The sequence below is a fragment of the Paenibacillus sp. Marseille-Q4541 genome, assembly GCF_018310695.1.
Classification (GTDB): Bacteria; Bacillota; Bacilli; order Paenibacillales; family Paenibacillaceae; genus Paenibacillus.
In genome coordinates, this window is record NZ_JAGXCY010000028.1 from 1 (window position 1) to 57,671 (window position 57,671).

Annotated in this window: 55 protein-coding genes, 1 rRNA gene and 1 riboswitch (1 of these 57 running past the window's edge); of the genes, 2 read left to right on the forward strand and 54 right to left on the reverse strand. The window is 43.4% G+C overall.

The window, feature by feature from the left end; genetic code table 11:
* The 38 genes from KFT32_RS20910 to pth all read right to left on the reverse strand — a co-directional run.
* Positions 1-260, reverse strand: a 16S ribosomal RNA gene (locus KFT32_RS20910); the annotation flags it as partial.
* A 494-nt stretch (positions 261-754) separates the two neighbouring features.
* On the reverse strand, positions 755-2,092 hold the full coding sequence (locus KFT32_RS20915) for a TrkH family potassium uptake protein (protein WP_249436034.1): 1,338 nt from the start codon (positions 2,090-2,092) through the stop codon (positions 755-757).
* Positions 2,093-2,235: 143 nt separating this feature from the next.
* Complete coding sequence (gene lysS / locus KFT32_RS20920) at positions 2,236-3,747, reverse strand: lysine--tRNA ligase (protein ID WP_211749430.1); 1,512 nt, start codon at positions 3,745-3,747, stop codon at positions 2,236-2,238.
* A 187-nt stretch (positions 3,748-3,934) separates the two neighbouring features.
* The gene (greA, locus tag KFT32_RS20925) at positions 3,935-4,411 is read right to left on the reverse strand and encodes a transcription elongation factor GreA (RefSeq protein WP_211749431.1); all 477 of its coding nucleotides are present in this window, start codon (positions 4,409-4,411) and stop codon (positions 3,935-3,937) included.
* A 194-nt stretch (positions 4,412-4,605) separates the two neighbouring features.
* Entirely contained in the window at positions 4,606-5,649 is a 1,044-nt protein-coding gene (dusB, locus tag KFT32_RS20930) for a tRNA dihydrouridine synthase DusB (protein WP_211749432.1), read from the reverse strand.
* Between the two features lie 103 nt (positions 5,650-5,752).
* Positions 5,753-5,962: a helix-turn-helix domain-containing protein gene (locus KFT32_RS20935; RefSeq protein ID WP_211749433.1), complete on the reverse strand. Its 210-nt coding sequence runs from the start codon at positions 5,960-5,962 to the stop codon at positions 5,753-5,755.
* Positions 5,914-6,459, reverse strand: coding sequence for a 2-amino-4-hydroxy-6-hydroxymethyldihydropteridine diphosphokinase (folK, locus tag KFT32_RS20940; protein WP_211749434.1), 546 nt, complete (start codon positions 6,457-6,459; stop codon positions 5,914-5,916). The genes KFT32_RS20935 and folK overlap by 49 nt, the downstream gene beginning before the upstream one ends.
* 6 nt (positions 6,460-6,465) lie before the next feature.
* Positions 6,466-6,834, reverse strand: coding sequence for a dihydroneopterin aldolase (folB, locus tag KFT32_RS20945; protein ID WP_211749435.1), 369 nt, complete (start codon positions 6,832-6,834; stop codon positions 6,466-6,468).
* Positions 6,827-7,690 carry a dihydropteroate synthase gene (folP, locus tag KFT32_RS20950; protein ID WP_211749436.1) on the reverse strand — a complete coding sequence of 288 codons (864 nt, stop codon included), beginning with the start codon at positions 7,688-7,690 and terminating at the stop codon, positions 6,827-6,829. The genes folB and folP overlap by 8 nt, the downstream gene beginning before the upstream one ends.
* Entirely contained in the window at positions 7,677-8,576 is a 900-nt protein-coding gene (locus tag KFT32_RS20955) for an aminotransferase class IV (protein WP_211749437.1), read from the reverse strand. Before KFT32_RS20955 ends, folP begins: the two co-directional genes overlap by 14 nt.
* A 1-nt stretch (position 8,577) precedes the next feature.
* A complete protein-coding gene (pabA, locus tag KFT32_RS20960) occupies positions 8,578-9,153 on the reverse strand; it encodes an aminodeoxychorismate/anthranilate synthase component II (protein ID WP_211749438.1) in 576 nt (191 codons plus the stop codon).
* A 15-nt stretch (positions 9,154-9,168) separates the two neighbouring features.
* Entirely contained in the window at positions 9,169-10,767 is a 1,599-nt protein-coding gene (locus tag KFT32_RS20965) for an anthranilate synthase component I family protein (protein WP_283246457.1), read from the reverse strand.
* 227 nt (positions 10,768-10,994) lie between these two features.
* Positions 10,995-11,933 carry a cysteine synthase A gene (gene cysK, locus KFT32_RS20970; protein WP_211749439.1) on the reverse strand — a complete coding sequence of 313 codons (939 nt, stop codon included), beginning with the start codon at positions 11,931-11,933 and terminating at the stop codon, positions 10,995-10,997.
* Between the two features lie 278 nt (positions 11,934-12,211).
* Positions 12,212-13,156, reverse strand: a complete 945-nt coding sequence (locus KFT32_RS20975) for a peptidyl-prolyl cis-trans isomerase (RefSeq protein WP_211749440.1) — start codon at positions 13,154-13,156, stop codon at positions 12,212-12,214.
* Between the two features lie 26 nt (positions 13,157-13,182).
* Positions 13,183-14,067, reverse strand: coding sequence for an Hsp33 family molecular chaperone HslO (gene hslO, locus KFT32_RS20980; RefSeq protein WP_211749441.1), 885 nt, complete (start codon positions 14,065-14,067; stop codon positions 13,183-13,185).
* A 256-nt stretch (positions 14,068-14,323) separates the two neighbouring features.
* Positions 14,324-15,091 carry a type III pantothenate kinase gene (locus KFT32_RS20985; RefSeq protein ID WP_211749442.1) on the reverse strand — a complete coding sequence of 256 codons (768 nt, stop codon included), beginning with the start codon at positions 15,089-15,091 and terminating at the stop codon, positions 14,324-14,326.
* 6 nt (positions 15,092-15,097) lie between these two features.
* Positions 15,098-15,964 (reverse strand): carboxylating nicotinate-nucleotide diphosphorylase, encoded by an 867-nt coding sequence (gene nadC / locus KFT32_RS20990; protein ID WP_211749443.1) that lies wholly within the window; start codon positions 15,962-15,964, stop codon positions 15,098-15,100.
* Positions 15,954-17,570: an L-aspartate oxidase gene (nadB, locus tag KFT32_RS20995; protein WP_211749444.1), complete on the reverse strand. Its 1,617-nt coding sequence runs from the start codon at positions 17,568-17,570 to the stop codon at positions 15,954-15,956. Before nadB ends, nadC begins: the two co-directional genes overlap by 11 nt.
* Positions 17,571-17,666: 96 nt before the next feature.
* Positions 17,667-18,605 (reverse strand): quinolinate synthase NadA, encoded by a 939-nt coding sequence (nadA, locus tag KFT32_RS21000; RefSeq protein WP_211749445.1) that lies wholly within the window; start codon positions 18,603-18,605, stop codon positions 17,667-17,669.
* Positions 18,606-18,840: 235 nt separating this feature from the next.
* Positions 18,841-20,877, reverse strand: coding sequence for an ATP-dependent zinc metalloprotease FtsH (gene ftsH, locus KFT32_RS21005; protein ID WP_211749446.1), 2,037 nt, complete (start codon positions 20,875-20,877; stop codon positions 18,841-18,843).
* Positions 20,878-20,977: 100 nt separating this feature from the next.
* Positions 20,978-21,517, reverse strand: a complete 540-nt coding sequence (hpt, locus tag KFT32_RS21010; protein ID WP_211749447.1) for a hypoxanthine phosphoribosyltransferase — start codon at positions 21,515-21,517, stop codon at positions 20,978-20,980.
* A gap of 71 nt (positions 21,518-21,588) precedes the next feature.
* Positions 21,589-23,007, reverse strand: coding sequence for a tRNA lysidine(34) synthetase TilS (gene tilS / locus KFT32_RS21015; protein WP_211749448.1), 1,419 nt, complete (start codon positions 23,005-23,007; stop codon positions 21,589-21,591).
* Between the two features lie 48 nt (positions 23,008-23,055).
* Positions 23,056-23,997, reverse strand: coding sequence for a serine/threonine protein kinase (locus KFT32_RS21020; RefSeq protein WP_481856359.1), 942 nt, complete (start codon positions 23,995-23,997; stop codon positions 23,056-23,058).
* Complete coding sequence (locus KFT32_RS21025; RefSeq protein WP_211749449.1) at positions 23,975-24,727, reverse strand: vWA domain-containing protein; 753 nt, start codon at positions 24,725-24,727, stop codon at positions 23,975-23,977. Before KFT32_RS21025 ends, KFT32_RS21020 begins: the two co-directional genes overlap by 23 nt.
* Before the next feature lie 100 nt (positions 24,728-24,827).
* On the reverse strand, positions 24,828-27,332 hold the full coding sequence (gene spoIIE / locus KFT32_RS21030) for a stage II sporulation protein E (protein WP_211749450.1): 2,505 nt from the start codon (positions 27,330-27,332) through the stop codon (positions 24,828-24,830).
* Between the two features lie 364 nt (positions 27,333-27,696).
* Positions 27,697-28,236: a S1 domain-containing RNA-binding protein gene (locus tag KFT32_RS21035; protein ID WP_211749451.1), complete on the reverse strand. Its 540-nt coding sequence runs from the start codon at positions 28,234-28,236 to the stop codon at positions 27,697-27,699.
* A gap of 179 nt (positions 28,237-28,415) precedes the next feature.
* Positions 28,416-28,760, reverse strand: a complete 345-nt coding sequence (locus tag KFT32_RS21040) for an FtsB family cell division protein (protein WP_211749452.1) — start codon at positions 28,758-28,760, stop codon at positions 28,416-28,418.
* A gap of 61 nt (positions 28,761-28,821) precedes the next feature.
* Positions 28,822-29,391 carry a spore cortex biosynthesis protein YabQ gene (yabQ, locus tag KFT32_RS21045; RefSeq protein ID WP_211749453.1) on the reverse strand — a complete coding sequence of 190 codons (570 nt, stop codon included), beginning with the start codon at positions 29,389-29,391 and terminating at the stop codon, positions 28,822-28,824.
* Positions 29,388-29,672, reverse strand: coding sequence for a sporulation protein YabP (yabP, locus tag KFT32_RS21050; RefSeq protein ID WP_211749454.1), 285 nt, complete (start codon positions 29,670-29,672; stop codon positions 29,388-29,390). Before yabP ends, yabQ begins: the two co-directional genes overlap by 4 nt.
* A 135-nt stretch (positions 29,673-29,807) precedes the next feature.
* On the reverse strand, positions 29,808-30,092 hold the full coding sequence (locus KFT32_RS21055; protein ID WP_211749455.1) for an RNA-binding S4 domain-containing protein: 285 nt from the start codon (positions 30,090-30,092) through the stop codon (positions 29,808-29,810).
* The gene (locus tag KFT32_RS21060; RefSeq protein ID WP_211749456.1) at positions 30,092-30,364 is read right to left on the reverse strand and encodes an HU family DNA-binding protein; all 273 of its coding nucleotides are present in this window, start codon (positions 30,362-30,364) and stop codon (positions 30,092-30,094) included. Before KFT32_RS21060 ends, KFT32_RS21055 begins: the two co-directional genes overlap by 1 nt.
* 280 nt (positions 30,365-30,644) lie before the next feature.
* Complete coding sequence (yabN, locus tag KFT32_RS21065) at positions 30,645-32,144, reverse strand: bifunctional methyltransferase/pyrophosphohydrolase YabN (protein WP_211749457.1); 1,500 nt, start codon at positions 32,142-32,144, stop codon at positions 30,645-30,647.
* 115 nt (positions 32,145-32,259) lie between these two features.
* Entirely contained in the window at positions 32,260-33,906 is a 1,647-nt protein-coding gene (locus KFT32_RS21070) for a putative polysaccharide biosynthesis protein (RefSeq protein WP_211749458.1), read from the reverse strand.
* A 127-nt stretch (positions 33,907-34,033) separates the two neighbouring features.
* Positions 34,034-34,576 (reverse strand): stage V sporulation protein T, encoded by a 543-nt coding sequence (gene spoVT / locus KFT32_RS21075; protein ID WP_211749459.1) that lies wholly within the window; start codon positions 34,574-34,576, stop codon positions 34,034-34,036.
* Positions 34,577-34,853: 277 nt separating this feature from the next.
* Positions 34,854-35,987, reverse strand: a complete 1,134-nt coding sequence (locus tag KFT32_RS21080; RefSeq protein ID WP_211749460.1) for a peptidylprolyl isomerase — start codon at positions 35,985-35,987, stop codon at positions 34,854-34,856.
* Positions 35,974-39,498, reverse strand: coding sequence for a transcription-repair coupling factor (gene mfd / locus KFT32_RS21085; RefSeq protein WP_211749461.1), 3,525 nt, complete (start codon positions 39,496-39,498; stop codon positions 35,974-35,976). The genes KFT32_RS21080 and mfd overlap by 14 nt, the downstream gene beginning before the upstream one ends.
* A gap of 263 nt (positions 39,499-39,761) precedes the next feature.
* Positions 39,762-39,992 (reverse strand): anti-sigma-F factor Fin, encoded by a 231-nt coding sequence (locus KFT32_RS21090; RefSeq protein ID WP_211749462.1) that lies wholly within the window; start codon positions 39,990-39,992, stop codon positions 39,762-39,764.
* Positions 39,993-40,080: 88 nt separating this feature from the next.
* Positions 40,081-40,641 carry an aminoacyl-tRNA hydrolase gene (gene pth, locus KFT32_RS21095; RefSeq protein WP_211749463.1) on the reverse strand — a complete coding sequence of 187 codons (561 nt, stop codon included), beginning with the start codon at positions 40,639-40,641 and terminating at the stop codon, positions 40,081-40,083.
* Between the two features lie 172 nt (positions 40,642-40,813).
* Here pth and KFT32_RS21100 point away from each other — a divergent pair, with 172 nt between their 5' ends.
* Positions 40,814-41,014: a hypothetical protein gene (locus KFT32_RS21100; RefSeq protein ID WP_211749464.1), complete on the forward strand. Its 201-nt coding sequence runs from the start codon at positions 40,814-40,816 to the stop codon at positions 41,012-41,014.
* A gap of 79 nt (positions 41,015-41,093) precedes the next feature.
* Here the strand turns inward: KFT32_RS21100 and KFT32_RS21105 are convergent, their stop codons facing one another.
* The 14 genes from KFT32_RS21105 to KFT32_RS21170 all read right to left on the reverse strand — a co-directional run bounded on the left by KFT32_RS21105 (position 41,094) and on the right by KFT32_RS21170 (position 55,891).
* Positions 41,094-42,047 carry a ribose-phosphate diphosphokinase gene (locus tag KFT32_RS21105; protein ID WP_211749465.1) on the reverse strand — a complete coding sequence of 318 codons (954 nt, stop codon included), beginning with the start codon at positions 42,045-42,047 and terminating at the stop codon, positions 41,094-41,096.
* Positions 42,048-42,136: 89 nt separating this feature from the next.
* Positions 42,137-43,534: a bifunctional UDP-N-acetylglucosamine diphosphorylase/glucosamine-1-phosphate N-acetyltransferase GlmU gene (glmU, locus tag KFT32_RS21110; RefSeq protein ID WP_283246458.1), complete on the reverse strand. Its 1,398-nt coding sequence runs from the start codon at positions 43,532-43,534 to the stop codon at positions 42,137-42,139.
* Positions 43,535-43,766: 232 nt separating this feature from the next.
* Positions 43,767-44,051, reverse strand: a complete 285-nt coding sequence (gene spoVG, locus KFT32_RS21115; RefSeq protein WP_047914164.1) for a septation regulator SpoVG — start codon at positions 44,049-44,051, stop codon at positions 43,767-43,769.
* 169 nt (positions 44,052-44,220) lie between these two features.
* Positions 44,221-45,054 carry a pur operon repressor gene (purR, locus tag KFT32_RS21120; RefSeq protein ID WP_211749467.1) on the reverse strand — a complete coding sequence of 278 codons (834 nt, stop codon included), beginning with the start codon at positions 45,052-45,054 and terminating at the stop codon, positions 44,221-44,223.
* 117 nt (positions 45,055-45,171) lie between these two features.
* On the reverse strand, positions 45,172-46,026 hold the full coding sequence (gene ispE, locus KFT32_RS21125) for a 4-(cytidine 5'-diphospho)-2-C-methyl-D-erythritol kinase (protein WP_211749468.1): 855 nt from the start codon (positions 46,024-46,026) through the stop codon (positions 45,172-45,174).
* A gap of 161 nt (positions 46,027-46,187) precedes the next feature.
* Positions 46,188-46,364, reverse strand: a complete 177-nt coding sequence (locus KFT32_RS21130) for a small, acid-soluble spore protein, alpha/beta type (RefSeq protein ID WP_211749469.1) — start codon at positions 46,362-46,364, stop codon at positions 46,188-46,190.
* A gap of 80 nt (positions 46,365-46,444) precedes the next feature.
* Positions 46,445-48,628 (reverse strand): RNA polymerase sigma factor, encoded by a 2,184-nt coding sequence (locus KFT32_RS21135; RefSeq protein WP_211749470.1) that lies wholly within the window; start codon positions 48,626-48,628, stop codon positions 46,445-46,447.
* A gap of 135 nt (positions 48,629-48,763) precedes the next feature.
* Positions 48,764-49,042, reverse strand: coding sequence for a biofilm formation stimulator Veg (gene veg / locus KFT32_RS21140; protein ID WP_211749471.1), 279 nt, complete (start codon positions 49,040-49,042; stop codon positions 48,764-48,766).
* A gap of 240 nt (positions 49,043-49,282) precedes the next feature.
* Positions 49,283-50,191 (reverse strand): sporulation peptidase YabG, encoded by a 909-nt coding sequence (gene yabG / locus KFT32_RS21145; protein ID WP_211749472.1) that lies wholly within the window; start codon positions 50,189-50,191, stop codon positions 49,283-49,285.
* Positions 50,192-50,293: 102 nt separating this feature from the next.
* Positions 50,294-51,175: a 16S rRNA (adenine(1518)-N(6)/adenine(1519)-N(6))-dimethyltransferase RsmA gene (gene rsmA / locus KFT32_RS21150; protein ID WP_211749490.1), complete on the reverse strand. Its 882-nt coding sequence runs from the start codon at positions 51,173-51,175 to the stop codon at positions 50,294-50,296.
* A gap of 13 nt (positions 51,176-51,188) precedes the next feature.
* Complete coding sequence (gene rnmV, locus KFT32_RS21155) at positions 51,189-51,734, reverse strand: ribonuclease M5 (RefSeq protein ID WP_211749473.1); 546 nt, start codon at positions 51,732-51,734, stop codon at positions 51,189-51,191.
* 166 nt (positions 51,735-51,900) lie between these two features.
* Positions 51,901-53,106 carry a 3D domain-containing protein gene (locus KFT32_RS21160; protein ID WP_211749474.1) on the reverse strand — a complete coding sequence of 402 codons (1,206 nt, stop codon included), beginning with the start codon at positions 53,104-53,106 and terminating at the stop codon, positions 51,901-51,903.
* A gap of 271 nt (positions 53,107-53,377) precedes the next feature.
* Positions 53,378-53,594: riboswitch (cyclic di-AMP (ydaO/yuaA leader) on the reverse strand.
* 187 nt (positions 53,595-53,781) lie between these two features.
* Positions 53,782-54,546: a TatD family hydrolase gene (locus KFT32_RS21165; protein ID WP_211749475.1), complete on the reverse strand. Its 765-nt coding sequence runs from the start codon at positions 54,544-54,546 to the stop codon at positions 53,782-53,784.
* 64 nt (positions 54,547-54,610) lie between these two features.
* Entirely contained in the window at positions 54,611-55,891 is a 1,281-nt protein-coding gene (locus KFT32_RS21170; RefSeq protein ID WP_211749476.1) for an HD domain-containing protein, read from the reverse strand.
* Positions 55,892-56,241: 350 nt separating this feature from the next.
* On the opposite strand from KFT32_RS21170, the gene KFT32_RS21175 reads away from it, so the two are divergent.
* A complete protein-coding gene (locus KFT32_RS21175; RefSeq protein ID WP_047914173.1) occupies positions 56,242-56,496 on the forward strand; it encodes an AbrB/MazE/SpoVT family DNA-binding domain-containing protein in 255 nt (84 codons plus the stop codon).
* Between the two features lie 211 nt (positions 56,497-56,707).
* Here the strand turns inward: KFT32_RS21175 and rsmI are convergent, their stop codons facing one another.
* Positions 56,708-57,604, reverse strand: a complete 897-nt coding sequence (rsmI, locus tag KFT32_RS21180) for a 16S rRNA (cytidine(1402)-2'-O)-methyltransferase (RefSeq protein ID WP_211749477.1) — start codon at positions 57,602-57,604, stop codon at positions 56,708-56,710.
* Positions 57,601-57,671, reverse strand: the end of a protein-coding gene (locus KFT32_RS21185; protein ID WP_211749478.1) for a tRNA1(Val) (adenine(37)-N6)-methyltransferase. Its footprint extends 700 nt past the window's final position; 71 of the gene's 771 nt are visible here — the last part of the coding sequence; the start codon falls outside the window, past its right edge; it ends in the stop codon at positions 57,601-57,603. The genes rsmI and KFT32_RS21185 overlap by 4 nt, the downstream gene beginning before the upstream one ends.

The following is a 57,671-nucleotide window of genomic DNA, read 5'->3' on the forward strand; positions in this document are numbered from 1 at the left end:
TAGCTAATGCGCCGCAGGCCCATCCATAAGTGACAGATTGCTCCGTCTTTCTTTCCTCTCCCATGCGAGAGAAGAACCTATCCGGTATTAGCTACCGTTTCCGGTAGTTATCCCAGTCTTATGGGCAGGTTGCCTACGTGTTACTCACCCGTCCGCCGCTAAGTCTCAGAGAAGCAAGCTTCTCATCGACTCCGCTCGACTTGCATGTATTAGGCACGCCGCCAGCGTTCGTCCTGAGCCAGGATCAAACTCTCCAATAAAGTTATTGAAAAGAGCGATAAGCTCATTTAGAAAATGCTGACGAGAACTTAACGTTCTCTTTTTTTCAATTTGTTATGACCAACAAATTGAAATTGTATTACTCACTCATGAGTTTCACTTGCGTAAAACTCCTCGTTGTTCAGTTTTCAAAGATCAATCTCGCTAACAACTCTTGTCGTCAGCAACTTTTATATCATATCATGTCCGGTTTAGAAATGCAAGCTTTTTTTCTGAAGTTTTTTTGACTTCGTTAGAAAAGCAGGTTATTCAGTGTGTTGCTTACTGGCTAACTTTCTTGGCCGGAATTAGAATATACCATGCTGATAAATAGATTGCAACCCTTTTTTCAAAAAAATTATAAAGGGTCTTTTTCATTGCTACTACAAGGTAAAGTCGTTCTCAATTTATAGCACTACACTTATTCTATATCTCTCGGTATATAAAATAAAGGAGCCCTACTATAAAGCAGCAGCTCCTCTTCACCCCTATTACATTATCCAATAATAATTCGCCCTTCTGGATGACGATAGAGACTCTTTGTTTGTTTCGGTCTAATTGCATACGCAATAGTCAGCGGGCCGATTCGCCCGATAAACATCGTTACGGTAATAATCAATTTTCCCAAGTCAGTGAGTTCCGGTGTTAAGCCTACAGATAATCCAACCGTCCCTACTGCGGATGCAGCTTCGAACATTATAGCTAAAAATGAAGCATCCTCAGTTGTAAGTAACAACATGTTAACAACCATAAATATACCTAGCGTGATAATTATAATGGTCATTGCACGCATGACTAGACCTTGAGGTACGCGGTGACGGAAGAACACAATATCCTTTCTACCTCGGACCATCGCAGACAAGGCACCGATCATAATAAGGAACGTCGTTGTTTTGATACCACCACCTGTTGATCCTGGAGAAGCTCCTATAAACATAAGCAATATAAAGAAGAATTGTGTAGCTGAACGCAATTCTGTTACGTCTATCGTGCTTGTCCCAGACGAACGGGTAGACACCGACTGGAAGAAGGACGCGTAGATCTTATGCGAAAAATCAAGCGAACCTAATGTTTTAGCGTTGGTAAATTCAAAAACGAACAACACGATTGCACCAACGGCTATCAGCACACCGGATACGGACAGCACCATTTTTGAATGTAGGGACAGTCTCCGCTTTTTGGGATACTCAAATAGGTCATTCAGCACGACAAACCCTAGTCCACCCGACACGACAAGAATCGTTGACACCGTATTAAACAACCAATCGCCCGTATAATTTTGAAAACTGTTACCGAACAGGTCAAAGCCGCCATTGTTAAACAGAGAAACCGAATGAAAAATACCATAATAAAGCGCCTTGAAGAAAGGCATATCTAAGGACCATCTCATCGTAAAAATGACAGCAGCAATTCCTTCAATGGTGAAAGAAAAAATAAGAACCTTACGGATAATCCGGACGACCCCTTCCATGGTGTCAGAATTAATCGCCTCTTTTAAAAGAAGCCTGTCCTTCAAGGAGAGTTTCCGTCCGAATAACAGTGCAATCAAAGTCGCAATCGTCATAAAACCAAGACCACCGAGTTGCATGAGCACCATAATGACAGTTTCACCAAATAGGGTAAAGGTCGTTTCTACATCTACCACGACCAGGCCTGTAACACAGGCTGCAGAGGTTGCGGTAAACAGTGCATCTATAAAACGAAGCGAATGACCACTCTGGTTGGACATAGGCAGCATTAATAACACGGTACCAATTGCGACGATCAATAAGATACCTGCAACTAATATAAATGGCGGAGAGGCCAGCTTTTTGGTGAAGCCTACATTTTTCAAAATACATCTCGCCCTTCTCATAACTCCTTACCAAAAACTCAATTACTTTAAAAGAGGAACAACCTCAAGCAAAATCTGCTCAGCTGTTCCTCTATGACCTCTTATCTAATTAATAACCTATTTATACTAGGAGCTTGTCCTTCTTAGTCCAGTGCACGATGACGCATATGTGGGAAAAGAAGTACGTCACGAATGGATGGAGCATTAGTAAGCAACATCACCAGACGGTCTACACCGATACCAAGTCCGCCTGTCGGAGGCATACCGTATTCCAGCGCACGAATGAAGTCATCATCCATATCATGTGCTTCATCATTACCATGTTCTTTCTCCAGCAGCTGTGCTTCAAAACGCTGACGTTGATCAATTGGATCATTCAGCTCACTAAATGCATTGGCATGCTCACGACCTACGATAAAGAGCTCAAAACGATCCGTAAAGCGTGGATCTTCTTCGTTCTTCTTCGCAAGCGGAGAAATTTCAACAGGATGACCATATACGAAGGTTGGTTGAATCAATGTTTCTTCAACAAATTCTTCAAAGAACGCGTTCAGAATATGTCCGAATGTCATGTGGGGCTCAACAGGCACATTATGCTCTTTAGCCAAACGATGAGCTTCCTCATTCGTCATCTGAGCACCAAAGTCAACGCCTTTCACTTCTTTGACCGCATCAACCATGGATACACGGCGCCAGTCTGGTGTAAGGTCAACTTCGCGTCCTTGATAATCAATCTTAGTTGTTCCAAGGACCTCTTGTGCGATATGTGCAACCATATTCTCTGTAAGTTTCATGATGTCCTTATAGTCTGCATAAGCCTCATACAATTCGATCATGGTGAATTCAGGGTTGTGACGCGTAGAAATCCCTTCATTCCGGTATACACGGCCGATTTCATATACTTTCTCCAGGCCACCAACAATCAGACGCTTCAAGTGCAATTCAATCGCGATACGCATGTATAGCTCCATATCAAGCGCGTTATGATGCGTAATAAACGGACGAGCAGCAGCACCGCCTGCAATCGAATGCAGCGTTGGTGTTTCTACTTCCAAGAAGCCTAGCGAATCTAGGTAACGACGCATGGACTGAATGATTCTGGAACGGGAAATAAACGTTTGTTGCACTTCCGGACTCATAATCAAATCCACATAACGCTGACGATAACGTAATTCTACGTCTTTTAGACCTTGGAATTTATCAGGCAGTGGATATAAGGATTTGGAGAGCACTTCAAGCTCAGTAACTTTTATTGAAGTCTCGCCTGTTTTCGTTTTGAAAACAACGCCTTTTACACCAATAATGTCCCCGAGATCAAGAATTGTAAAAGCATCGTACTGAGCTTCAGAAACGGTATCTTTACGAACATAGATCTGGATTCGCCCGCTTAGGTCCTGAATATGCGCAAAACTAGCTTTACCCATACCACGTTTAGCCATAATGCGTCCTGCAAGACTTACTTCAATATGTTTTTCTTCGATTTCTTCTTTGGTCAAGTCATTATATTGTTTCAAAACATTACCGGCTTCATCCGTACGTTCATACTTTTTACCAAAAGGATCAATACCAAGAGCGCGCAGCTCATCTAATTTTGCCCGTCTGATCTGTAAAAGCTCACTGAGCTCCTGTTCTGTGCTAACCACTTCATCCGTCATTTGCCTTCTTCAACTCCTTAATTATTATGTATCTTCTTATGCAGTAATCTATGCAGCCTAAAAGATACAAGTAGATGCCCTACTTCTAAGGCTTGCTACCGATTGTATAAAGCCTTCAAAACACAACCTGATCGAAAAAAAGCTTCCCCTAGGGAAGCTCTCTTTCGTATCCCGATCATTTGTATGATTACTTCTTAATATCAACAATTTTATACTGGATAACGCCTGCAGGAACGCTCACATCAACAACCGTTCCTTTACCTTTGCCAAGAATGGCTTTGCCCACAGGGCTTTCATTTGAAATTTTATTTTGAAGCGGGTTGGATTCTGCTGTACCGACGATAGTATATTCAACAACATCGCCGAACTCCATATCCTCAACCGTAACTGTTGCACCGATTCCTACTGTATCCGTGCCAATCTCGTCACTGTTGATAATACGTGCGTTGCGGAGCATTTTCTCGAGAGTGAGTACGCGACCTTCGATAAAGGCTTGTTCATTCTTCGCATCTTCATACTCTGAGTTCTCACTAATATCACCGTATCCAATTGCTACTTTAATCCGTTCAGCAACCTCGCGGCGTTTGACGGACTTCAAGTTCTCGAGTTCATCCTCAAGCTTCTTGAGTCCCTCTTGGGTAAGAATGACTTCTTTATCGCTCATGTTAACCGATTCTCCTGTCATGGGAATAATATGGTACCATTTCAAAAACTCGTCTGAAAAAACGATATGCTAATCTTAAAAAAACAGAACAATCTCGTTCTCTTGATGTCATTTATACATAAAACCATCTTGCCGAATTTATACCAAAAAATTATAGGGTAACGATATACAAAAGTCAATGTTCCCCCTGTATCTTAGCAGGCGCAGTCGGTGTTAATCGGTTCTTGATCGATATCTTTACTCTCTTCTTCTGAATTCGACTCATTTCGAGGGAGATTCTCCAAGAAATTGTTCAAAATATCAACCATCTCGTCTCGTTTGGTTCCTTCCATGATCGCATCTTTAATTCGGGCAGAACCTTTTAGGCCTTTCAAATACCATGACAGATGTTTCCGCATTTCTCGTACAGCTACACCCTCCCCTTTGAGGGCAATCAGACGATCCATATGCAAAATAGCAATTCGCATTTTCTCTTCCGGTGTTGGATCTGCCACAAGTATACCTTTTTCCAGGTACTCAATGGTTCTATACAGCATCCATGGATTCCCCAAAGCGGCGCGGCCAATCATAATCCCATCGACTCCGGATTCCTCTAGTCTTCGCTTCGCTTCTTCCGGAGAGGAAATATCCCCATTCCCGATAATTGGAATGGATACCGAATCCTTAACTTCCTTTATAATATCCCAGTCTGCGCGGCCGGTATACAGCTGTTCTCTCGTTCTACCATGTAATGCAATCGCTTTGCCACCGGCACTTTCCACAGCACGCGCATTTTCGACAGCATATATATGGTCATGATCCCAGCCAATCCGCATTTTTACGGTAACCGGTTTTGATACTGCATCAACTACAGCGGATACCATTTCGTGAATCTTATTCGGATCCAAGAGCCAACGTGCTCCCGCATCAATTTTATTGATTTTGGGTGCAGGGCAGCCCATATTGATATCAATAATATCCGCATTGGTCTCTTGGTCAACTACCTTAGCTGCCGCAACCAACGATTCACGGTTACCACCAAAAATTTGGAGACTGAGTGGTTTCTCTCGTTCATCTACAAACAACATCTCGCGTGTACGTTTATTGCCGTTCAGAATCCCTTTATCACTGACCATCTCTGCACAGACCAATCCAGCGCCAAACTCTTTAGCAATGAGACGAAAAGCTGGATTACTTACCCCCGCCATCGGAGCAACAACGACCTGATTTTTCATTTCTATATCAGCAATCTTAAGCATTCTGGTTTTGTTTCACTCCTTTTACTGCTCTATTGTTCTAGAATGGTTATATTTATCACATTTAAACGTTCAAGTTCAATAATCGACAAGAAAAAATGTTTTTCTACTGTTGCTCCTTCTGAAATTCAGTAAGGGAAATGGCAAGAACATCTGCAATTTTGACAAGTTGCTCCTGTGTTGGACCACGAGTTCCCCGTTCAATCATGCCAAGCATGGCAAGGGATATTCCCGTTTGCTCCGCCAACGAATGCTGGGTTAAACCTTTTAATTTTCGGAAAGCGCGGATCCGTCTGGCCAGGTGCATGTTTTCCACCGCTGTATTCCATCCCTTTCATTCAGTCTCTCAAGAGCTGTTTGTACAAAATAAGAAATATCGCCAGATTTCCCACGGACAACATCAGACAAAGGAACCAATACAAATGCCCTCTCTATCATCCTCGGATGTGGGAGAATAAGCGCTTCTGTATTCATTTCGACTCCCTCATACCATAATAAGTCGAGATCCACAGTTCTTGGACCCCATCTTATATCACGAACACGTCCCAGCTGCTTCTCGATATCAAGCATGCAATTCAGCAGTTCCTGAGGGGATAAAATCGTATTTACGGAAATGGCCATATTAATAAACGCTGGCTGATCGGTATAACCTACGGGATCAGTTTCATACAAATCCGAACAAGCAATGACCTTGATCCCATCTTGTCCATTCAGCAAAGTAATGGCAGACATGAGTGTCTGCTCCCGATCGCCTAAATTAGCCCCTAAAGCAATATAAGCCTCTGACGTATCAGAGGTTGACTGTGCATTCATGAATCGTTATCCCACTTTCCTAGTGCGATGTAGTTCTATTGTGACTCCTTCAAAATGAATATCGAAAGGAGGATGCGGTTTCGTTACCTTTACCACAAGCGCATCCACACTAGTATAAGTCTCAAGTAGGGAAGATGCAATATATTCACCTAAAGCTTCAATTAATTGGAATGATTTATTTTCAACGATATTTTTCACATGTTCATGAATTTCCGCGTAATTTATCGTCTTGGTTAGATCATCATGAACACCAGCTTCCTGCAGATCCATATCCAGTTCTAAATCAATATAAAATCGCTGACCAAGCTTACGCTCTTCTTCAAATACCCCATGATATCCAAAGTACTCCATACGGTGAAGTTTCATTTTATCCATTATTAGATTCCTCTCTTCCTTGGTACAGCATAGCATCACACATGTCTACTGTACGCTTGATTTGGGCTACATCATGTACTCGCACCATTTGAGCTCCTTGTGCAATCCCAAAAGCGACTGTTGCTGCCGTTCCTTCAACCAGGTCATCAACGGGAAGTTGCAACGTATTACGAATAAATCGTTTACGGGAAGTAGCGAGCAGAACGGGGTAACCAAGCTCGACTAGAGTACCTAATGATATCATCATTTGCAAATTATGCTCATGGTTTTTCGCAAATCCGATGCCGGGATCAAGAATAATATTGTCCTTATGGATACCAGCTTGTAGGGCAAGATCTATGCTTTCTTTTACATCGGTAACCGCATCTTTAATAAAGTCGTTGTAATTCGTATTCTCCCGATTATGCATCAGGATTACAGGGCACCCCTTCTCTTGCGCAAGAGATGCCATATGTTTATCGGCTTTGAGTCCCCAAATATCATTAATGATGTGCGCTCCTGCATCTATAGCAGCTCTTGCTACATCAGCCTTATACGTATCTATAGAGATCGGTATATGAGGTGCCCGCTTATATAAAGCTTCAATAACAGGAACGACACGTTCAATTTCTTCAGCACTCGAAATTACCGTGTGTCCCGGACGAGTTGATTCTCCGCCAATATCAATAATATCTGCACCTTGCTCAAACAGCTCTATTGCGTGATTAACAGCACGCTCTACCGAATCGTATTGACCACCATCGGAGAAGGAATCCGGGGTTACGTTTACAATTCCCATAATAAGCGTCCTGTCACCCAGCTTCAAAGTCATCTCGCCACGCTGATATGTACGTTGGTATAGTCTAGGTTTCAACATCTTTTCTACCTGCTTTCTTGCGATATAAATCCAGCAGCCTGCGCGTATTCGGTCCCATTTGGCCGTTCTGAACCTGAATCACTTCTCCTTCCGGAAAACCAAGCAGTGCTGTTATGGGAATGAGCTCTTGTATGGAACTTGTCATAAATACTTCATCAGCCCGGCATAGTTCCTGCGTTGTGAACATACCTTTTACAACCGAGATGCCTAGTTCACTCGCAGCTTCCATAACGACCTCTCTCGTTATTCCGGGCAATATGCCTGTTGTTGTATCAGGTGTATAAAGGACGTCGTCCGAAAAGAAGAATAGATTGCTGACAATCCCTTCTGCAAGATGCCCCTCTTTAGTCAGCATTAAACCTTCCGCCTGAGATTGCACGGCTAGTTTATACTGCATAAACTCCCTCTTCGCCAGGATGTTATTCATGTAATGCAAAGATTTATGCCGAATATGACCCTCAGGCGTGTTCCGAATCGTAGTTAGCAACTGCAAAGGCTTCCCTTTGGTGTACCATTCATCATCCAGCTTGGGCAATGCCTTGGCAAAAAGGAGATGATTCGGCTCACGATAATCTGCTAAAGGTAAGCCCAAAAGCTCTTCACCTGCAGAGACGGTATATCGAAGATAGCCATCCTCGAGTCCATTGGCTTCCAGCAGCTCATCAATGAGCTGCTCTAGCTTCTGATCGTCCCGCTGAAAAGGAATGCCTAGCTCCTCACACCCCTCGCTGAGTCGCTGAAGATGACGTCCCAATAAAGAAGGCTTTCCCTCGTAGGTTCGAAACGTCTCAAATAAACCCATACCGTACAAGAAGCCGTGATCCATTACTGGAATCGCGGCTTTCGTTGTCTCTGTCAATTGCCCATTCATCATGACATACTGCATCTTAAGCACGTACCTTCTGGCGAAGGAAGTTACGGAGCATATGATGTCCGTAGTCAGTAACTATAGATTCAGGGTGAAATTGTACGCCTTCAATTGGATATTCCTTATGTCTAAGGCCCATAATTTCGCCTTCTTCCGTCTCTGCCGTGATTTCAAGGCAATCGGGAAGGCTTTCCCTCTCCACTAATAGAGAATGGTATCTCGTTGCTGTGAAAGGGGATGGCATTCCCTCGAACACAGACTCTCCTCCATGATGAATAGGCGATGTTTTCCCATGCATCAATCGCTCTGCCCTAATGACTTTCCCCCCAAAGGCTTGACCAATGGCTTGATGTCCGAGACAAACACCAAACATCGGAATTTTACCCTTGAAATGATGCAGTAGCTCCAGACTAATTCCCGCTTCATTCGGTGTACATGGACCTGGCGAAATTAAAATATGATCCGGGGAAAGTGTCTCTATTCCTGCAATATCAATCTCATCATTCCGGCGTACCTCAACTTCCTCACCTAGCTCACCTAGATACTGCACGAGGTTATACGTAAAAGAATCGTAGTTATCAATAACCAAAATCATGTTAAAAAACCTCCTCTAGTTCTCTTCTCTGCTTCGCTGCCTTGCAGCTTCTTCACTATACTGTACAGCCTTCATAACTGCTCTTGCTTTGTTCTTCGACTCCCTGTATTCACGGTAAGGATCGGAATCAATAACAACACCAGCACCTGCCTGGATATAACCGATATCATCCTTGACCGCAAGAGTGCGAATAATGATATTCAGTTCCATATCCCCTTGATAAGAAATCCAGCCAATGGATCCTGTATAAGGTCCTCGTCTTACCGGTTCAAGTTCCTCGATAATCTCCATGGTTCTTACCTTAGGGGCGCCTGTAATCGTTCCTCCCGGGAATGTAGCGGCAATCACATCAAATGCATTTTTACCTTCCGCCAAAAATCCTTCTACTTGTGAGACCAGGTGCATCACATGCGAATAATATTCGATGGTCATAAGCTCGGGAACTCGGACTGAACCATACTTAGCCACTCTGCCGATATCATTGCGTTCGAGATCAACGAGCATGATATGCTCTGCACGCTCTTTCTCGGTATTCAGCAGCTCTTCAGCCATATGCTTGTCCTCTTCTGAAGTTGCCCCTCTGCGCCTGGTCCCTGCAATAGGTCTTGCAATCACCTTACCCTGGTCCAGCTTAATTAGAAGCTCCGGAGAACCACTTACAAGCTGAAACTCCGGTGTCTGCACGTATCCCATATAAGGGGACGGATTAATAACACGAAGCCATTCATACACATCATCAGGAGAAGTATGAAGCATCTTGTCCTGTCTCAGTGAAAGATTCACCTGAAAGACATCACCCTGCCGGATATAGTCCTGCACCTTTCGCACCGCCTGTTCAAAGGCTTCCTTCGCAAAAGGAGATTCCCATCCCTCAGCTACATCCGTATGTGCATCTCCCTCAAGTCTTGCCTTCTCCAGCCTTCTTGTCCGCTGTTCTTGTTCGTCAACATAATGAGGGGCTTCTGCAGACTCTACGATATGTTCCCACCTAAGAAGCATGTTTTCTGCCCGTAAGGCTGCTTGCTTGAACTGCTGCTCAAGCGTCTGATCTTGGTTTAGGACGGTGTGAACAGAACAATAGATATATTCTTCTTCATGATCGATCGTCCACACTTCTTCAAACCGCATCCACATATAATCCGGAAGATTCGGATCATCCATAGCCAGTTCAGGCAGCTTCTCTAGGGAACGGGCCACATCATAACCTAGATATCCTACAACTCCACCAAAAAAGGAAGATATCCCTTGAGACTGTGGAGCACGGTAGGGGCGAATCCAATCCTCAATTAATTGCAGTGGTTCTCCCTCCATCGTGCTTTGCAAATGAAAAGTGTACTTCTCGCTTGCTTCTTTCGAAACGTCGAGATCCTTCACTTCAGCCTTCTTTCCTTTGCCAGTAATAATAGAAACCGGGCATAGTCCAAGATAGGTGTATTTGCCTCCCTTCCCGCTTTCCAGTACAAAGGCGTAGGGAGAAGCTTGCTCCCATGCGGGCTTCCAAGAATGAGGCATTGAAGGTTTCTTGAGCTTCATCTTGATTATATACGGAAGCAACGTCCACTCTTCTTTGCTCCATGCTTTCCATTCATCGTAGGTTGTAGATACCTTGTTCATGTGTGATTCTTTCCTCCAGGCTGACCTTGTCTATTGTTTGTTAGTATACTAAAGCATGCTTCTTTTTAAAAGTATCTGCTTTTCAGTTTTCCAATATGGGAAAATACTTCTACGTTTTATGTTCATTATCAAAAAAATCCCCTGCGCCTTAGCAAAATCTGCGGCACGGGGGATTATGGGTTTACACGTTCAACTAAAGCACAGGTTCTACTGTACCCGTGTTATTCTTAACCTTCAAAATTGTAAAGAGGTGTACTCAGATAGCGCTCACCGTTACTTGGAACGATTGCAACGACACGTTTACCTGCACCAAGCTCTTTTGCTACTTTCAAAGCGGCACGAATTGCTGCACCGGATGAAATACCAGAAAGAATTCCCTCTTCTTTGGCAACTTGACGCGCGGTCTCAAATGCATCCTCATTTTCAATATGAATGATTTCATCATAAATATCACGATTAAGAATTTCAGGAATAAAATTGGCACCGATTCCCTGAATTTTATGCGGCCCTGGAGAACCTCCTGCCAGGATTGGGGAAGCAGCAGGTTCTACTGCATAAATTTTGATCTCTGGGAAGGACTCTCTTAGCACTTCACCCGCACCTGTAATGGTACCACCCGTACCAATTCCGGCTACAAATGCATCCAGAGAACCACCTACAGATTGAATCGCTTCTACAATCTCAGGTCCCGTAGTCTCCCGGTGAATCTTAACATTGGATTGGTTCTTGAATTGTTCTGCCATGAAGTATCCTGGATTTTCCTCCACAATCGCTTCTGCCTTCTTAACCGCACCATTCATTCCTTCAGATCCTGGAGTAAGGACAAGCTCAGACCCATATGCACGAAGCAAATTACGACGCTCCAAGCTCATTGTCTCCGGCATAACGATAATCGAACGATACCCTTTAGCTGCTGCTACCATTGCTAAACCGATACCTGTATTACCGCTGGTTGCTTCAACAATCGTGTCACCTGGTTTGATACGTCCGGATTGCTCTGCATCCTCTATGATACTGATTGCAATACGGTCTTTTACACTTGATCCTGGATTCTGATATTCGAGTTTTACATAAACTTCAGCACTACCCTCAGGTACAATACGATTCAAGCGAACAAGTGGTGTTCCTCCGATAAGTTCAGTAACATTATTGACAACCTTAGCCATGACAATTGCCCTCCTTGGTTAGATAAGATAGTAAATTTATTGCTTCTTATATTCCATATAAAATGCGGATTCTAGTTGTATAAAATGAACTGTGGACTATGCTTAGTTCTAGCTGTTCACGTTGCAAGCCAACACATTCGTCCTGTCACTCTCTATCCATTTCCCACGCATACATTTCCGACTAAAACAGTGGGTATTTATAACTTTAATATTATCAACCTTGATCCATAATGTCAATATCGCTGAGTAAAAATCAAAAAAAGAAGAGACCTCTTCCATTAGGAAGCAGGTCTCTCCATGTGAACCCTCGTCTCCGCTCCATATTTGCTACGAAGCTGCTGTTCCACCTCTGTCAGTGGACTTGCTTCGTTTAAAGCAAGCATCATTCGAATATCTTCCAAGGCCTCTTCATACGTCATGCCCTGTTTTTCTTCTATGTCGTTGAGACGAATAATGATGTAGTGCTCACCTACTTGCACGGGGCCTGCAACATCTCCGATTTCAATCTCTGACGCTAATTTCAACATTTCTTCTGGTTGGAAGGGATCATTCTCTTCAACGAATCCAAGTCTGCCTTTTGACTCCCGGCTATACTCATCGGTGGATTCATCCTCTGCTACTTCCCCGAACGCTTCACCATCTTCAATACGTTCAAGTGCATCATTCGCTGAGTCTAGGTCATCCACTTGGATCATCGAAAGATCAAACTGACGTGTAGGCTTATAATCTTCCTCATGCTCGTCATAATATTCTTGTATAGCTTGTTCACTGACAGTAATGTCTTTTGTAGCAATTTTCTCAAGCAAAATGTGATAGGTTGCCTCTGCTCTCAGATCTTCCGTGCTCATATCGAACTGATTCCACATCTCATCATAAAAAGCTTGTTCCGAAGAATAGCCTTCCATAGAAGATTGTAGTTCCTTATTTACCTCAGATTCGGTTACGGTCAGCCCTTGTAATCGGGCCTCTGCGAGAACAGCTTGACGATTAATCATGTCCATCAGAACATTGTTGCCGTAACGTGTCTTAAGCGCATCTACCCATTGTTTTTCTGAAATCATCTCACCTGCGATACTTGCAACAGGCTCTTCTTTTTCCGAAGCATCTGAGCCTGCATCCATACCGGAGTCATTCATTCCGCGTAGAATGAATGCTCCCATAAAAATTACACCTACGCTCAGCACAACGACTGTCACCCAAAGTCCTTTTTCCTGTTTCGTCATCCCATCTCATCTACCCCATAATGGATTTAGCTTTTTGCTTGCACAAGAATGGTTTCCAGGTCGCTTTTCGTAAACTCATAGGCTTCATTACAAAATTGGCACACGACTTCAGCGCGCCCTTCTTCTTCAATTAAAGCAGTAAGTTCTGATTCCCCAAGTGAAATCAAAGTCTGTTCTACACGCTCACGGGTACACTGACATTTGAATACAATGTCCAAACTGTCGTGTATTTCAACATCCGGTAAAATCCGGCTGAGCATCTCTTCGACATCCATCCCCTGATCTAAAAGTGAAGTTACCGTAGGTAACGTGCTAAGGGATTTTTCAATAACGGTAATCTCGTCATCAGAAAGTCCAGGCAAAAGCTGAATAATAAATCCACCTGCTACAAGCACGGAGTTGTCCGTGTCTACCAATACTCCAAGTCCTACTGCTGAAGGTGTTTGTTCTGATTTGGCAAAATAATAAGTGAAATCTTCACCCAGTTCCCCTGAAACCAATGGAATACTTCCACGGTACGGCTCTTTGAGTCCAAGATCTTTGGTTACATGAATAAAACCGGTAGTTCCTACCGCACCAGCAACATCAAGTTTCCCCATACTATTGCTTGGCAAGTGAATATGAGGATTTGTAACATACCCTCTTACTTCACCTTTGGCATTTGCATCAGCTACGATTTGGCCAACCGGTCCATCTCCTTTTACTTGAACTGTAAGTTTCTCTTCACCTTTCAACATTGCACCCATCATCGCAGTTGCTGTAACTGTACGCCCCATAGCAGCTGTTGTTGTAGGATAAGTGTCGTGTCTTCTTCTTAATTCTTCTACCAAATTCGTTGTACGGATTGCAAACGCACGAACACGTCCACCAAGAGCTGTACCGCGAACCAATCGGTCTTTCCTATTTTCCATTTCTGTCATGCTCCTTCTGTATTAAAAATGAACCTGCTCTTTTCTTTTTCTCTCGTGCTCTGAATATAAAAGAACAATCCTATTTGTAATTCATAAGACAAGCAGCCAAGTTAGGCTTCTCTCCCTTATGAAAATTGTGCAAATTTTTATTATTCATGTAAGTCGGCACTAACTTCATTGTAATCGAAAAAGATAATGGAATAAAGGCGACTCCATATCCCCTTTTCCATTATCTTTTATTAAGTACAACGTGAGCTTAGCCCTTATTCCGTTCGTAAATGATTCGAAGACCTTCCAAGGTCAACATCGGACTTACGACTTCTATTGTTTTTGTCTCACTTGCAATAAGCTCTGCGAGCCCGCCTGTGGCAATCACTTTTGGCGTCGCCTGCATTTCTTCCTTAATTCGTTCTACAATTCCATCCACCTGCCCGGCATATCCAAAAATAATACCGGCTTGCATCGCATGAATGGTATTGCGTCCGATTACTTTCTTAGGCTTCTCTAGTTCAATACGAGGCAACTTGGAAGCTCGTTGATATAGAGCCTCGGTCGAAATATTGATACCCGGCACAATTGCACCGCCAAGGTAATTGCCTTCTCCATCGATACAATCAAACGTAGTTGCTGTACCGAAATCAACCACTACCAATGGGCAGTTATATTGATCTATTGCTGCTACAGCATTCACAATTCGGTCTGCTCCTACCTCACGGGGGTTCTCATAACGAAGGTTCAACCCTGTTTTGATACCAGGACCCACCAGAAGCGGTTTCTTGCCAACATATTTTACACACATTTCCTCAAGTACATTCACCAGCGGCGGAACAACAGAAGAGATAATAATCCCTTCAATTTCCGAAGTCGTTATGCCCGACATCTGAAAGAAGCTATGAATGAGAATTCCATACTCATCTACCGTAGACTGTCTCGAAGTACTAATACGAAAATGGTGAAGAAGCTCACGTTGCTTGTATATACCAAGCACGATATTACTGTTACCTACATCTACTACAAGGATCAAAGAGGATTATCCTCCTTTCTTTTCGTTTAAATCAAGACTGATATCCAGGCTTTCAAAAGAGTAGGTCAGTCTCCCTACGGAGATAATATCTACTCCTGTCTCGGCTATACCACGGATCGTGGTAAGTGAAACATTACCCGAAGCTTCTATTTTAACATGCGGCGCTACCTCACGGATACACTGAGCTGCCTCACGCATGTTCTCTGTGCTCATGTTATCCAGCATAATGATATCTGCTCCTGCTTCGAGCGCCTCATTCACTTGGGCTAGATTCTCCGTCTCCACTTCAATCTTCATCGTATGTGGGATTCCTGCTCTTGCCCGTGTGACGGCTTGCGTAATTCCACCGGAACCCTTAATGTGATTATCCTTAATCATAACCGCATCGTAGAGACCAAACCGATGATTGTGTCCGCCACCGACACGTACCGCATATTTTTCAAGTTGACGGTGCCCTGGTGTTGTTTTACGTGTATCAACAAGGCGTACTGGAAGACCAGCAATCTCATCGACAAAGCTACGAGTCCTGGTCGCAATACCAGAAAGGCGTTGCAGCAGATTGAGTGCTAACCTTTCCCCGGTCAACAGCATATGAGTACTTCCCTCAACTACGCATAGAACCGTCCCTTTTTCTACTCGGTCCCCGTCCTGAACTTCTGCACGGAATTGAAGAGTGGGGTCAACGATATGAAAAACAAGCTCTGCAATAGATAGTCCGGCAATAATCCCACCTTGTTTTGCATGGATGATGGCTTTGGACTCGTGTCCTTCTGGAATGGTGGTTGAGGTCGTAACATCACCCGATCCAACGTCCTCTTGAAGCCAACCTTTAATTGATTCGATTAATACTTCATTATATCCATTAAGTAGCATGGCTAACTTCCTCCGCAATTTTACGTTCACGTTGCTGCACGGTGTGCTTCTGCCAGAGGAAATTATTACATTCCGGATAATCCTCCCGATAATGAGCACCTCGGCTCTCTTTTCGGTGAATTGCCCCCTCTGTAACAAGGATGGCGCACGTAAGCAGATTAGCAAACTCATATTCTTCTTGTTTAGTAAGGTTCGTCTCAAAAATAGCGAGTTCCTTCTCCAGTACAGCCTTGGCTTGCAATAAACTGGATTCTGAGCGACGAAGTCCTACTCCTCGTACCATCGTCTTCTGTAAAGCCAATCTTCTAGCATGAATTGACCCTGAATTAGCCCGTTCTTTTCTTTCAAGAGAAGGTGCGCAAGGAATCGTATCTTTAACAGGGGTGAGCTGGCGTAAGCGGTCCACAATTCTTTTACCAAACACGATCGCTTCAGATAAAGAGTTGCTTGCTAATCGGTTAGCTCCATGAACACCTGTAGAGGATACCTCTCCGCAAGCAAAAAGACGTTGTATGCTACTCTCCCCATGTAGATCTGTCTTCACACCACCCATCATGTAATGGGCAGCAGGTGCTACAGGTATCCAGTCAGATGTCATATCCAGCCCATAATTCATACAAGTCTCATATATCGTTGGAAAACGGTGCTTGATCAGTTCGGGAGTCTCGTGCGTAATATCAAGATATACTTGTGTCGCATTCGTTGCTTCCATCTCACTAACAATCGCTCTCGCTACAATATCTCGCGGTGCCAGCTCAAGCTGAGGATGATATTTATGCATAAATCGCTCGCCTTGTATGTTACGAAGCACGGCCCCTTCCCCGCGCACCGCCTCAGATATAAGGAACCTTGGAGCGCCTGGATAGCACAGGGAAGTTGGGTGAAACTGAATAAATTCCATGTCTCTTATTTCGGCTCCTGCCCGGTATGCCATAGCTACACCATCTGCCGTTGCCACTTCAGGGTTTGTCGTGTAACGGTATAGTTGCCCTGCTCCTCCGGAGCAGAGTACGACAGCATCTGCTTTTACATAAACGCGTTCTCCATCTGCATCCTGTACAACTGCACCCCTACACTCGCCTGACTCCGTAATCAGATCAATAACAAAGTGCTCATCCCATACCTTTATGGATTCATGTCCGGCAACCTGTTTAGCTAATGCTCTTACAATCTCATACCCAGTTGCATCTCCATTGGCGTGCAGAATTCGCCTGTGACTGTGAGCCCCTTCCTGCGTTAATGCCAGTTCTCCATTCTCTACATCAAAAGCAGTTCCCAGACGAATAAGTTCTTGTACTCTCTGAGGTCCCTCACTCACGAGCACTTCTACCGCCTCTTCACGACAAAGACCTGCTCCCGCTGTTAATGTATCCTGCATATGATATACAGGCGAATCATCTTCAGAAGTGACGGCAGCGATTCCACCTTGTGCATATCTTGTATTACTTTCAAGTAATGATTTCTTGGTAATCATCAATACTTGCCGATCTTTACTTGCCTCAATTGCGGTAAACAGCCCAGCAATACCTGTACCTATAACAAGTAGTTCTGTTTCTACCAGGGGCAAAGCCGTTATATCCAAATCAACCAAATAAGAAGGAATCATGGGTCATACTCACCTGTCTCATATAAAGTAGCTCATGTCATTATGCATATAAAGAAAATGGGGAGCTTACAAATGATTTGTAAGCCTCCCCTTGCCTTATTTCACCTGCAACATGCGCTCTAGGGATAAACGTGCACGGTCGGCAACAGCAGGAGGAACATAAATCTCCGGCTTCATTGTCTCTAACGCTTTCACCAGCTTCTTGAGGTTATTCACTTTCATATTAGGGCAAACGAGGAACTTGGTTGCAAAATGGAATGACTTGTCTGGGCTATCCACTCGCAGTTGATATCCGGTTCCATCCTCCGTCCCTACAATAAATTGTTTGCGGTCTGAATTTTTACAATATTCCAGAATGGCCGTAGTACTTCCTACAAAGTCACCCATCTCTACCACCTCAGGTCGACATTCGGGGTGAACAACGAACTCAGCATCAGGATATTTAGCACGCATTTCTACCACATCTTTTACAGTAAGCATGTCATGTGTGTTGCAGTACCCTTCCCAAATAATCATTTTCTTATCTGTATGTTGCTGAACATAATGACCTAGGTTCTTATCAGGTACCCAGATAATCTCTTCTGCATCAAGGGATTGAATGACTTTGACAGCGTTAGCAGAAGTACAGCAGATATCGGTCTCTGCCTTAATTTCAGCAGAGGAGTTGATGTATGTAACAACTTTCGCATTAGGGTGTTGCTCTTTCAGTCTACGGAGTCCATCTACATTGACCATATCAGCCATAGGACAACCGGCACGTTCATCCGGTATAATCACCTTTTTGTTTGGCGCTAAGATCTTAGCGCTTTCCCCCATAAAATGGACACCACAAAAAACGATGACTTCAGCATCTGTCTCTGCTGCCTTCTGGGCAAGAAGAAAAGAATCTCCACGGAAGTCTGCTACTTCCTGAATTTCATCGCGTTGATAATAATGGGCAAGTATGATTGCATTGCGTTCCTTCTTTAGTACTTTTAGACGTTCTTTCAACTCCCGATTCATCTCGGCCTTACGCTCTAATGCCAAAACCTCCACTGTTGACCCTCTCCTTTTATGAAATAGCGAAAAAATACGCTTTCCTTAGCCTAAAGATCACGCTTGTTAATCGATTCACAAAGTCTGATACAGAACTGTCTTTTGTTTACAACTAATTTACACGGGGTTCCTCTACCTGTCAATTCACAAAATAGACGCATTCTGGAGCTAAACGCCATTAAACAGCAAAAAACCGGAGAACATGTTGTTCTCCGGTTTAAATCCGTTTATAGCCTTACGAAATAGGCTTGTTGTTATCTGGATCTGTTGGAGGGGTAGAATCAGAATCCTGCTGATTCGGAACTTCGTTCGGAATCTCACCAGCTGGTGCTCCACCGTTGTTTTCTTTTCCTTGAATGCGAACTTTAACATCACCGACATTGTCGATAATAGGTTCTCCGCCTTCAGAGGATCCTCCTGCATTACCATCTTCCTCTTTGGTAATCGCTCCGTTCTCGATCAACTGCTTGATATCTTCAAGATCAAGCGTTTCTCTTTCCAGAAGCGTTTCCGCGATAAGATGAACTTCTTTAGAATACTTGGTCAGCAAGTCTTTTGCTTTCTCATAGCATTCTGTAACCATACGGTGCATTTCTTTATCGATCTCATATGCAATGGAATCACTGTAGTTCGGCTCATGTCCGAAGTCACGACCCAAGAAAACCTGACCTTGGGAATTACCAAACTGCAACGGTCCGAGCTTTTCACTCATACCATATTCCATTACCATGCTACGCACAATACCAGTTGCTTGTTGGAAGTCACTATAGGCACCTGTACCGATTTCACCGATAAACAGTTCTTCCGATACACGTCCACCCAATAATCCTGTTACTTTATCAAGCAATTCCTGTTTCGTTGCCAGCATACGATCTTCTTTCGGCATCATAATTACATATCCGCCTGCACGACCACGAGGTACGATTGTAACTTTGTGAACCATATCGGCATGCTCCAAGAAGTAACCTACAATTGTATGGCCTGCTTCATGGAAAGCAACAATCCGTTTTTCACGGTCACTAACCACACGGCTTTTCTTCTCAGTACCTACAATAACACGGTCAATCGCTTCATCCATCTCACGCATGGAGATATCTTTACGATTGCGTCTTGCAGCAAGAAGGGCTGCCTCATTAAGCAAATTCTCAAGGTCGGCTCCTGTAAATCCAGTTGTACGTTTCGCAATAACATCCATCTTAACATCTTTCGTCAGTGGTTTGTTACGGGCATGTACTTTAAGAACTGCTTCACGGCCTCTAACATCAGGACGATCTACTGTAATTTGACGGTCAAAACGTCCCGGACGAAGAAGTGCCGGGTCAAGGATATCTTGACGGTTCGTTGCAGCAATGATAATAATACCTTCGTTTGCTCCGAAACCATCCATCTCCACGAGCAATTGGTTTAGCGTCTGCTCGCGCTCATCATGTCCACCGCCAAGTCCGGCGCCACGTTGACGACCTACGGCATCGATCTCATCAATAAAGATGATACATGGAGCGTTTTTCTTCGCATTTTCGAACAAGTCACGTACACGTGATGCACCGACACCGACGAACATTTCGACGAAGTCAGAACCTGAAATACTGAAGAACGGTACGCCTGCTTCCCCTGCAACAGCTCTTGCGAGGAGTGTTTTACCTGTTCCCGGAGGACCATTCAGCAGAACCCCTTTCGGAATTCTAGCGCCAACCGCTGCAAACTTACGAGGGTCTTTCAGGAATTCAACAACTTCGACAAGCTCTTGCTTCTCTTCGTCAGCTCCTGCAACATCTTCGAAAGTAATCTTTTTCTTCTCTTCGTTATATAAACGTGCACGGCTCTTACCAAAGTTCATCACTTTGCCACCGCCGCCTTGCGCCTGATTAAACAGGAAGAAGAAGAGGACAAACATCAAAATAAGAGGTATAAACGACGTTAGTAGTGTCAGCCAAATGCTGTCACCCTTCATCGGTTTCGCTTCCAACACAAACCCATTTGCTTGACTTGCATCCATAATTTCTTGGACTGCAGAGTCAGTGGCAGGGATGTACGTAATAAAGTTTTTTGAGGTTTCAGCAGGTGGTTTTATATACTGTCCCGTTACCTGGTATGCATAGCCATCAAACTGAAGACTCAAATTCTCTACGTTCTTAGCAGATAACTCCTGACGAAACTCGTTGTATTTAGGGGTATCAGCCGCTTCACTTCCACCATTGATAACCTGGTAGATGCCGACCACAACTAAAAATAAAATTAGATAAAAACCAGAATTCCGGATGAACCGATTCATCCCCTACCTCCTCTCGAGACACTTTAGTTATTTTACCATAGCCATTCTTCCCTTCTCAACAAAGGGACAAACGTGATTCTATCATTTCGTAGCCGGGATTTTAGCTAGAATAAATCTCCGGTTTCAAAATCCCGATATAAGGCAGGTTCCGGTAATGCTCAGCATAATCCAAACCGTAGCCAACTACAAATGCATCTGGCAAGACAAATCCCGTATAATCTGCTTCTAGATCAACAGAACGACCTGACGGTTTGTCAAACAAGGTGACCACCGTTGTTGATTTAGCACCTCTGTTCTGCAGAAGTTCAATCAAACGGCTCAGTGTAAGCCCGCTGTCAATGATATCCTCTACAATTAGAACGTCACGGCCCTCAACGGATTGATCCAAATCCTTGATGATCTTAACTACACCAGAAGACTTGGTGGAAGCACCATAACTTGATACGGCCATAAAGTCCATTTCAAGAGGCACTGTTATGTTCTTAACCAAATCAGCCATAAATATAAACGCGCCTTTAAGTACACAAATGACTAAAGGATTGCGATCTACATATTCCTTGCTAAGTAATTCGCCTAACTCCTTGATTTTACCTTGAATTTCTTCCTCACTAATTAAAACTTCTTGAATATCGTTCTGCAACGTTAGTGAACCTCCTAAGTTATACTATGAAAGTCTTACCTGCACCATTACTGTCACCCATTCCGTTACGGTTACTCAATCCGCATTTCAAGGATCTGTGCAGACTGCTCCGTAACGAGAGCATGAATGGAACGTCTTACGCCCGGAATCCAGATGATGTTTCCTGCACCATCACACACGAGCGGAATACGGGAACGCAGGGACGGCGGAATTTTGGCGTCTATAAAAATATCTTTAACCTTTTTGCTTCCGTTTAATCCCATCACTTTCATGGTATCTCCAGGCAACCGCGATCTCACAGTAAGTGGCCATATAAGCTGGCTCATATCGAAATGTGCTTCAATTGCAGATATCGGCCTGCGTACATCCTTTAGATTGACCAAATGAATGGTTCTTTCAATCTCATTGAGATACAAGTGATACCTATCTTCATCTGGAAAATCCAGCTGGTAACTGTAATGTTCAGATACAGTAGACTTCCGGGCAGTAAAAGTAATACGGTTATATTCCCGCATGCAAACGACACCTTGGCCTATATCGAGAATCCATGTCGTAGGTTCAGCCTGAACTGCCCCCTTACGTATGGATTCTATCCTCGAAAAAGTAGCAAAATCATCGTTCGAAGGCAGATAATTTAATATTAATTTAATGAGCCTTCGTTGTAAAGCAACATGTAGCACCTTGAACGCAGGCACCTGGAAGGTCAGTTGATCTTCCGTCTTGTACACCATATCAGAGAAAGTTTGCTTCGCTGTTGCTTCCAAGTAATCATCTTCAGCACCTATAACTTCCGCCATCCGATGAAGTGATTCGGTTAGCTGCCCATTATATTGCCCCAAAAAAGGAAGCACATCCAGTCGGATCGCATTTCTAAGATATTTACGATTCATATTACTGCTATCGGTGACATAAGGCAGACCGGCTTTTTCACAAACCTGTACCAAGTCCGTCTTGGTAATACGTAAACATGGGCGAATAAGTTCCACGTTTTTTTCAATTCGTTTCATTTTTATTCCTGATAATCCTGAAGCACCACTCCCGCGTAGCATATGCAGCAATACGGTTTCGGCCTGATCGTCGGCGTGATGCGCCAGTGCGATACTGTTTGCCTCATATTTCGCAGCTACCTCGTGGAGAAAAGCATACCTTTTTTCACGTGCTGCATCTTGTGCATTGCGTCCGCTTTCCTTTATATACTTCGGCATATCAAGCTGCACCATCTCAAAAGGAATATGTAACGATTCAGCATATTTTTTTACCAGTACTGCCTCGTCGTCTGATTCGGTCCGAAAACCATGATGTACATGAGCACAAATCAGAGTAAGCGGTGTACGATAAAGAGCAATCTGATGAAGAATATGTAAAAGAGCCACAGAATCCGCTCCACCGGATACTGCGACTACAATCCGGTAACCCGGTTTCCACAAATCAAATTCCTCTGCCATAGCAGCTATCTGCATTACCGTAGGTTCAAGTTTCCGTCCTTCCATGTTGCTCCTCTTTTCTAACTCGGATATTGCAATATGTACCCTCTAATCTTAGCGAAGCATCAGAAGTACTGCTCCTGCCATAATTAGAGCTGATAACGCAAAAGATGGGATAAGCCATCCTGGAGCTGGTTCTGATGATACGTTTTTGGGCCGACCCTTAGGTCTGTAAACGTGCTTCTTCCAGAAGAAAAAAGCGGCCTCTGCATCCTCATAATGACCTTGTACTGCCTTTTGAAGCCAACTTCTATAAGGTACTAGCCGTTCGCTCTTTTGAATGATAGTCAAAAGCGATGGTATTCCCCGGAGTTGGGGCAGGTTCTCCCCCGTGATTCTTCTCAATTCTTCTCCCTCCAGAAGATGAATCAAAAGAAGTGCAACGGAAAATACATCATATTTCTGATCTGCGACACGGCTGCCTGCATTCCAGTACCCTCTATCATACCATTCCGTAAACTGTTTGACGCTGCGTCCTACCGGACTTACTCCTCCATAATCAATGAGCTCCACCTCACCGTAAGAAGAGACAAGTACATTTTGCGGCTTCAAATCACAGAATATATAACCTAAACGGTGCAGCTCAGCCAGCTTTTTTAAAAGCCGAAGCCCGATTAACATCGTCCAGTCTGGGCCATTTCTACGGATGAATAAGTGAAGCGGCTCACCCCTTACATAAGTCATGACGTAAAAAGGGATTTCACTACCGCCTGCCTGATAATCATCCACTTCCTTTAAATAAGAAGAGATCCCACGTCCACCTGCAAGCTGTTCCTTCTTCTCTAATGAAGTAAGAACGTTGATCTCTGACTGCAAATCAAGCGGATTAAAACCCATCTTGAGCGCATACCGGCCTCCACCCGGTTCACGCTGAACCAAATAAACGATCCCGTTTGCTCCTTTGCCCAGCACCTTTTGAATAACATATTTACTATGTTTCCATTTGCCGGTAACCACAGTTCCAGGAGTAAAATCAGGACCCAGCGGCATAGTCACCTTGCATCCCTTCTTTTGCTCCGTAATCGCGATGATACAGCTCATGCTCGTTAAGTGTACCATAACGATAATGATCAATCACCTTTAATATTGCGGGTCCAGTAGGCGTAGCCCCCTTCATATCCAGCTTCGTGAATACGGACCGAAGTGCATTCATGTCACTTGTCCAATGGATATCAAGCACTGCTTCTTCACCACCGTGTTTACCAGGGAAGTGAAAGACCGAGATTTGACTTCTCCCTTCACGCGCTTGAAGGCTAAGCATTAAATCCCGAATTCCTTCTTCAACGGCAGCAATTTTAGGTTTCATGCTAGCACTTGCATCGATTAAAAGAGCTACTTGGAGTGGTGTCGTTTCTGTCAAATGATCCAACACTTGAACCACCTCTGCGCGCTGATGCGGAGGAAGTTCAGCTATACCGCCCGAATCTTTGCCTAAAATTTGTTTAAGCTCCTTATTAACCGCAAGCTCGATGGTCTGAACCACCGTTTTTCGAGTCATCATCTGCATCGTTTTTGCCAGAACCGGTGTACCTACAATTCGGCTAATCCCCCCTCCAGCTTTAGCAATTGCCTCAATTTCCTGACCTCCGAGGTCGCCAATGGTTCCGTAGTCCACCACACCGACCACATTCACGGTAATGCCTTCCTCCAAGGCATATGCCGCAGCGAGTACCGGACTCGAGCCAACATTAGAACATCCGTCTGTTATGAGTAAAATTTGTTTCATCTTTCTCATCCCCTTTGTTTTAAGCCTATTCCTATTATTTCCATTAAGGGCTAGGTTCAAACGAGGGATTTTTCCTTCTATATAATATATCATCCGAAAATCAGCTGACCGTTCTCGGACGCTCCATTCGATCAATTCCCGGGATACGCAGTGTTGCCCACTCCGGGCTGAAATGATCCACTCTGCCGACGACAACCGTCATGTCATCATGAATCTTATTCTGCTGATAACGAATAACGCGCTCTAATAAGATATCGGCAATTTCCTGAGGATCTTCACTATCCATTTCCTGAATCATTCGTTTCATCCACATTTCTTTGTTTACCGCATACCCAGGCGCATCGTATATACCGTCTGTCATCATAATGACAATATCACCGGGGAGCAGTTGGGTCGTAACAAGGTCAACCTCTATATCTTTTATAATGCCTACAGGAAGATTGCTTGCGGAGACCGGAATAACTTCGTCACCTCTTTTGATAAAACTTGGTGTTGAGCCAATTTTCATAAATGTCGTCTGAGCTGAATACTGATCAATAAGTGCCATATCCACCGTAGCATAAAATTCTTCTGGTGATCGTAGCATTAGTATGGAATTAACCGACTTGATGGCGAGTTTAGCATCCATGCCAGATTCAAGCAGCTGCTCCAGAATATTTAGGGCGGTGCTACTCTCAAGTCTTGCTCGTTCTCCATTTCCCATTCCGTCACTGAGTGCAACTACGAATGTGCCATTGCCAAGCTCAACTGTACTGTAACTGTCGCCCGAAAGAAGGCCCCCACCCTTGGCTGCTCCAGCTACCCCTGTTGTTACTTCGTATGTCTTGGCCGACCCGAAAGTCACCGTTGCAAGTCCCTGCTTCGGAAGCGTCATCGTCTCTTCGACAACCGCAATATGTTCACCGATGATATCGGATAAAAGTGGCGCAATAATTTTTCGGCACTCATCAAATCCCTTCGTATAAGCATGTACGACTTCAATCTCGACTTGACCTGCGTCCAGGTTAATAATGTCGATGCTGTGGATGGACAACCCTAACTGCTCCAAAGCGGTTCTAATCTGTTCCTCCTGCTTATGCATCACTGTTGTTTCGCGTTGTATCTCTCGTGCCAGGTCCTCCATTACCTGAGACACGCCAGATAATTGTTCTGCTACAAGTACCCTGCTGTCGTATATTTGACGTTTCCATTGCATATTATCTTGGTATAGCCCGTACTGACGCTTCATCACATCAAGTACAGCCCCCGTCTTAGCACAGCTTTTCGTCCATGAAGCTGGAATATCCTTGGCCTCAAAATCCGGGTTTTCTTCTATGGAAGTCATCATCTCTGTCATGTATTTATAAGTTTGATAGAACTTTCCGTCCCAACACTGTTGTTGCTTGAAGCAGGATGAACAGGTCCCTTCCGCAACAGCATTCATAAAGTGCTCCATATCCTGCTGTCCTTGACCCATTTCATTGACACCGGACATCTGATCAAAGCTTTTGGATAACTGCTTAAATACTTGCGAAAAACGGGTTACCCGTTCAGCAGTCAGGTCCCTGATCCGTTTTGCATACTCATGTTGAGAATGGCTATGATCCTGTGTACCAGGTACATATTTAGAAATGACATTTAATATGCTCTTCGGTGTCAGCAAAAAGAGAAGAATTGCTGCACAGCTTTCGTAGGTTGATGTTATTACATCTCCTGTTCCGCCTAAATAAACGGCAAGAATCGATGATCCAAGCAGCATCCCTAGAGATACACCTAGCTTTTTACCCTCCTTTAGCATTCCGGCCAGCATTCCAGCAAAAGCCAGTAAACTCATCTGATAGATAGCAGACATATTCGCAAGGCTGAGTATCAGTCCCGTAATAACTCCAACCGATGCTCCAAGTGGCGCTCCACCCACAAGGGCAAAGAGAAGCAGAAGATACCTGGATAATACATTTTCAGCCGAAAGGTTATATACCGTAAAACCTACAGCTCCTGTCATGACGGAAGCCAGTAAAATAATGAGACAAAGGATCTCCTCGCTGCGGAGGTTTACATTCTTTTTGCGGTAGGTAAAAATGGGTATCGCTTGTATGAAGACCAGTGTGAGTACAAAACTCAGCACGGCATCGATCGTCATCATTAGGACCGCGTACCATGTGAATGAGGGTCCGATCAGGACGGTAAACAAATTGACCATAAAAGCTGAGGTAAAAACCATTACAGGTGCGTAAGATAATTCGGTTTTCCCAAAAGAGGAAAGTCCTCTGTACAGCAGATAGAAGATGCCTATCTCTGCTGCAATGGTAAACAGTGTGGGATAAGGTGCGAAAAAACCGCCGGCCAGAATAGCGACTCCCACGGGAATCAAAAAATCCCTTCTCAGAAACAGAATGACGGCGAAATAGGCTATGGCAAAAGGTGATAATTCGTCTAATATCATAGCCTTTCCGAGCAAAAAACCCATTACCGTAAGTAGAATCATCCATTTCTTCTCAGATAGAACTTGTACGGCCTTCAGTGATCCTGCCCATGTCTTCACTTTCGTACTCACATCTTCACGCAGCTCTTTTCCTCGTTTACCTGTCTTGAGTCCAGGAAAAGGTATCACATTCCACTTGTCCATTTTCATCTTCGCTCCCCAACGTTTGATTTGATGTTTCTCATTATAGGCAGCTTGTTCTGTGAAAGTTTGTCAGAAACTAAGATGTCGTAAAAAGAAATTTCCGACAAAAATAGGGAGCCTGCGAAACAACAGATATCCGAATAAAATGGACAGCCCATATAGGCTTTGGGTTAGTTATGACAAGTTTATAGCTTGTCATTGTGTGACCTTCGGAAGCTCAGAATACTAGCGATATGGAATGAGAATACTGGAACTTGCTTGAAAGTTGTCGGACGATTCTTGAGATGCGACAAAAAAACCGCAGACTCTAAAGTCTGCGGTTTTCTCTATTCTCGTACTATATATGCAAGATCAGGTTGGTGACTTACACGCGTTTCGCGCCGCGGCCTCCGCGTTTACCTTCGGTATTCTTCTTCAGCGACGAAATCCGCTCTTCACTGTCTTTCAGGAAGCGTGACATTTTATCCTCAAATGAAGGCTTGCCAAACGAAGGCTTGCCGGCAGAAGGTTTATAAGGACGCCCTCCCCGTTCACGATTGTTATAGCTACCACCGCCGCCACCGTTACCAGTGCCGCCGCCGCCGCTAAATCGTTCTCTATCTCCTCCGGTACGCTCCGGTCTTGGTGCTCTTGGCGGACGAGCTTGTTGCTGAACTTCACCTGCTGGACGGTCAACCGCCTGCTTGATAGAAAGTCCAATTTTTCCGTCCTTGTCAACATTAATAACCTTAACAGTTACCGTATCATTAATTTTCAAATGATCGTTGACGTCTTTGACATAATTGTCGGCGATTTCCGAGATGTGAACGAGACCCGTGACACCTCCAGACAGATCCACGAATGCTCCGAAATGCGTGATGCCTGTCACTTTGCCCTCTAACTTGGTGCCCACTTCAATTGCCATAGAATAAAATGATCCTCCCTTAAAAATATACAACCCGATTTTTAAATCCGTTGCGGTAAGTTAATTATACCTTATGGTGTAAACCAAGGTCAACTGAACGAGCGCCCACATTGGCGCCTAATTTCGGTTAAACTTGTACATAATTCCAAGCTGTTAAAAAATCATGGTCTGTTTCTATATTATTCATCAACTGGGTAGATCGGTGTTTCCCCAGGCAAATACATTCCATATTTCTTGCGCGCAATTTGTCCGATGTATTCAGGATCCTGAAGTCGGTTCACTTCTTGCTTAAGCTCTTCGAGCGCTTGGTCCGTTTCAGCCTTCGACCCCTTTGCCTCCGCAAGCTTGGCACTCTTGTCCGCCATTTGAGTAGACTGGTTATAGAACGTATACCCTGCCCATCCTGTGAAACAGACCATAAAGGCAAGCCATAGCATGATTCGCCTGCGAGCTCCTGTTACTTTTGATTTCTGCGGTCCAGCTTGTTTATTGTTTCGAACGTTGCGCTCAGACGATGATTTCATACGCGTACCTCCTTCATGATAGGTAGGGCTTTGAGTTAGAAAACTCTTTTTGTGTATAACGTCAGAACCAGTAGTTCCACCATTCTTTAATCCGGACAAATGTACGTACCATCCAGCCCGGAGTTTGCCATTTACTGAGCAGTGGCCTTATAGGCAAGTAAAGAAGTTTGAGAATCGGTCTGACCAGGTAATAGACCATTCTGATCAGAAAGAGGAACAATGCCATAACGAATCCGAATAAAATCCGTAACAGGCGAAGGATTCCTTTTACAGGCAGTACTAAGACGATATACAGTACTCGGTAAAGCATATAAAAGAACTTCTTTATAATTCCAATTAACATTACCACAAATTTTTGGGTCAAAACACTTAAAACCAAAAAATAGACCCAAACCCCTAAAAAAAGCCCTAAAAAGACATAAAATCGTAACTCTCCGTGGTTACTGGAGTAAAGCATGTTAAATACAAACAAGGCTGCTACAATCCAGTACACCAAATCAAGTGTATGAAGGCTCCATCTCGGAAACCGGAACGAGTGAGACAGTACCCGGTAACTGTCATACACGATTCCCATTGCCGCTCCCGAGAAAAGCATCCACCCTAGCGTTATCCACTGAATTTCCGGATTCATTTGAACAACTTGCCAAGGATTCCTTTACCTGATTTAGAACTTGAGCCGGGATCCAAATACGCGAGAGAGCTCACATAACCTTCAATCGATAACAGCCCCTCTTCTAGGCTGAGATTTTTAATATGTAAATTTTGTCCGCGAATGGTTAGATGGCCGAGCTCTGTCTTAAGTAAAAATTCCTCGCTATCAAAGCTCTCGACATTCATGACCCCTGTAATATCAAGCAGTTTCCGGTTCTGCATCGACAAGCTGTGCTGTTTCGGTTTTCCATGGTCCATCATGGCATGTACCCCTCCCTTCTTACACCTAGCTTATGGGCCGGTAAGAAGGATTAGAACACGAGCTGAGGGAAATAAAAAAGCGCGCCTCTCCCTTTCATCAGGGTTAAGCACGCTCTCCTACTGTAAAATCAAGGATTAACCTAAAAAGTTGAACCCATTATCTTTTGCAATTGGCTCTTCTTTCACCACAGTGAACAGGCTTGAAGCCTCTTCCTTACGCGTGCTCTCTGCTAGACGTTCTACTCGAATCGTTACAAGTTTCTGTCCGAACTGTACGGTAATTTCGTCACCGACTTTAACAGCACTGCTTGGCTTTGCCTCTCGTCCGTTGATAAGGACCCTTCCCTGTTCAGAGACGTCCTTTGCCACCGTCCGGCGCTTGATCAGTCTCGAAACTTTAAGGAATTTATCTACTCGCATTATTTTACAGCTTCTTTAAGTTTATTCCCTGCCTTGAATGCAGGAACATTAGATTCTGGAATTTCAATAGCCGATCCTGTTTGTGGGTTACGTCCTGTACGTCCGGAACGTCTACGAGTTTCGAAAGTACCAAAGCCAATTAATTGTACTTTGTCGCCACTTGCAAGGGCATCTGTAATTTCACCAAGGAAACCGTTAAGAACAGCTTCTACGTCTTTTTTTGTAAGTCCACTTTTGTCCGAAATGTTGTTTACCAAATCTGTTTTATTCATGATTAAAGGCCTCCCAAATTAAAGAAAATACGACGTGCACTTATGTGCGTCATTAACGCTTCCAGTACCACGTGCCGTTACTACACTTCTATTCTTGCTGAGTTCCTGAAAATCCTGCCGCAACGCCTTTTTTTTGCTATCTAGCATACGGAGGTCTCAAGTTTGGTAAAGAATACGACATTTTAGGTACCGTTGTCAAACGAAGCGATTGCCAACCGCAGGATAGGGTTGCTTTTATCAACATACCCGCTAATTATGGCTTTCAATCGTGATCTAAACATTAGTTATCTTTCAATGCCTTCTTTGCTTCCTGCCAGTAAGCTTCCATTTCTTCAATATTGCTGTCTTTGATTGCTTTTCCCTGCTCGGCAAGACGCGCTTCGATATACTTGAAACGGCGTGTAAACTTCCGATTGGTAGCAGCTAATGCTTCCTCTGGATCAGCTCCAATGAACCTTGCAATATTAGCGGTAGCGAACAGAACATCACCCAGCTCAAGCATTTGCTCTTCTGCAGCGTAACCTTCCTGTACAGCCTCTTTGAGCTCACTTAGTTCTTCCTCAACCTTAAGGAATACTCCTTCTACCTCATCCCAGTCGAAGCCAACCTTAGACGCCTTCTTCTGGAGTTTATAAGCTTTCATCAACGCAGGAAGGTCCCTTGGAACTCCGTCCAATACAGATGTACGTTCGTTCTCTTGACCTTTGAGTTTCTTCTCTTCCACTTTCATAGCTTCCCAGTTCGCTAGCGCTTCCCCAGCATCTTCCGCCTTATTTTCTCCAAAAACGTGCGGGTGTCTGAAAATGAGTTTATCATTCAGACCCTCGATGACATCATATACGTTAAATGTACCGAGCTCTTCTTCCATCTGAGAATGAAGCATGATTTGAAGCAGCAGATCGCCCAGTTCTTCCTTCATATGATCTGGATCGTCATCATCAATGGTCTCAAGGACTTCATATGTTTCTTCTATCAAATTTTTACGTAACGAAGCATGTGTCTGTTCACGATCCCACGGGCATCCTTCCGGGCTTCGCAAAACTTCTACAATTTCATGAAGACGGCCAAACGTACGTCTTGTGAGCTGCTCATTGTCACTCTTCGGTACATAGATAAGCGACAAATTGCCATATCCCTCTACCCGATCAAGTTCATACAGCTCTACTTCTTGAATCATTTCCTGCCCCTCGATGCCTAGTGCATGTCCAACAATGACCTTTGTATCATCTGGATACACTTCCATCAGGCTCAGCTTTACATCAGAAGCGGTGAACACGTCATACACTTGTCCAATTAACGTATGTAATTTGGGCTGGAACAGACTGCTATCGATGATTCCTGCGTCAAGTAATTGGAACCCTTCTATTGGGTCAAATCCTAGTCTTACGAAGGCCTCATCGAGAAAGCTTTCTCCACCAAGGATCGTGAGGCTAATTCCCTGCTCAGAGCAGCGCTCTTTTAGCAGACCCACCGTAGCTTCCGCTACCATAGGATGCCCTGGTACAGCATACACGATCTCCTCGCCTGCATTTCCTTGCTTCGCAAGCTGAATAAGCTCGATTGCAATGCTGTCATACACTTCCGGAAATGAACTTTTTGCTTCATATATATTATCGAACGAAGTCAAAGATAAATGAAGATTTTCCAAATCTTTGCATACCGGATGATCCATTGTTCGAACATAGATTGTACTCGCTTTTTTCAACCTCTTCCAAATGCCTAAAGTCAGTTGATCCTCACCGCCTGAGCCTAGACCAACGACTGTAATTGCTGCGCTCATGCTACACCTCCATATAAGTGGCTTTTATATAAGCCTACCCGTTATTTCCCTATTGTAACTATATCATGCTTTTGTGTTTTGCCAAAAAAACAGAGCGCCCTGGTTGGTGGTGCGCTCACATCATTTTCAGTTTGCGAAGCAGCTTCACAAGCTTCGCACCTTTGGGCAGCATAGCGAGCTCTGCTGCCGTAATCCATTTCGTGCGGACTGCGCCGAGCACGAATATGACAATGCCTGCTGCGATGCCGAGCAGGCTTTGAACGAGCGCGGTGGTACGCCCGCCCACCGCAATTCCCATGGCGCCGGTCATCGTTTCGGCGCCCCATGCAGTCCCCGCCGCCGCGAGCGACATGGCGGCGATCACAAGCGCTGGCTTTAGCAGGCCAGCGCTTAGGGACACGCGCAGCTGCAGCAGTCGAGCGAGCAGCAGCGCGTTCAAGAGGGCAGCCAGCGCATAAGCTGCTGCCGAAGACCAAGCTGCGCCGCTTACGCCAAGCAGCGGCACGAGCAACTCGTTCAGCAGCGTTTTGACCGCTGCTGCTGCGAGCATGATGAGGGCGGGCGCTCTGACTGCGCCAAGCCCTTGAAGTAACGCTGCGGCAATGACGCTAACTGCACTACCAGCAGCGGTCAGTGCCAGAATACGCATCGTGTCCGTCCCCTCTGGAGTGACATACAACATGCGGTTAATTGGCTGTGCCAGTACCGCCATGCCTGCAGCAGCGGCAAGACCAATGAGCCAAAACCATTTGAGAGCAAGGCTGCTTTGCTTACGAATTGCCCTCTGGTCATTTCGCACCTTTGCTTCCGCTATCGCAGGAATGAATAACACGGACAGAGAAACCGCTAGCATCGTCACCAACTGTACAAGTGGAATTCCCCGATTATAGACTCCAAACTGCCTCATCGTCTCCATGTCATTCATTCCCTCTAGCTTAAGGAGACGGGGAACAGTAAACGTATCGACCATATTCATAAGGGGAACTGCGATGGAACCAAGAGCCACTGGAATAGCATACCGGAGTACGGAAATTAGTAGTGCTGATGTAGATTTTCGCTCTGTTTTACTGCTGTTCCCCCCCCTTGCTGGTCCTTCTGGAGGAACAGGTTGTCTCTTTCTTCTGCGAACCCAGAAAATCCACATTAGGATAAGACCTGCCGCACCTCCCGCAGCTGACCCCAGCATTGCACCTGCTGCAACCGTCTCTGCCTCTGCTCCCCGCTCAATCAGGATAAATAGCAATACGAGCATTACCGTTACGCGAGCAGTCTGCTCCGTAATCTGGGATACAGCCGTAGGAACCATATCCTGCAGCCCTTGGAAGTATCCCCGTAAGCCTGTCATGACAGGAACAAACAAGAATGCAAAGGAAGCTGTACGAATCGAGAGGACAACCTCTTCATTATCAATCAGTGTACTTATCTGCGGCGCAAATTGGTACATGATTATACTTAGCAAACCTCCCAGCAAGGCAAGTAGGAGAGAAGTGACTCTGAGTACTCGCTCGCCTTCCTCTCGGTCTCCCTTTGCATTCGCTTCTGCAACAAGTTTGGATACTGCTATTGGAAATCCAGCTGTTGCTAAGGTAATGAACATCATGTAGAAAGGATACACCGTATTATAAATACCAAATACACTGTCACCCGCTATATTTTGCAGAGGTATTTTCTGCAGTGTTCCAATTAATTTCGATAAAATGGCAGCTACGCTAAGGATAAATGCTCCTTGCAGCAACTTCGTGCCAGAATCCGTTGATTTCATATAAGATAACCTGCTTCTTAATAGGAGTCGTATTCTCTGGTACCTGTTTTATACGAATCCTATTATACCTCTTTATGAAAATGCAAAAAACTCCTGCCTTCTTAAAGGCGGGAGTTTTTTGTATTTTCTACTGCTCCATTTGCTTGCCAAGGAACGCAGCCGCAGTTTCAGACATTTTCACTTCAAGCTGCGACATTTTTGTAGATTCATCTTTGCTGTACAATATCACGGCACCAATTGGATCTCCTCCAGATATAATCGGTGCTACAACAAAGGATGAAAGTGTTTCAATATGATCTTTAGCTATTTCATAAGATCCATTACTGTTTTCAAGCAATGTTTTACGGTTATCCATTGAGTGCTCAACCAGATTTCCTATTTGCTTGTCCAAATACTCTTTTTTAGATCCGCCAGCCACCGTAATGATGGTATCACGGTCCGTGATAAGTGTTATATGGCCTGTACTTTCGAACAGGGATTCAGCGTACTCTTTCGCAAAGTCACCCAGCTCACCAATAGGTGAGTACTTTTTCAGAATCACTTCTCCATCACGATCCACAAAAATTTCTAGCGGATCTCCTTCACGAATTCGCAAAGTACGACGGATTTCTTTGGGAATTACGACACGACCTAGGTCATCAATACGGCGGACGATACCAGTAGCTTTCATTTACATGTTGCCCCACTTTCTCGAGAAGATTTTTCAACTACTGTCCTTTTATGAGGAGGGATTAAGGTAGTTAGTTTAGTGTGATATCTAGACCATAGTATTCATCTGTTCCCAATTCCTTATACATGAACCATGTAATATAGTTCCTTAAAACTTACTCTATTTTGTTCGTGTGCTGATATTTGCTGCTTAGGAGACTCTTGATATGCCAAAAAGACGCGGTTCCCCGCGTCTAGTGGATGTGTTCTCAATATACTTTATATCTCGCCTGGCCTAATTATTTACCGTCCGTTTTATCTGTTCCTTCAGTTCCTGCATCGGTTCCTTTATCAGTACCTGCGTCTGTACCTTCTTTACCTGCGTCTGTACCTTCGGTTCCTTTGTCAGTGCCTTCAGTTCCTGTACCGTCTGTGCCTTCAGTACCTTTTTCAGCTGCAGGGTTCGCAGGAAGTTTGATTTCACCTTCCATAATTCCACTCAAATCTTTTTCCATAAAGGTTTGAATTTGTGTGTTTACAATGGAATTTGCCAGTGCATCTTTTTGCTCTTGAGTCAATTCATCATATTTAGGCTCAGTACGTTTTTCCACTTTCATTACATGGTATCCGTACTCAGTCTCAACTGGATCACTGATTTTGTTCAGCTCGAGTGTTTTAGCTGCTTCTTTAAAGGCCTCTACCCAAGAAGAGATAGGCGTATCTTCATACAATCCACCATTATCAACAGAACCTGGGTCTTCAGAGTACTCTTTAGCTACTTTTGCAAAATCTTCACCTTTGTCCAATTTCGCTTTTACTTCTTTCGCAATTTTCAGCGCTTCGCCTTCTTTACGATCCTCTTGTGTTTCAGGATCTTGGAAATTAATCAATACATGGCGAACGGAAGCTGTAATAAATTGATCTGGGTCAGCATCAAATTGTTTTTTCAATTCTTCATCCGATACTTTTGCCGATTTATCTTCGATAATCGTCATCACGCGAGCCATATAATTTTTGATATCTTCTTCTTTAAGACTAGCATCAGTAAGCATCGTGTTCCACTTCTCGTCTCCGCCTACTTGAGTTTTCATCTGTGCGAGCTGTGTTTCTGCTGCCTTAGTTCCTGCCGTTTTGGATTCCTCGGAAGCTTGGTTGTACATATACTCATAAGTAACTTGCTGTTCCACCAGATACTTACGGAACTCGTCCATTTCCATGAGCTGTGCATACTGCGGACTCATGAATTTCATGATGTTCATTTCGGTGTTGAATTCGTTTTCTGTAATTTCACCGCCATCATATTTAACGATAACAGCACTAGTATCACTACTTGCCGATTTCTCATTTCCACAAGCGGCCAGAAGAGAAATCGATAATACGCCGACCATTGTCACCGCAACCGTCTTCCAGGATTTTTTATTACTTCGCAACATCTTGAAGTTCCCCCTTTGATTTAAAAGCATCCTTCATGGCTGCAAGGAATTTCTCTAGCAATTGAAGTAGTTCTGAATCGCTGAGCCCTTTACCTTTTACATGAATTGTCATACTTTGACCTTGTTCAAATTGTACACGTCTTTCGAACTGATTTCCAATCTGTGCAAGTTTGGTTCCATTTACAGCCTTTTCCTGGCCTTCATAAAACTTCAGAGATATGTTGTCCCCTCGCTGTGCAATGCTCTCAATTCCGTATGTTTTACCATATATTTTGAGTCTCGCCACAGTCAATAAGTTCGTAACTGCCTCTGGCAAATCACCAAATCGATCCACCAATTCATCTTCCAGTTCCATCGTATCGTCAAAGGAAGCAAGGACAGCCACTTTTTTATATATCTCAATTTTTTGAATGCTATCATAGATATAATCCGACGGCAAGTATGCGTCAATACCTAGATCAATCGCTGTCGTCCAGCTCGACTCTTGTGGAGCTTCTTCACCAAGCATCGTTACTTTACGCTTATTAATTTCCTCAGCAAGCATCTGTGAGTACAGATCAAAACCGACTGAAGCAATAAACCCATGCTGCTCCGCTCCAAGCAAGTTTCCAGCGCCCCGAATGGTGAGGTCTCTCATTGCAATTTTGAATCCGGATCCCAGTTCAGTAAATTCCTTGATTGACTGAAGTCTTTTCTCAGCCACTTCAGTAAGCACTTTATCCCTTTGATACGTAAAATAGGCATACGCGATCCGGTTGGAACGTCCAACCCGTCCACGCAGCTGGTACAGCTGGGAAAGCCCCATCTTATCTGCATCATGTACAATCAAAGTATTGACGTTCGGGATATCAACCCCAGTTTCAATAATACTTGTGCTGACTAACACGTCGAACTCTCCATCTAGGAAATCAAGAATGGTCTTTTCCAGTTCCGACTCTGTCATTTGACCATGGCCAACACCAACTCTCGCCCCAGGGACAAGCTCTGAAATTTCCGCAGCCATCTCTTGAATCCCTTGTACACGGTTGTACAAGTAATATACTTGTCCACCTCTCGCAAGTTCACGCTCGATCGCTTCACGAACTAAAGTCTGGCTATGCTCGACCACATAAGTTTGCACCGGAAACCGATTTTCCGGAGGAGTTTCAATAACCGACAAGTCTCTTACACCCAGCATAGACATATGAAGTGTTCTAGGGATTGGTGTTGCGGTAAGGGTCAGAACGTCGACATTTGTTTTCAACTTCTTCAGCTTTTCCTTATGAGTAACCCCAAAACGCTGCTCCTCATCCACAATAAGCAGTCCCAAATCTTTAAAGACAAGATCTTGAGATAACAAGCGATGTGTACCAATGACAATATCAATGGTTCCTTGCTTAATCCCTTTGGTAGTCTCATTCTGTTCCTTCCGGGAACGGAAACGGCTAAGGACACTCACATTAAATGGATAACCGGAAAAACGCTCACGGAACGTTTCATAATGCTGTTGGGCAAGAATCGTAGTTGGAACAAGCACAGCGACTTGTTTTCCTTCGATTGCTGATTTAAAAGCAGCTCGAATCGCTACCTCTGTTTTACCGTAACCAACGTCGCCACATAGCAAGCGATCCATAGGACGGCTTTGTTCCATGTCCTTTTTAATTTCTTCGATTGCTCTTTCCTGATCTCTTGTTTCATCGTAAGGGAATAGATCTTCAAATTCCTGTTGCTCAGCAGTATCCTTGTCAAAAGCATAACCAGGCGAAGATTGACGTGCCGCATACAATTTAATAAGATCATCAGCAATATCCTGGACAGAACTGCGAACTTTATTCTTAACTCGCGTCCAGTCGTTACCGCCTAGTTTATAAATTTTAGGTTCTTTCTCTTCTGACCCTACATATTTCTGAATGAGATCAATCTGCTCAATAGGAACAGAGAGTTTATCCCCACCAGCATATAGAATGTGCATGTAATCCTTATGGATTCCCGCTACCTCCAACGTACCGATACCCATGTACTTACCGATCCCGTGGTTCTGGTGAACAACGTAGTCTCCGACCTTGAGTTCACTATAACTCTTGATTCGTTCTGCATTATCTACATTACGAATAGGTTTACGTACTTTACGCTGTTTCTGGGAGAACATCTCACCTTCTGTAATGACAGCTAGATTAATAGAAGGCATCTCGAAACCGCCCTGCAAATTACCAATCATCATAGTAGGTTCATGAATATCGTAATCCTGCAGTACTCGGCGCATTCGTTCCAGTCGTTCTTCATTGCTTGCCAGCATCAGAACCTGAACGCCTGCTTTTTGCCAACGTTCCATTTCCGCCTTAAGAACATTCATTTGGCCATGAAAATCCTGCATACTGCGGCTGACCATGTTAAGAATGTTTTGAGGTAACGTATGTGGCACTTGTCTCAAGAAAATCGAGATAAATAAAGTTTGGAAAGGACGTTTATATAAAACTTCTTCATGATCAAGTGAAAGTGTAAGCTGTGGTAACGTTTTACCATTCTGAAGCAAATGCACGCTCCACTCCGACTCATCACGTTCAAGTTGCTTCCCCGTCTCAAGAAGCCTTGCAGGCTCATCCAAGATCAACACCGTATCTTCCGGCATATAGTCATAAATTGTTTGTTTCTCCGGGTAAAGCTCTGTTATATATTTATATATTTCAGGAAAATAAACATGTTCGCGCAGCAATTCGATTTCACGATGAATTTCATCTCGCAAACGCAGTTTTGCCTGTCGATCTGCAGTCTTCTCCAATTGTTCCTCAAGCAAAATGGCCGCCTTGTCTGCGGCTTGTTCCATTTTGTCCTTGTTCGCAATGAGTTCCTTGCAAGGAGTAATGGTAACCTGGCTTGTCTTATCTATAGAGCGTTGATCCAATGGATCAAAAGTACGGATCGAATCGATCTCATCGTCAAACAGTTCCACTCGGTAAGCAAGTCCGGAAGTGACAGGGAAGAAATCAATAATTCCTCCTCGAACACTCATCTCACCCTGAGTTTCTACACGTTCTACACGCTCGTATCCAAGCTCCACCATACCTCTAAGAAAAGAATCCAGCTCAAGTGTTCCGCCTTGCTGTAATGTTATTTCGGCACCAGCAAGAACTTCTGGAGATGGCAAATAACGACGTGCCCCCGATAAAGGAATGACAACCACGCCGCGAAATCCTTTTGCACACTTCAGTAGAACATCAATACGTTGTGCGAGTGTTTCTGGGCTAGATATAGCTGCCTCAGCAGCAATTAATTCGTTGGCAGGGTATAAAAGGACTTGATCAGCAGAAAGCGCTTCCTGCAAATCATCTGCCACTTTTTGAGCCGCAAACATATTATGTGTTACAACGAGCATGGGTCGGTCTAGCTGTTTGTGCAGGGCTGCAATCATTACCTGACGAGCAGACCCCGTCAAACCCGAAATTAACTGCTCTTTCATTCCTGATCTAACACCGGAAGCAATCGATTCAAAATCAGAATCTTTGGAATAGGCATCAATAAGTGCTTGTAGCAAAAGGGGCACCTCTCTTATCACTTTCTAATCTATCTGTTAATTTAAAAGATTGTTGCATCTTAAATGTAAACATCTGGATAATCCATTGTTTCATCATAATCCTTTTTGACTGCCCTTACCATAGGTAAAGTCAGAACATATGGCTTATTTTCTGCTCTGTAACTGAAAAAAAAGCCTCAGCACGCTGCCAAGGCTAGAGGGAGCCGAAATAGCCAACCCTTAAAGCTCATTGAACTTTATTCTTTTCTTCTGAATACGAAAAACTACTGCAACGGACTTGCGAGCAGACTAAGTTCCGGATGGACCATGATCGCCTCCGTACAATACCTGCAGGTAATGTTTATTACCATCTCGCCTTTTGAATTATAGGCTATTATATCTTGCCGCTCTGAGGGGGTCAAGAAATGTAGACCGAGCTGAACTTCTGTCACCTTATCTGCTTCTATACGCCCTAAGGATGAACGACAATGACGACAGATATAATGTATCTGCATAGATATGCCTCCTGAAAAAGAATTATACTTATAGTCTTTCCAGGAGACTGCTAGTTTAGCCTATATTCACACATGTTGATCCAAAAAATTACCCATTGAACTTAGCCATCGTTCTCTCGAATGTATCCTTCATTGAATACTCCAAAGCATCACAAGTCGTTTCAATCATAGAATCCAGTGCATCTTTTTCTTTCTTAGGAAAATTGGAAAGCACGTAATCCACGATTGCATGTCCCGGTTCCGGTCTTGAAACTCCCATACGAATTCGGTTAAATTGCTGGGTGCCGGTGTGCTGAATTAATGACTTAATTCCATTATGTCCGCCTGCACTACCTTGATATCTAAGTCTAATTTTGCCCACTTCTGTATCCATATCATCGTAGACTACAATTAAATCTTCCAGGGCAACCTTGTAATAATCCATGTAGGCACGAACCGATTCTCCGGAGAGATTCATATAGGTCATTGGCTTGATTAATACCGCTTTTTCTCCCTGGATCATTCCTTCTCCAATGAGAGCTTTACATTTACTCTGGTTAATTGATATATGATGGCGATCCGCCAGAGCATCTAATGCCATAAACCCGACATTATGCCTTGTTTTCGCATATTCGGAACCCGGATTTCCGAGTCCTACAATCCACTTCATGGTCTGCTCCTCCTTTCACAGTTTTGAATAGAGATTAATTTATGAAATGTCAAAAAACATCTTAGAAGCCCCTTATGTGGACTTACGATCTTTTTCACTTTACAATAAAAACAATTGTATAACAGCGGGTAGCTATAGAAGTAACAGCAACCAAGGAAAGGATGAACCGGTTATGCGCCATGATATAGAACGTTTAACGCAGTTGTCCCAGTTTCAGCACCATTTGGAACAGGCCATACCGGTGCAAGTGTATGACCGTGACAGACACATTGATATTGGTTTCATCACTCATTATGATGAGCATTTTGTTGAAATAGGCGGTGCACTTTTCAACCGTTCCTGTCATCATTTTATTTCAAGACCAGGGTACTAAAACCAATTGATACGCCGACAGGGGTTACATCGTCTCTTCCGAGACAGTGTAACCCCTCTTTCATGTTTACCATGCAGAACTATTCAATTTCAAACAATTTACTAATCGACAATTCCTCATGAACCCGAATAATGGCCTCACCAAGTAGCGGAGCTACGGAAAGTACATTCAGCTTATTCGTTGGATTTGGATGAGTAATCGGAATGGTATCCGTAACTATTACTTCCTTAAGTGGCGAGTTTTCCAAACGCTCCATTGCAGGGCCAGAAAGAACAGGATGCGTACAACAAGCGTACACTTCTTTAGCTCCACCCTCCATTAATGCATTCGCACCCAGCACAATTGTACCTGCTGTATCGATGATATCATCAATCAGGATTGCTGTTTTACCTTCAATATTACCGATAATATTCATCACTTCACTTACATTGGGTTCCGGTCTGCGCTTATCAATAATAGCAAGTGGTGCATTCAGGAAGTCAGCCAGTTTTCTTGCACGTACTACGCCGCCATGGTCCGGGGATACAACAACCGGGTTTTCAATCTGTTTGGAACGGAAGTATTGTGCAATAATCGGAACTGCAAGCATATGATCCACTGGGATGTCAAAAAACCCTTGGATTTGCATCGCGTGAAGGTCCATAGCAATAACACGTGTTGCTCCTGCTTTTTCAATCAAGTTTGCTACGAGTTTTGCTGTAATTGGATCTCTAGAACGTGCTTTACGATCTTGTCTAGCATATCCGTAATACGGAATTACGACGTTAATTGTTTTGGCCGAAGCACGCTTCAGTGCATCGATCATAACAAGCATTTCCATCAGGTTATCGTTAACTGGCAAACATGTAGATTGCACAATGTAGACATGGCTACCACGTACACTCTCAGACAATTTTACTTGAATCTCACCATCACTAAAGCTTGTTGTATGGGATTCACCCATTGGAATGCCAATGTAATCAGCAATTTGATGTGCAAGTTTCGGGTTTGAGTTACATGTAAATATTTTTAGTTTGGAATCAAAATAAGTCATAAAATAAAAAACCTCCGTGCTGGTTCATTGGAATCGATTTTAGTTCTGCTCATAAAAAGTCGGCGCTATTCATATAGAACAGCATTTCATTAGGATTTCGCGTTGTTTTTCTTAGCTTTTGCACGGGCGCGGATCTTATCTGCATATCCCGGCTTATTTTCTTGACGGACTCTTGCAATAGCAAGATCACTTTCAGATACAGAGTGAGTAATCGTTGAACCTGCAACAACATAGGCTCCTTTGCCCACTTTAACAGGTGCGATTAAGTTCACGTTACTACCTACAAAGGCATCATCTTCAATTTCTGTAACAGACTTATTATAACCATCGTAGTTCACAGTTATTGCGCCGCAGCCGATATTTACATTTTTACCGACCTTAGCATCGCCAATATAACTCAAGTGGGATACTTTAGAGCCATTATCGATGCTAGCATTTTTGATCTCTACGAAGTCGCCTATTTTAACATCCTCTCCAATTTTGGAGTCCGGGCGCAAATAAGCGAAAGGCCCTACAGAAGACCCATTACCCACTACCGCTTCGCTTAACACGGATTGTTTTACGGTAACGTTATCGCCAATGGTGCTGTCTTCAATCTCGGTATTAGGCCCGATTATCGAAGCTTCACCAATTGAAGTGTTCCCTTTAAGCATTGTACCCGGGTACAGAACTGTATCGGAACCAATCGTAACGTCAGCACCAATGTACGTAGATGAAGGATCAATGATCGTCACTCCGTTTAGCATGTGCTTGCGAACTATACGTTGTCTCATAAAACCCTCTGCCTCAGACAAAGCGACACGATCATTTACACCGATTGATTCTGCTGCATCATTGGTCATGAATGCTTCTACAGTTTCTCCCGCTTCACGGAAGATGCCGACAACATCCGTAAGATAATATTCTTGTTGTGCATTGTTGTTTGTTACTTTATCCAAAGCTGCAAACAGTTTAGCATTATCGAAGCAGTACGTACCTGTATTGATTTCTTGTACTGCATCTTCTTCTGCATTGCAGTCTTTTTGTTCTACAATTTTAGTTACAGACCCGTCATTACTGCGAATTACGCGACCATAGCCAGCAGGATTATCCATATGTGCTGTGAGCACTGTTGCTGCTGCCCCGCGGGATTCATGAAGCTCCATCAGACCTTCCAAAGTTTCCTTGGTTACTAGAGGAGTATCCCCACAGATTACAATTGTGGTTCCTTCTTCATTACCAAGCATATCCTTTGCCATCTTGACAGCATGTCCTGTACCGAGTTGTTGTTCCTGTAATACATAATCAGCTGCTGAGCCGAGATAAGATTTTACAGCCTCTGCTCCATGCCCTACGACTACAATGTTACGAGTAACCCCCGCTTTTCCTACCGTATCCAGAACATGACCAACCATCGGTTTGCCACATACAGGATGGAGTACTTTATACAGTTTCGACTTCATACGTTTTCCTTGCCCTGCAGCAAGAATAATAGCCATTCTTTTCAACAATCCCGACCTCCTACGCTGTAATTGTAATGTTATCCACTCTAATTCCAAAAAAGGATCTCAGGACTATTCAACATTGAATTGGGCGCAAACAAGTATACCCTAATCCTTAACTTCAGGAAGGGATGTAACTACGCTCAATCTTGCTCATTAAAGAATATACTTCATTATCGAAAAAAAGAAAAGAGAGCCATAGAATGACTCTCTTTTCTTTCGAACCCCAATAATGTTCTTATGCGCCTTCTTCAATAACCTCTTCTTCGGTTGCGGCGCGTTCGTATTCAGCCAGGACAGCAGCCTGAATCTTCTCACGAGTGCCCGAAGAAATCGGATGGGCGATGTCACGGAATTCTCCATCAGGAGTCCGCTTACTAGGCATAGCAACGAACATTCCATTGTTACCGTCAATAACTCGAATGTCATGAACGACAAACTCATTATCAATAGTAATCGACGCTATTGCCTTCATTCTCCCCTCTGAGTTAACGCGGCGGAGTCTGACATCTGTAATCTGCATGTGTGTTCACCACCTTTTTCCATCGGAACTTGGTGTATAATTCCACACAACATGCAAATATTCCTTCTTTTTACTGCTACAAAATGTCCTAATTTTAGGAATTTTTTTGTTATTGATACGATTTAGGTCACTTTCGACAAAAGAAGTGTAAAGTCGTCAAAAGTAACTGCTATAAAAGAGAGTCAAAATAGTTTCCTGGCTTTACTGTGATCTGCTTTGTTTTGGCATCAACAGCAGTAAGAGTAGCTAGTGAAACATAATCATGGAGCAAGCGTTCCTCTGAATCCACCGTTCCTGATTCGACCAGTACACCCACACCTGCCACTTCTGCATTAAATTCCTTCAGAAGATCAATCATCCCCTGAACGGTTCCTCCTGCTTTCATGAAGTCATCTACAATCAGCACACGAGATTTCTCTCGAAGAGCTCTTCTTGAAAGAGACATCGTATGCAAGCTTTTGTGAGAACCGGAGACATAGTTAATGCTAACTGCAGATCCCTCAGTAACTTGATGGTCTCGTCTAACAAGAACAACAGGAAGATTCAATTGAGAACCTACTGCATATGCCAGTGGAATTCCTTTCGTTTCTACCGTCATCACCACATCAATTTCACGGCCTGAAAAAGCAGTGGCTAAAATTTTGCCGATCTCATTTACAACAGCCGGTTGACCCAGCAAATCAGACATATATAAATATCCGCCCGGTAAAATCCGATCAGGCTGTTCCAACTTTCCGCACAACTGCTGCATAAAAGAGAGAGCTCGTTCCTGGGACATTTTTGGCATAAACTTAACGCCGCCAGCTGCACCCGCAAGCGTCTGCAGGTCTCCCATGCCTTCCTCTTCAAACACTTCCTTGATAATAGCTAAATCTTCGCTTATGGATGACTTTGCAGCTCCATATCGTTCAGCAAAAGTAGTAAGCGGGATCAAGGTATGTGGTCTTGAGAGCAGGTATTGTGTCATTTCAACCAAACGTGCACTACGTTTCAATTTCTTCACAGACGATTCCTCACGATCTACTTCCAAAATCCGAATATTTACTAATGAATATATCATTTTTGTACGTATTTGTACAATGAAATAAATAAAAATAGCACTATATTTGGAAAAAAATTTCTAAGTCAACAATCGCACCGCATAAACTTCTTTACAGAACCCACGCAGACCATTATAAATCCTTGGTACTTTCGATTCCTTGGAAATGAGACCAAATACCGTAGGACCGCTTCCTGACATCAGCACACCGTCGGCACCAAGCCGCAGCATAGCCTCCTTCAATTGTCCTACCTCAGGATGGAGCTTCAGCGTCACATCCTCCAGAACATTACCAAGTTCCTGGCAAACCCCTGCAAAAGACTGATTGCGAATTGCCTCCTCCATTCTTTGGGCTGAAGGATGATGTACAATACGATCACTTTTTACACGCCCATATACCTCAGCTGTTGAGACGTTAATTGGAGGTTTAGCAAGGACAACCCAGCACTGAGGAGGATTTGGCATCATAGTCAGCTTCTCTCCTCTTCCCGTAGCAAGTGCCGTACCACCTGTTATACAAAAAGGGACATCAGACCCAAGTTCAGCACCAAGCAGCCTTAGTTCCTCGTCAGAAATACCAAGGCCCCAAAGTTTGTTTAAGCCGCGCAGTGTAGCAGCAGCATCACTACTCCCACCTGCTAACCCAGCAGCTACTGGGATTTTCTTATCTAAATGAATGTATACGCCTTTCTTGACGTCATATCGTTCTTTTACCAGTTTAGCGGCCTGAAAGGCCAAATTCTTCTCATCAAGGGGGATATAACCCGCCTGGCTAGAGATCATAATCGTATCGCGAGGCATTTCTTCCATCTCAATTCGATCGGCAAGATCGACCATTGTCATGATCATCTCCACCTCATGATACCCATCGCTTCTTTTATGTAATACGTCCAGCATCAAATTAATTTTAGCAGGAGCTTTTTCGTAAATTTTCAAGGCGTTCACCCACCCTTAGCTTTTCCCTCAAGACAACTTAACATATTATATCAAAATGATGCTGTCAAGTCATTCTGCCGTCCAAAGACAGCTTTATAAGCTCCATGCTCAGAATAGTGAAAAGACTCCCTTTCATTCAGGGAGCCCAGACTATATTCCTTCTAGGACTTTCTGGCTGCCTGTTCGGCAAGCTGAATAGCCCGTTTTACCATATTGCCTGCATCCTTGGCCTTGATGCCTCCCCAGCCTTCCTGCTGAACGGTATCATAGAAGCCCAAATCTTTTGCGAGTTCATTCTTTAGTTCCTCTGACATTACACTGCGTCTACTGCGACCCATGGTGACTCCTCCTTATAAGGGGACTGATAATTTCCTGCACAGTTAGTATCTCTGTAGGGATGAGACAATATGCATTATCACTATTTATCAGTATCTTGTTCTATATATGGCTCAAGCCAAGAGTAAGAGTTCGTTGTAGGCAAAATAAACTTCCAATCGATATCCAGATCTTTTTCACTAAAGATCCGTTTTACTGTCATTTTTCTAGGGATCTCTGTAATCCCTTTTAACAACAGTTGAATCTCCAGATGGGTTCCAGACTGTTTCTTAATATGGTAATCCAGCGTATAACCTCTCCCCTTTTCATTCTTAATGAACCAATCATGGATATCAAACGGTTTGTCAGTCAACGTAGCAGAAACGTCAATGATTCCCACTCTTTCCTCTCCACCATTTGGATTTTTACCCATCCGAATGCTATGGAAAGTATAGCTGTCATATTTATCGTTAAATGTAACGGGAAGATTTGCTGTTTCTATCTTGGTCGGACCCCAAGTAGTCGAAGGCATAGAGTATCCCTTGAGACGAAATTCCAGAGGCATGTTATTTATGGTGTCGTCCACACTAATAAATGTACTCCAATGTACTCCTTCTTCGTCTGTATAACGCTTTATCATTTTAATATTATCATCAGTAAAGTGCTCATATCTCGGATACGTTTCACCTGTATCTGGGTTTGTAATAAGATAGTGAATATTCGTATTAGCGGAGATAAACGGCCCCCCTTGATAAGGGTCTTCTGTTGTGGTAACAAAATCAAGTCGGTTCCCTCTTGGGGCTCGAATATAATTTTCTGCAACAATCTTATCCCCATTTGGCAGGGTCACTTGCTCATTTAGAGGGGTAACGACGGAGTTCTCCTTAGCCTTTTTGAAATCAACATGAAAAATAAATCCCCAGTTTCCCTCTTCTATCCGATTCCCTCCGCCTTCCGCCTTGACACCCACTTGGGATAAGGTGCTTTTGATTTGAAGCGTGTCTGATGTAATATTTGCATCAAGTGGAATTCGTAGGATAGTGATCCCCGGTTTGACAGTCCCCTCTGCTTTATTATTCACTACCCGCCCCACTTGTTTGCCATCCGCATCTAATACTTGAAAAGTATCCTCCAGTACCAGCTCTCGAGGAAGATAAGCACTCTCATCTTCTTCTCTTTCAGCGGTCTTCATTTCTATAGCCAGCACGATCTGAAATCGATTAACCAGCATCTCACTGACTTTGAGCGTGATCCCTTTGCTCTCTACTTCGACTCCAGGATACTGAGCCATATCACCATAATAGTCAGGTGATCCGTAGTTCGCACTTTGAAGAGGCGTCCATTCCTCCATGTCCAACTTACTAGATGAACTTAGCACCTCTTCTTGTCCAATTTTCGTCTGCTGTAAAGCATAGACTGCACTACCTGTACACAGAAGCACAACAGCTGCAGCAAGTCCCCATTTGCGTAGTCGTCCTTTATTCCATCTCATCGTCCTCTTGCTTTCTTCCCTTGGCTCAGCCTCAATCTCGATATCATCCAGCGTAAGCATTACTTTTGATGTAAAGTCAGCCCCTGTACGGGCATTGTATAGCTGCTTCTCACAAAGAATCTGTTCTTGCTTTAGCTCTTGATATAACTCTCGACAGGCAGAGCATCCAGCCAAATGCTTCGTGTCTTCGTCACTGAAACCGGTAAGCAGCCTATCATCGATCTGAACTGAATTCAAGCACTCATAATCCCTTACCTCCCGATTACCAAACTGCTTTTTTAAACGTTTCTTCGCACGGTGCAGCCGGTTTCGCACCTGATGTGCGCTAAGTTCTGTTATAGCGGCAATTTCGCCATAGCTTAGCTCATTTGTATATCGCAAAAGGACAACAAGCCGCTCTTCTTCTTTCAAAGAGGCAAGCATTGTATGCACCTCAGATCGCATTTCACTACGTATGAGCTCTTCTTCTGGGGTATGTATTTCTTTCCTTACCGGAATCTTTTCCTCCGGCAACCAAACTTTATTGGATCGTTTATGATCAATGACGAGTCGCACCGCTATTTTATATATCCATGCTCCTAAGCTCCTCGATTGGTCGTGACTCGTCAGCTTTTGATATGCCTTAATGAAAGTATCCTGAACAAGGTCTTCCGCATCTGACCTCTGCACCCCCATGCCAATAATAAGGTTGTATATCCGATCCTTGTATTTATTCACGATATGAGCGTATAGCTGTTTATTTCCGTTTATAACCTCGTTAAGAATCTGATGTTCATCTAAGCTGTCTTCACCCATAACGCCCCTTCATGCCCCCTGCCCTTTGCTTTCTCTCACTATATAGACGGGACACATCCCTTTAACCTCTCAATTGGCACAAAAAAATGGCCTCACCCTGAAATCAGGATAAGACCATCTTACAAAAATTCATGCTTACACTTCGGTATACGATATATCACTTACAACATGCTCAGGATCATAGACTGAAACTTGTACAGCTTCAGTTAATATATCGGCGTAACTGTAAGACACTCGTTTAAACGTTTGTTGTTCCTGATCAAGCTTGACAATAAAAACAGAAGGGTACGTTTCCTCCAGTACACCGGTTCGCTCAATTGTCTTACGGCGTCCGCCGTTCGCACGAAGCAAGATCTTCTGACCAACGTGAGCGTCGAGACTGCGTTTAATATCCAATAGCGTATTTTTAGCCATCGTTTAACGACCACCTCTTTCCTCTTGTCCATTATACAAGGTTTCACAGAAGTTGTCAAATTAAATAAATAATTATATCAGCATCAAAAATGTGTTGTCAACGAATTTTTTAGCGATTACTTCATTTTTTATGCTCATTTTTATAACATTCATTCACTCGTTTTAATAATGTGTTGTTATCTGAAATAAAAAAGCAGGCTCCGTGTGGAACCTGCCTTGAGTATTTATTGCTGATCTTTTTTAAATTGCAGCTGGTGTAACCTTTAAAGTAGACAAATCTTGTAACGGCGGTAAACCTATACGGTAACTTCCTTTCGATTCCAGTCCGCCGATTCCTTCACTACCTGTAATCGTATGATGGATAATGTCATTCATATTCATCGTATCCTTAACAGAAGTAAAAGCAGCTTTAGCCGCAACATACACTGGATCAAGGGCATGAATAAGCACACGACTAGGAGAACTGGCGAAATTGGCGCCAGCACGGATCAGCGCTTCAAAATGGGACTGGCATGCTCCCGCCACAATAGTGAGTGCATCTAGGTGCCACTCGTATTGTCTCGCTACTTGTATGGCAGCAATAAAATTAGCTGAATTCTTATAGTGGTTGATGTTATACAAGTCATACGGCTGTCTGGTCTTCAGAACCCCATCATGACCTGTAATCACGACAATATCAGGCCGGGAACGCGGCAGTAATCGGTAGAGGGTATCAGCCATAGACGCCTCATGAACGAAATGGCCTTCTGCGGGCACACGCAGCCTCTCATAGAGTGCCATGCTCTTTTTTAAGTAATTAGGGTCACCATCTAGGTGCAATACTTTACCTGGCATCTCAAAATACGAAGGAGTCTCTGATGATACTGCTGAATGGTTCCATTCATCAATGAGCCCTGCCTGATTACGCTGTGCCTGTTCCTTACGATGCTGCTGCAGCAACGAATAGGATTCATTCGCTTTAATATGAGCTAGCCTTGTTTTTTTTGTCTCTGGTTCGTATGGTACTTTCACCAGATCATCCAGGGGGGAATCGGCAAGAAGCCTAAACTCGGTTCCTTTAATTACCGCTTTATCCTCCTGAAGACCCTCTACTCGGAAAGTCACGTCGCCACCATACGATTTCCGAATGACCAAGTCTCCTAAATTCATCAACATTATCACCTCTAACCCTATGGTATGGGCATCTCCCTGCTTTGGTTCATAGGTGAGGAGAAATTGAGGAGGAGGACTTTAGACAAAAAGAGAAGGGCCCTACTCCACCCCTACTCCAGCTTCAAGCAACACTGCGCTAAGACGCGCATATTCTTCTATGCTGAGCGTCTCTCCCCGTCTGGTTGGTTCAATGCCCGCTTTTTCTAAAAGAGGCTCAAGCTCGTCTTTATTTTCTTTGGTAAAGAAGCGGCTTTTCAAATTGTTCGCAATGGTTTTCCGACGTTGAGCAAACGAAGCATGAACCACTTCAAAGAAATGCTTTTCACTTTTCACTTCGACTGGTGGCTGCTCTCGTACTTTTAGACGAATTACGGCAGACTCTACATTCGGCTGTGGAATAAAGACGGTATGAGGTACAATGCAAACCAGCTGAGGTTCACTATAATATTGCACAGCAATGCTGAGGGTACCGTAATCCTTCGTACCTGGAGACGCAGCCATTCTTTCCGCTACCTCTTTTTGAATCATAACGACAATACTATCGATCGGCAGTTTCTCTTCGAGCAACTTCATCAGAATAGGTGTCGTCACGTAATAAGGAAGATTCGCTACTACGCTAACTTTATCCACTTCACTGAAATTTTTTTCAAATAAGGCCGGTAAATCTGTTTTAAGAACGTCGCCATGATGTAAATATATATTAGGATAGGGTTCAAGTACTTCCTGCAAAATCGGAATAAGACGCTGGTCAATCTCAACGGCTGTAACCTTCTTAGCTGCCTGCGCTAATTTCTCTGTAAGTGCACCGATCCCTGGTCCAATCTCCAGCGCACCTTTGTTTTCATCCAGATTTGCAGCATCTACAATTTTGTGGAGGATGTTCTGATCAATAAGGAAGTTTTGTCCCAAACTTTTCTTGAATGAAAATCCGTGTCTTGCAATAATCTCTTTTGTCCGCCTTGGTGTTGCAATTTCATCCATGCCCTTCACGTTCTCACGATCCTTCTTGTTCAATTTGCTCAAGTGCATTTACAAATTCTTCACGACTAATTTGAAACATCGTCAGCCTTTTATATAATTGCTTTCCATTACAATATCCAATTCCTAAAATGTTTCCAAGTTCCATACGGCGACGAGATGCGTCCGGGTGAACGATAAGGCCTGCTTCAATCAGGTCTTGCCAATCAATAAGCGGTTTGGCAGCCTCATACGTCGTATGAGCACGTGACAACGCCTCTCGAATCGCTTCCGGGGATGCGTTCTCAACACCTATGTCACCTTTACGAGTTGCATCTTCTTCTTTTATAAAAGCATGGCTTACCCCTGGTACTTTGTTCGTTATTATCTTACGAATACGTTCTCCTGCATGATCAGGGTCAGTAAACACAATAACGCCTCTTCTCTGCTGGGCAAGTTCGATCTTTCTTAGGATTTGAGCGTTAATGGCTGAGCCTCCGGTTTCAATCGTATCTGCTTCTACAGCACGTTTAATCGCTACCGTATCGTCTCTGCCTTCAACGACAATAATTTCTTTAATCATGACCGTTTGTCTTCCTTTCTAAACAAAAAGAGAAGAGGAAAATTTCCTCTTCTGCATGTAAGAGGCAAACGATAGACATGTAGTCTAAACTTTCGTTTACCTTATATAGCATCACCGAATCATGTTGTTAATACTATAGGATTAATGATGCATTGTAAAATATATTTTAGTTCAGTTCTGGCTTCACAGGACCGATGACATACACCGTTTTTCCTTTTTTACGACCAAAATTGAGCGCTTGATCCAGACTGTCATAATAAACGTCTATTTTATTACCTTTAATGGCACCACCAGTGTCTTCAGCACGGCGGAAGCCCACACCTTCAATGTATACCCACCATCCAAGTGGAATCACTTTCGGATCGACTGCAATGGTGCGTCCTTCCTGTACACGAGTACCGGAAGCTGTTTTGGTCCCGATTCCTTCTTCTTCGGAAGAGTAGGCTGTCATGGACACATTATTCAGCACTTTGTTCACTTTGAAAGACACGCCGTCTTTCGTAATGGTGTCACTGTCTGAAGAGGAAGATGAAGATACCTTCTTCACTTTGTCAGCTACGGAGTTATTACTTGATTTGGATGTACTCGCTGCTGCCACAAGCGTCTCTGGTTCTGGATCTGGCTTAGGCTCCGGCTTTTTCTTGGAACCAACAGCAATGACTTGATCGACACGATTTTTTTGAACTTGTTTCCCAGTCATTTTCTTAGATACTAATTCACCATCTTGAAATACCTTCTCAATGGTTTGGACCATCACGCCTTCGTGCCCATTTTGTATTACGCGGTTATCACCTTTGTACAAGCTCGGGTCAGCAGTTTTGATTACTTTATAGGGAATCGCTGCTTCTTGTTTAGCTGTTTGTTTCGTTACCCGGACAATTTTAATATTAAGATCTGCTTTCACCACAGTGTCCACAGCAGGATATACTTTATCATTATCTGACACCTTCACGCCTTGGCTTACAAGCGCTTCTTGGACTGTATCCTTTGTCGTATAGATTTGTTCCGTTTTGCCGTCCGCTGTCACGTTAACTGCAACAGCTCGCTTAATAGTAACTTGATCCCCGTCTTCAATCGCTCCATTCAGTGGCATCGAAACTTCATCATGGGGGCTTACTGTGATTGCATGCTCATCCAGCACTTCATTAAGCATACCTTCACGAGTTTCCAAGGTCTGGGCTTTGCCATCCACGACTAGTGAAATTTCTTTACCTCCCTGACCGTAAACGATAAGCGAGATCATAACTAACAGTGCGACTGAGAAGATTGCGACCAGTATAATTTGACGCAGATTCTCATGCTTCCATCGCAACGCGTAAGACTTGCTGGATGATGGTGACTCATGGGTCTCCTCTGGTTGGAAATTTCCCACTTACTCCGTCCTCCTTCGTAGTCCCGCCGTCAAGAGTAATGCATGATTGTAATTTGACGCGACTATAACAATTTGTATACAGAAACAGATTTGTCTGTTTTTGCACCATGTGCCACTCTTCGCAGCTTGATGTAACCTCCCGTTAACCAACAGTATGACGAGGTTGTAACTTTTATTCTCCTAAAACAAAGAAGCCAAAAAAGAGTTTCTGAGGAACTCTCTCATGGCTTCCGATAGTTTCTTAAGAATAATCGGAAACATCATACACGAGTTTGCCTCTTTATACGCTTACGGAGTTAGCTGTCGGATTCGGACGCAAGAGTCGCCCTGGATCAGGTCATTTGCTCATGGCTAATGCCTTTTCCTTCACCCCTAGACTCAAAATGAAATCAAATACGATGGTCTAAAATACGAATCTACTAGCCTGTCAGACCATCCTATCGGTTCCCCCGTTCTTCGATTTACGAAAGATTCAGCGAGAATGACGCATGAAGTGAATGTCAATAATTCACTGAAACGATGATATCCTGTTTGTATGCATGTTGTAAAGCCGTATTCAACTACGTTTTTCTAAATAAATGGTTAAAAAATTGTAATAATCGCGTAAAAATCCTTACAAAAAGATGAATCGCTCTTATTTGCTCGTTATTTCACCTATTTTACTCCTTTTATTAATTAAATGCCAAATAGTTCCAGTGCATTTTGGGTCGTTATCCGGGCGATTTCTTCCACGGAAACACCTTTTAGAGCTGCCGCAGCCTCTGCAACGAGTGCCACATGTGCCGTTTCATTTCGTTTTCCCCGATACGGATGTGGGGTCAGGTATGGAGAGTCCGTCTCGATCAATAATCGATCCATTGGAACTTTGGTCAGCACCTCTTTAGGCTGTTTAGCATTTTTGAAAGTGATCGGCCCACCAAACGAAAGATGGAATCCCAGATCAAGACACATTTCTGCCGTTTCCCAACTGCCTGAAAAAGAGTGCATAATGCCCCCGACTTCACTCGCTTTTTCTTCCCGTAGAATTTTCACAATATCTTCGTGCGCGTCTCGGTTATGGATAACAATTGGCATGCCAATTTCTCTTGCAAGTCCAATTTGTTGTCTCAGGACTGTATGTTGGATTTCCTTTGGAGAAGTATCCCAATGATAATCAAGACCTATCTCCCCGATAGCTACTACTTTTTCATGTTGACACAAAGATGCGATCCATTCTAGATCCCCATCCTTCATCGTAATTGCATCAACCGGATGCCAGCCGACTGCTGCATACATAAAATCATACTTTTCGACAAGATCCATTGTTGTAGGTATGGTCTCGCGATTAAAACCGATATTTATCATGCGAGTTACTCCCGCATCGACAGCACGCTGGATGACTTCCTCTCGATCATTGTCAAATTCTGCTGCATCTAAATGGGTATGTGTGTCAAATAACATCGTCTTTGTTACTCCTTTCTTACTATCCAAATAAACATTTATATATAATAGAACTTATGCATACTCATGAAAAAATCTTTCCAATCTCCGGTGGAAGCTTTTCAAGAATTGTCTTCACCTTTTCTTGTGGGAAGTACAAATGATACTTACCGCGCTGAATTCCACTAATAGATCGTACAATGTCAGAAACTTCAGATATATCACGCAATCTTTCCTGTTTGTCTATAATGATAATTTGTTTCTGGCTGTCCTCATCGTCCGGACGAAACACATCATACGGCAGATCTGATGGAAAATCAATTTCCAGATCATAGCCCGGATTTAGCCCAACCTCCCGAAAAGCCTGTTTCATCTCCTCAATGAATTCCTCATCCATACGATCTACTTCTACATATTTATACAGCTTTCGATCTAAAAATCGAATACATAAATCCCTCAGTAACTCATCCTTTTCTTCGGTCCATTGATTAAACGCGGTTTGAATAATGGACTCATCAATACGAAGGTACTCTTGTACCGTAATATTCCCTTTAATGAGGGAAAGCAACGAGGGCAACATAAATCCGAATGAATATCCACTTATAACAAGTTCCTTGGCTCTTCTAAAAATTTGGCGAAGAATAATTTCGGAACTGCGAGTTACAGGATGAAAATATACTTGCCAATACATCTGGTAACGAGACATAAGATAATCCTCAACTGCATGCATTCCTGAATCCTTCACAACAACACGCCCTTGATATGGACGGAGCATTCTAAGGATCCGGTCTAGATCTATTGTTCCATAATTAACACCTGTATAGTAAGCATCTCTTAATAAGTAATCCATTCGATCTGCATCAAGCGGACTCGATACCAAATTCACTACGATCGGTTTATCATAGGTCTTCGCAATGACTGCTGCGACCTTCTCGGCAAAATCCGGTGCAACACGATTTAGAATCGCCCCTATCTCGGTGTCACCCAAAATAATTTTGCATGTCCATTCTTCATGATCCATATCAAATGCTTCTTCTATAGAATGTGAAAAGGGTCCATGACCAACATCATGCAACAATGCAGCGCATAGTGCTACCTGTTTTTCTTCTGTCGGCCAATCCGAATATCCACTACGCTCGAATTGTGAAATAATTCTTCTCGTTATTTCATAAACACCAAGGGAATGGGAAAAACGACTATGTTCCGCTCCATGAAACGTCAAATAGGTAGTTCCGAGCTGTCTGATTCGGCGAAGACGCTGAAATTCGGGTGTATTGATAAGTTGCCAAATGACCGGATCTTGAACATGCACATAATTGTGTACAGGATCTTTAAAAACCTTTTCTTCACTGAGCTTTAGTTGCATATGTCTCACTCCTCCTCAAGATAATGTATCAAAATTCAATTGCATGCAACCCATACAAACTTTTCGACTTTTAGTTATTTGTTTCTCGTTTTATTCGACATTTAACGACAAATTTTGTCGAATTACGCTGTACTTTTGATTTCCAAATCGACAAGCGTTATAATAATAAATACGGCAGGAAAAATCATCGATAAACCAGTCCTTTTTCATAAACTTCACTAAATATTAACCTAATAAGTTATTTTTAATGTTGACTGATTTGGGAATGGTTGGTATGATGATTAGCATAAAAGATAAAATAATGTCGAATCATGCAATTATAAGTGATGGCGAGAGGAGCAACAAATATTATGATGAAATCTACAGGTATTGTAAGAAAAGTTGATGAACTAGGCCGGGTTGTTATTCCAATCGAATTGCGTCGTACACTAGGTATCGGAGAAAAAGATGCACTCGAAATTTATGTAGATGGAGAGCGCATCATGCTTAAAAAGTATGAGCCTGCGTGTATCTTCTGTGGAAATGCAGAAAACGTAACATACTTCAAAGGAAAAATTGTTTGTCACGAATGTATTTCCGAAATCCCAGCACCTGTGACAAATTAAGGAATATAGGTTATAATAGGTTTTATAGAAAAGCTATCATTTTAAATTAATCATAGATTTCTTTACAATTTTATATATATTGCTTTTCTTTTCTGAAATTTTTTCAGTTTTAACTACTGTTATCTCTAACCTTTTTCATACTCCTTGATGCCTTCTTTGGTTACACTATAACCGAAGAAGGCATTTTTTTGTCCTATTCTTCATTTTTCAACTATTCATCTTCATCCTTCAACAGCGCATTATAAATATCCCTTTTAGCCAGCCCGCGATCAGATGCTGTTTTTTTCATCGCGTCTTTACGAGATAGCCCTTCATTTTCATAGTGTGCAACATGCTCGCCCAACTTTAAGTTCTGCCACCATTCATTTTGCATTGTTTCCTCTTCTTCTTTGCTCATTCCATCGACAATTACACAATACTCTCCAAGGGGTGGGTGCTCTTCAAGCCAATCCATACATTCTTGGATACTGCCTCTTACGTACTCCTCATGACGTTTGGTCAACTCTCTAGCTAGAACAACATTCCGATTGCCGTAGATTTCAAGCATAACCGTTAATGTTTTTTGTACCCGATGAGGAGATTCATAAAACAAAAGCGTTCCCTGCGAATAGCCCACTGCTTCTAATACCTTCTGCATGTCCTTCTTCTCTCTTGGTAAAAATCCGATAAAAGTAAAACGTTCTGTAGGTAGTCCGGACGCAATAAGAGCAGACAATGCAGCATTTGCTCCAGGCACAGTTACAACAGGAATATCTGCTTCAATAGCTAGAGCAACCAGGTCAGAACCAGGGTCTGAAATGGCTGGCATACCGGCATCACTAACCAGTGCTAAATTTTTTCCTTCTATTATATAGCGTATCAATTCAGGTCCGCTTGCCGCCTTATTATGTTCATGATAACTGAACAGAAGTTCCGGACTGATCTCAAAATGACTAAGAAGCTTTCTCGTCTGGCGTGTATCCTCAGCAGCTATAATATCGCACTCTTTTAATGTCTGAACCGCGCGATAAGTCATGTCATTCAAATTTCCTATGGGAGTTGCAACTAGGTAAAGTGTACCTGTTTGCGCATTTTTATCATCAAAGCTTTTTTGAACTTGAAATTTCATTTTTTCTCCTCCTCCAGATTGTGCTCACCATAATAGATGTTCATAATCTCCTCACAGTATTGTCCTT

Bases quoted from the DNA above. Each gene is read 5' to 3' on its own strand.
- lysS (WP_211749430.1), bottom strand. From the start codon at position 3,747: ATGACGGATGAAGTGGTTAGCACAGAACAGGAGCTCAGTGAGCTTTTA.
- greA (WP_211749431.1), bottom strand. From the start codon at position 4,411: ATGAGCGATAAAGAAGTCATTCTTACCCAAGAGGGACTCAAGAAGCTT.
- dusB (WP_211749432.1), bottom strand. From the start codon at position 5,649: ATGCTTAAGATTGCTGATATAGAAATGAAAAATCAGGTCGTTGTTGCT.
- folK (WP_211749434.1), bottom strand. From the start codon at position 6,459: ATGAATGCACAGTCAACCTCTGATACGTCAGAGGCTTATATTGCTTTA.
- folB (WP_211749435.1), bottom strand. From the start codon at position 6,834: ATGGATAAAATGAAACTTCACCGTATGGAGTACTTTGGATATCATGGG.
- folP (WP_211749436.1), bottom strand. From the start codon at position 7,690: ATGTTGAAACCTAGACTATACCAACGTACATATCAGCGTGGCGAGATG.
- KFT32_RS20955 (WP_211749437.1), bottom strand. From the start codon at position 8,576: ATGCAGTATGTCATGATGAATGGGCAATTGACAGAGACAACGAAAGCC.
- pabA (WP_211749438.1), bottom strand. From the start codon at position 9,153: ATGATTTTGGTTATTGATAACTACGATTCTTTTACGTATAACCTCGTG.
- KFT32_RS20965 (WP_283246457.1), bottom strand. From the start codon at position 10,767: ATGAACAAGGTATCTACAACCTACGATGAATGGAAAGCATGGAGCAAA.
- cysK (WP_211749439.1), bottom strand. From the start codon at position 11,933: ATGGCTAAGGTTGTCAATAATGTTACTGAACTTATCGGAGGAACACCA.
- KFT32_RS20975 (WP_211749440.1), bottom strand. From the start codon at position 13,156: ATGACGAAACAGGAAAAAGGACTTTGGGTGACAGTCGTTGTGCTGAGC.
- hslO (WP_211749441.1), bottom strand. From the start codon at position 14,067: ATGGAAAATAGGAAAGACCGATTGGTTCGCGGTACAGCTCTTGGTGGA.
- nadC (WP_211749443.1), bottom strand. From the start codon at position 15,964: ATGCTACTTAATGGATATAATGAAGTATTAATCGAATCAATTAAAGGT.
- nadB (WP_211749444.1), bottom strand. From the start codon at position 17,570: ATGATTCCTTCTTATTTGGTTGATTTGGATATAACGGCTTTGCCCCTG.
- ftsH (WP_211749446.1), bottom strand. From the start codon at position 20,877: ATGAATCGGTTCATCCGGAATTCTGGTTTTTATCTAATTTTATTTTTA.
- tilS (WP_211749448.1), bottom strand. From the start codon at position 23,007: ATGGAAGGACGGAAACTTGAACCTACGGTAATGCAGATAGCTGCTATG.
- KFT32_RS21025 (WP_211749449.1), bottom strand. From the start codon at position 24,727: ATGAAACAAATTTTACTCATAACAGACGGATGTTCTAATGTTGGCTCG.
- spoIIE (WP_211749450.1), bottom strand. From the start codon at position 27,332: ATGGACAAGTGGAATGTGATACCTTTTCCTGGACTCAAGACAGGTAAA.
- KFT32_RS21035 (WP_211749451.1), bottom strand. From the start codon at position 28,236: ATGGCAATTGAAGTGGGCACCAAGTTAGAGGGCAAAGTGACAGGCATC.
- KFT32_RS21040 (WP_211749452.1), bottom strand. From the start codon at position 28,760: ATGAAATCATCGTCTGAGCGCAACGTTCGAAACAATAAACAAGCTGGA.
- yabQ (WP_211749453.1), bottom strand. From the start codon at position 29,391: ATGAATCCGGAAATTCAGTGGATAACGCTAGGGTGGATGCTTTTCTCG.
- yabP (WP_211749454.1), bottom strand. From the start codon at position 29,672: ATGATGGACCATGGAAAACCGAAACAGCACAGCTTGTCGATGCAGAAC.
- KFT32_RS21055 (WP_211749455.1), bottom strand. From the start codon at position 30,092: ATGCGAGTAGATAAATTCCTTAAAGTTTCGAGACTGATCAAGCGCCGG.
- KFT32_RS21060 (WP_211749456.1), bottom strand. From the start codon at position 30,364: ATGAATAAAACAGATTTGGTAAACAACATTTCGGACAAAAGTGGACTT.
- yabN (WP_211749457.1), bottom strand. From the start codon at position 32,144: ATGAGCGCAGCAATTACAGTCGTTGGTCTAGGCTCAGGCGGTGAGGAT.
- KFT32_RS21070 (WP_211749458.1), bottom strand. From the start codon at position 33,906: ATGAAATCAACGGATTCTGGCACGAAGTTGCTGCAAGGAGCATTTATC.
- spoVT (WP_211749459.1), bottom strand. From the start codon at position 34,576: ATGAAAGCTACTGGTATCGTCCGCCGTATTGATGACCTAGGTCGTGTC.
- KFT32_RS21080 (WP_211749460.1), bottom strand. From the start codon at position 35,987: ATGTTGCGAAGTAATAAAAAATCCTGGAAGACGGTTGCGGTGACAATG.
- KFT32_RS21090 (WP_211749462.1), bottom strand. From the start codon at position 39,992: ATGCAGATACATTATATCTGTCGTCATTGTCGTTCATCCTTAGGGCGT.
- pth (WP_211749463.1), bottom strand. From the start codon at position 40,641: ATGAAGTGGATTGTAGGACTCGGAAATCCGGGTTCCGAATATGCGAAA.
- KFT32_RS21100 (WP_211749464.1), top strand. From the start codon at position 40,814: ATGCGCCATGATATAGAACGTTTAACGCAGTTGTCCCAGTTTCAGCAC.
- KFT32_RS21105 (WP_211749465.1), bottom strand. From the start codon at position 42,047: ATGACTTATTTTGATTCCAAACTAAAAATATTTACATGTAACTCAAAC.
- spoVG (WP_047914164.1), bottom strand. From the start codon at position 44,051: ATGCAGATTACAGATGTCAGACTCCGCCGCGTTAACTCAGAGGGGAGA.
- KFT32_RS21130 (WP_211749469.1), bottom strand. From the start codon at position 46,364: ATGGGTCGCAGTAGACGCAGTGTAATGTCAGAGGAACTAAAGAATGAA.
- KFT32_RS21135 (WP_211749470.1), bottom strand. From the start codon at position 48,628: ATGGGTGAAGACAGCTTAGATGAACATCAGATTCTTAACGAGGTTATA.
- veg (WP_211749471.1), bottom strand. From the start codon at position 49,042: ATGGCTAAAAATACGCTATTGGATATTAAACGCAGTCTCGACGCTCAC.
- yabG (WP_211749472.1), bottom strand. From the start codon at position 50,191: ATGAATTTAGGAGACTTGGTCATTCGGAAATCGTATGGTGGCGACGTG.
- rsmA (WP_211749490.1), bottom strand. From the start codon at position 51,175: ATGGATGAAATTGCAACACCAAGGCGGACAAAAGAGATTATTGCAAGA.
- rnmV (WP_211749473.1), bottom strand. From the start codon at position 51,734: ATGATTAAAGAAATTATTGTCGTTGAAGGCAGAGACGATACGGTAGCG.
- KFT32_RS21165 (WP_211749475.1), bottom strand. From the start codon at position 54,546: ATGTTATTTGACACACATACCCATTTAGATGCAGCAGAATTTGACAAT.
- KFT32_RS21170 (WP_211749476.1), bottom strand. From the start codon at position 55,891: ATGCAACTAAAGCTCAGTGAAGAAAAGGTTTTTAAAGATCCTGTACAC.
- KFT32_RS21175 (WP_047914173.1), top strand. From the start codon at position 56,242: ATGATGAAATCTACAGGTATTGTAAGAAAAGTTGATGAACTAGGCCGG.
- rsmI (WP_211749477.1), bottom strand. From the start codon at position 57,604: ATGAAATTTCAAGTTCAAAAAAGCTTTGATGATAAAAATGCGCAAACA.